This window comes from Paenibacillus xylanilyticus, from assembly GCF_009664365.1.
Taxonomy (GTDB): Bacteria; Bacillota; Bacilli; order Paenibacillales; family Paenibacillaceae; genus Paenibacillus; species Paenibacillus xylanilyticus_A.
This window is the reverse complement of sequence record NZ_CP044310.1, coordinates 142,501-200,171: the sequence shown is the minus strand read 5'-3', so window position 1 is coordinate 200,171 and position 57,671 is coordinate 142,501. Positions and strand designations below refer to the sequence as shown.

Below are 57,671 nucleotides of genomic sequence, written 5' to 3'. Positions count from 1 at the left end.
GTGGTGGATTCGATCGCTGGAGGGGAAGCCAGCCGGTGCTCTAGGAATTCCCCAAAAGACATTTTGTTTCTGGACAAGATTCCGCTGCTGGTTGTATTTAAGCTCAGTCAATAGCTTTTGGCTTCAGTTTCAGTTGAGGCTAGCCCAAAAGATAAATTCATTAGATTCTAAAGATAAGATATGCTTTTGATTAAACTTCAACGTAGAAAATCCCACCAGGAATATAGTGGGGTTTTCATTACCTATAAGTGAATGACAATAGTGATTTACCAGAATTAGCGTCAATGACTACATTAAACTGGCTATACGTCGGAGTTTCCTTCCCTTTCATTGCGTGCCCCGTACCTTTTATATCAAAAAATGTGACAATGTATACAGGTTGTTTAGCAAAAACCCAAACTTTAGACTTTTAGCTGAAGCAATTATTATCGCTTCTTCTTCGCTTATTTTGGCAGCAAATAGGGGAGTGCTTAGCTTCATTCCTAGCAACTTTAATCTATCCTTGTCATGAAGAGTTATTATTTCAGATTCTGTAGTCGCATCATATGCCTTTATGTCATAAGGCGCTTCTATTTGCCTAACCTCCTGTACACCTTTTAAAGATATGTCAGAGGTCTGAGCTAACGAAATTCCTGATATGCTTAATACTACAGCCGACAATATTGATGAGATAATAATTGTCTTATTGAGTTTCACTTTATAACTCTCCTGTATTTCACGTTTATTGAGTAAGTGCTAGTATCATTACCGAGCCTAAATCATTACCAAATGTAAGGTTTGGTCTAAAAGTTCTCGTTGAATTTGTTCTAGTATAAACAACAGATAAGAATCTCATTTCTGTTTGGGCTAGTCCAAACAAGGAGTAATGAAAGTAGTGGAACATCCTTCAGATGCTCCACTTGTCTAAATTCCTGTATTTCCTATACGCCTTTAACTTTATATCACAACTAAAAAACCACCAACCAGATGATCTGGTTGGTGGCCTTCACGTACTTAGAAAATGGAGGCGAGGGGAGTCGAACCCCTGTCCGAAGATAACGACACATAAGCTTCTACGGGTGTAGTCACAGTTTTGATGTCACCCGAGTATCGCCCCGTAACCGGCTATACGTTGGGTCAGCCTGATTGTCTTCTTCAGCACACCCCAGGCGGAGATGTGACAGCGTATCCCACTAAAGTTGAGCCCTCATCCCGGTACATGGGCGATACAGAGCGAGAGCACGCTCACAGGTTATTAAGCTGCGAAAGCGTAGTTGTTTTGTTGTTTGCCGTTTAATAGGCTTTAGCGTTGATGAAGCGGACGCGTCCCCACTACCCGCTACCCATGCTCGAACTATCCCCGTCGAATCCATAAACGCCCCCTCATATAAGAAGGGCTCCAGGATTAATCCGTGAATACGGAGCAAAGGTGCTGCACATCTTTTTCCTCCAAGGTAAAAAGATGCTCTTTCAAACTCGGCATTCCTGTCTGCTACATGAATAATCATATCACAGGACCGAATGCAGATATAGTACAGATTACTGGAAGTCATACCAGCAGGCTGAGCATCTGTGCAAGATTAACCAATGCACCATCTGAGGCTCAATCGTCTACATATTATACCGCGTCCCACGGACGAAGTAAAGTTTACCAGCATGACATTGCGAACAACTGTACCTCCTTTATTTTACCCACAATTTGTACAGGCTACGCAGAGCGCAGCTACATTTAGCATCAGCTGAATCCTTTCACTCAGCAATCACACACCTAACTCTATCTTGTGCATCCTGTGCTTGCAGGTTTACTTCCTCAAGGCTCTCCCAAACGTTCTAACCGCAGCACCACGTAAAATAAAAAATCCCAAGCTCCGCCCAGTTCTGGGCCAAACTTGAGATCCTCATTTACTTCGCATCTAAAATTAACTTATGACGCATCCTGCGAAGCTGAAGCAATTCGATCAGCGAGCGATCTTCTGCTTCTCACGCAGTGCCCGTTGAATATCACGTTGTGCATCCCGCTTCGCAGCAGACTCACGTTTATCATACTGCTTCTTACCTTTACCCAGGCCAAGCAGCAGTTTCGCATATCCATTACGCACATAAATCTTCAGCGGCACAATACTGTACCCTTCCTGCTTCGACAATCCAAGCAGCTTGTTAATCTGTGACTTGTGCAGCAGCAGCTTGCGTGTACGCGTCGGATCAAGCGGATTATGTCGGTTCCCTTGTTCAAAAGGACTAATATGCATATTATGAATGTGAATTTCACCGTTGCGAATCGTGGCAAACGCATCTCCAATATTCGCACGGCCGTTACGAAGAGATTTAATCTCCGTTCCGGTAAGCACCATGCCCGCTTCATACGTATCTTCAATGAAGTAGTCATGGGAAGCCTTTTTATTCTGTGCGAGCACTTTACTCTGTCCATCATTCTTGCCCATGTCCTCACTCCTTCTCCGTAAAATAAGCCGGTACCATGCTCTATAGCCGCGCACCCGATGATGCCCAGGTACCCTATGCCAGACCTTAATTGTAGCAAGGACCGCTGTTAAAATCAAGAAAGAGGCAGCATATGCCGCCCCTTCTCATTACACACATTTCATGCTGTGCGAAACGATTTACTTTTTCTTCTTCCGTACAAAAGCAGCTGTTCCATTAGCGGAAGCCCCTTTGTTCTTTTTCCGTTTACGGCGCGGAGCTCCGCCTTCCTGCGTACCTCCAGGTGTAGCTGCTTCGCCGATAAAGATCCCGCTAGGTGACGTCTTTTTGCGTCCGCCGCCACCTTTACCGCCTTTGCCGCCGCCCTTGCCGGATTTGAAACTGCCTTCGCCACGGCCCTTACCGCTGTTCAGATCAGTCCCTTGACCGCCAGTGCTGCTGTCCTGACTGGACGGCGCAGAGCTGTATCCACCTTTACCCGATCCAAATCCAAAGCTAACTGCTCCTGTGCCTTTGCCGCGAGCAGCAGCTGGTGCACTGGCATCTCCCGTGCGACGTTCACCTTTCGGTTTACCGCCACCTTTTCCACTGAAGCTGCCACGTCCACCCTTGCTGCTCTCTTCCGGTGCTCTTCCACCGCGGCTGCCGCCACCTTTGCCTCCACGTGAGCCACTGAATCCACCAGAACCGCCTTTGGCGCCACTCCGGCCACCACCGCCAGCAGGACGTCCACCTCTGCCGCCTCGGTTACCGCCACCAAAACCGCCTGGCCGTTCGCTGCGTGGCTTCATATCCACCATTTCAAAGTCAATCGTGTACTCTTCCATGCTCACGCGAGCAACACGAATCTTCACTTCATCTCCGATACGGAACACTTTCGAGGTCCGCTCACCAATGAGAGCCATATGCTGATCGTCAAAATGGTAATAGTCGTCCGTCAGTGCACTCAATCGAATCAGGCCTTCTACCGTATTCTCGAGTTCAATGAACATGCCGAAGCTGGTTACACTGCTGATCATGCCTTCGAATTCTTCGCCGACCTTATCGAGCATGTACTCGGCTTTCTTCATTTTCTCTGTATCCCGCTCGGCTTCAACTGCAACACGTTCACGCTCAGACGATTGCTGTGCAATGTCGGACATGCGTGACGCCAGGTATTCCTGACGATTCTCAGGCAGCGCACCCTTGTTCTCAATCACTTCCCGAATGACACGGTGAATGACCAGATCGGGATAACGACGAATCGGTGACGTGAAGTGACTGTAGAACTCAGCCGCGAGGCCAAAGTGTCCTGACATCTCTGCATCATACTTCGCCTGCTTCATGGAACGCAGCATCATCGTACTGATCACCGTCTGTTCCTTCGTTCCATTGATATCCTCAAGCAGGGACTGAAGTGCACGAGGATGGATCGCGTTACCGCGTCCTTTTACATGGTGTCCGAAGTTCGCTGCAAAAGCGAGGAAGTTTTGCAATTTCTCCTGATCAGGATCTTCATGCACACGATAGATAAACGGAACCTTCAACCAGTGGAAGTGCTCTGCCACGGTCTCATTGGCCGCCAGCATGAATTCTTCAATGATTTGTTCTGCAATGGAACGCTCACGTTTAACGATATCGACCGGTTTGCCTTCTTCGTTCACAATGATTTTGGATTCTTCAAAATCAAAGTCAACCGCACCCCGGCGCATACGCATGGCGCGAAGCTTGAGGGCAATTTCTTTCATCAGATGGAAGTCATCCACCAGATCCTTGTAACGCTCCAGCAATTCCGGCTCTTCGCCTTCAAGAATTTTGCGAACGTTGGCATACGTCATACGCTCTTTGGTTTTGATCACACTCGTGAAGATGTCGTGTTTCACAACCTTCATCTGGTCGTTGAATTCCATTTCACAGGACAGTGTAAGGCGATCCACCTGCGGATTCAAGCTGCAGATCCCGTTCGAGAGCCGGTGCGGCAGCATCGGAATAACACGGTCTACCAAGTACACGCTGCATCCGCGATTATATGCTTCCTGATCCAGTTTGGAGTTCTCGCGTACATAATAGCCGACATCCGCAATATGGACACCCAGACGGTAGTTTCCGTTCGGCAGCTTCTCCACATTGACGGCATCGTCCAGATCCTTGGCGTCTTCGCCATCGATGGTTACGATGTTTAATCCACGCAAGTCACGGCGGCCCTGCTGCACGATCTCTTCATCCGTAATGGATTCCGGAGCTTGTTCTGCTTCTTCCACCACTTCATCCGGGAAAGCTTCCGGCAGCTGATGCTTGCGAATGACGGACAATATATCAATGCCTGGATCATCCTTATGTCCAAGAATCTCAATAATTTCGCCTTCTGCAGCAGCGCGACCTTCCGGGTAGCTCACGATTTTGGCAACGACTTTTTGTCCATCTACAGCCCCGGCAGAATTCGTGCGCGGAATGAAAATATCACGGTTAATTCTCTTATCGTCCGGAATGACGAAGCCGTATACCTCATGGCTTTGAAACACACCAACCACTTGGGTAATTGCACGGGTAACAATGCGAACGATCTCGCCTTCCAAACGTCCATTGGATGGACCCTGAGACGTCACTTTAACAAGGACCGTGTCCCCGTTCATCGCGCTCTTCATATCATTGGCATGGATGTAGACATCCGGATGCTCTTTATCTTCAGGGATCAGAAAAGCAAATCCCTTCGCATGTGCCTGCAGTCTTCCGCGAACCAGGTTCATGCGTTCAGGCATGCCGTACCTGTTGTTACGGGTAAGCAGAATCTTGCCGGATTCCTCCAGTGTATTCAGCATGATCAAAAAGGCTTTGAAATCAGCTGCATCTTCAATCTCGAAGTGCTGTTCCAGCTCCTGATAGGTCATCGGTTTATAAGCGGTTTCCCGCATGAAGTCGAGCAATTGTTGTTCTGTTATCATTAATATTCACCTCGGGAAACGTAAAAGTGTAATCTGGTTTGTATCCTGTCTTTATGTATCGGAATTTTTGCAATTTTCATGCCACGTAACACATGCCCTCACTATCTCATACCCTAGTATACACGAATTCAATCCACCGCATCCGTACCCCGCAAAATAATCCAAACCTTAGCCGAACGCACCACTTCACGTCATGAGTACACGTTTTCATTGGATTGTAAGATAACAAATTCCTTAAAGAACTACGTTCAAAGACGAAATAAATATGAAATGTATAGAGCAAAGTCGTTCGTAACGAACCACTAAGTAGGCAACTGGGCTAAGTACGGGAAGGAAAACGAAATGGAAGTGGGGAACCGAAGATTACATAGGTTGAAAAAAAGCAGTTGGTAAACTTTGGACATGCGCCAATATATTAAAAAACCTCCGTTTCTTCTCGAAACGAAGGTTCATCATCTTAGGTCGTTCATTCATATATGCTTGATCTACCAATCAATACAGCATTCCTTACTTGGAAATGACTGTAACAATGATAGCCAAGATCATAAATCCTGCACCCAGTACAACGGTTGCACGTTGCAGGAAAAGATCCAATCCGCGCGCTTTCGTTTTACCGAAAAGATGTTCCGCACCACCGGAGATGGCACCCGCCAAACCAGCGCTTTTCCCGTGCTGCAGCAATACTACAGTGATTAGACCGATCGAGAAAACAACGAGCAGCAATTTCAAAGCAATATCCATTCTTTCCACCTCCTACCCATGTGGGCATAACATCTCACCATAAAAACAGTTACTTTAATTGTACCACAGCTATTCCCAATCTACAACCTTATCCATGATACTGTCTTGTTATGAAGAAATGAAAAAGACAAGCCGGTTACCCGGCTTGCCCTAGAAGCTGTGAACACAGCTTATTTTTTAAGGTTGTAGAATCCTTTAAGACCATTGTATTGAGCCAGTTCGCCCAGTTGATCCTCGATGCGGAGCAATTGGTTGTACTTCGCGATACGGTCTGTACGGGAAGGTGCACCTGTTTTGATTTGTCCTGCATTTGTTGCAACCGCGATGTCAGCGATTGTGCTGTCTTCGGACTCACCGGAACGGTGGGAGATTACAGCTGTGTATCCTGCACGTTTAGCCATTTCGATTGCATCGAATGTTTCAGTGAGTGTACCGATTTGGTTAACTTTGATCAGGATGGAGTTACCAATACCTTCGTTGATACCTTTTTCCAGACGCTCAGTGTTCGTTACGAACAAGTCGTCACCAACGAGTTGTACTTTGTCTCCCAATTTTTCAGTGAGCAATTTCCAACCATCCCAGTCATCTTCGGACATACCGTCTTCGATTGTGATGATTGGGTATTTCTCAACCCATGAAGCCAGAAGGTCAACATACTCAGCGGAAGTGTAAGATTTACCTTCGCCAGCAAGTGTGTATTTACCATCTTTGTAGAACTCAGTGGAAGCCACGTCCATACCCAGGAATACGTCAACACCTGGTTTGTATCCTGCTTTTTCAATCGCTTCGATGATTGTAGTGATTGCTTCTTCGTTCGAACCAAGGTTCGGTGCGAAACCACCTTCGTCACCTACAGCTGTGTTCAGGCCTTTGGAGCTCAGTACAGATTTCAGGTTGTGGAAGATTTCTGCGCCTACGCGAAGAGCTTCTTTGAATGTTGGTGCTCCAACAGGAAGAACCATGAACTCTTGAACGTCGATGTTGTTGTCAGCATGCTCACCACCGTTGATGATGTTCATCATTGGTACTGGCAATGCTTTAGCGTTGAATCCGCCCAGGTAAACATACAGTGGCAGGTCCAGAGCGTCAGCAGCTGCGCGAGCTACAGCCATGGATACAGCCAGGATTGCGTTAGCACCCAGTTTACCTTTGTTTGGCGTACCATCCAAAGCGATCATCATTTTGTCGATACCCAGTTGATCCAAAGCGTCCATACCGATTACTTCTGGAGCGATTGTTTCGTTTACGTTCTTAACAGCTTGCAGAACGCCTTTACCCAGGTAGCGGGATTTGTCACCATCGCGAAGCTCAACAGCTTCGTGGGCACCAGTGGATGCACCAGATGGAACGATTGCGCGTCCGATTGCGCCGGACTCCAGGTATACTTCAACTTCAACTGTAGGGTTACCGCGGGAGTCGAGGACTTCGCGAGCGTACACGTCAGAAATAATAGTCATGAGTGATAATCTCCTTTTAATTTGAATTTATTTTAAATATGGGACACTTGTGTTTGCCTTTAGGCCACTACGTCAGCAGAATCGCCTTCCGATCGCTGTTATCCCCTGATTTCTTTGAACTTATTTTAATAAGTTGAAATCATGTGATAAAGGCGAACACTTCTTTTCTTCAGACCATTTCTGCTTCCTTCGTTCAGGGGCAAACTGCAAACTTCCCACTTTGTATATGTGGCTGTGTAACTTATTTGCGGGTAGCGATGACAGAAGTACCTGTCATTTCTTCCGGTTTAGGCAATTGCATCAGGTCCAGAATCGTTGGCGCGATATCGGCCAGGATTCCACCTTCACGCAAGGTTACGTTAGGGTCTGTAACGATAAATGGAACCGGGTTCGTTGTATGAGCAGTGAACGGACGTCCTTGCTCATCGAATACCATATCCGCGTTACCATGGTCAGCAGTGATGAGCACAACGCCGCCTTTGGCAAGCACTGCATCAACAACACGTCCCATGCACTCGTCAGTCACTTCAACCGCCTTAATGGTAGGCTCCAGCATGCCGGAGTGTCCAACCATATCCGGGTTGGCGAAGTTCAGAATGATCGCATCATGTTTGTCCGCTTCAATCTCGCGAACGCATGCATCAGCTACTTCGTAAGCGCTCATCTCCGGTTGCAGATCATACGTTGCAACTTTTGGCGAGTTGATCAGCACGCGAGTTTCGCCCGGAAGCTCAACATCACGTCCACCGCTGAAGAAGAAGGTAACGTGCGGGTATTTCTCGGTTTCAGCAATACGCAGCTGTTTCTTGTTGTTCTGAACCAAAACTTCACCCAGTGTATTGTCGAGGTTTTTAGGCGAGTAAGCCACATAACCTTCAACCGTTTCACTGAACAACGTCAGGCAGACAAAGTGCAAGCCTTCTGGGAATTTTGGACCACGGTCGAAACCACGGAAATCCTTGTTCGTGAATACTTGCGACAGCTGAATCGCACGGTCAGGACGGAAGTTCAGGAAGATTACGGAATCGCCGCTTTCTACCAAACCTACCGGCTCACCATCCGCTTTAACGATAACCGTTGGTTCAACGAATTCGTCAAATACGGACTTCTCATACGATTCTTCAACCGCTCTGAGTGGATCGTTGTATTTTGGTCCATCACCATAAACGATGGCACGATATGATTTCTCAACACGTTCCCAACGTTTGTCACGGTCCATCGCATAGTAGCGACCTTGAACCGTTGCGATTTGACCTACACCGACTTCCTCAATTTTGGCGATCAGCTTCTTCATGAAGTCTTTACCGCTATCCGGCATAACGTCACGGCCATCCAGGAAGGCATGAATATAAACGTCATTCATTTCTTCTTTTTTGGCCAGATCCAGCATGGCAAACAGGTGGTCGATGTGACTATGTACGCCGCCATCAGACAACAATCCGTATAGGTGAAGCTTTTTACCGTTTTGTTTCGCTTCGCGCACAGCTTTGACAAGTGTTTCGTTGTCGAAGAACTCTCCATCGCGAATCGATTTGGAGATACGGGTCAAATCCTGGTATACGATCCGGCCGGCACCAATGTTCAGGTGACCTACCTCGGAGTTCCCCATTTGCCCTTCTGGCAAACCTACAGCTTCACCGCAAGCAGTGAGAGTTGTGTGTGGGAATTGGCTCATGAAGCGATCGTAGTTCGGCTTTTTGGCTTGCGCTACTGCGTTGCCTTCAACCGTGTTACGAAGACCAAAGCCATCCATGATGATCAGTGCTACAGGTTTTGGAGCTGTCATTACTTCGCCCCCTCAACAAGCGCGATGAACGAAGCCGGCTGCAAGCTGGCACCGCCAACAAGCGCGCCGTCGATGTCGCTTTGTCCGAGGTATTCTGTTACGTTCTCTGGTTTAACACTGCCGCCGTATTGAATACGAACTGCACTTGCAACCTTCTCATCGTACAGATCCTTCACCAGGCTGCGGATGTATGCAATAACTTCGTTCGCATCTTGGGATGTGGAGGATTTACCTGTACCAATCGCCCAGATTGGTTCATAAGCGATAACCACTTGTGCCGCTTGGTCTGCAGACAAACCTGCAAAAGCAGCTTCCGTTTGCACTTTGCATACGTCTTTTGTTTGGTTCGCTTCACGCTCTTCAAGTGTCTCACCGAGACAGAAGATTGGAGTCAATCCGTGACGGAATGCAGCATGCAGCTTTTTATTGACAGTCTCATCGGTTTCCGCAAAATATTGACGGCGCTCCGAGTGACCAATGATTACATAATCCACGCCCAGGTCTTTCAGCATTACGCCGCTGATTTCACCAGTGAATGCACCGTTGTCTTCAAAGTGAAGATTTTGAGCACCAATTTTGATGTTTGTGCCTTTCACAGCTTCTACCAATGTAGGCAGATTCGTAAACGGTGCACAGATTACAGTCTCTACGCCTTCAACTTCCGCTTTTCCTTTAACTTCCTGAATGAAGTCATTGGATTCGGAAACCGTTTTGAACATTTTCCAGTTACCTGCGATAATCGGTGTTCTCATGGTTTTCAACTCCTTCATGCTATAGCTTAAAACTTACTTGTCGTTCAATGCAACTACGCCTGGAAGCACTTTGCCTTCCATGAATTCCAGTGATGCACCGCCACCTGTAGAGATGTGGTCCATTTTATCAGCCAGTTTGAACTTCTCAGCTGCTGCTGCGGAGTCGCCACCACCGATTACTGTGTAAGCATCCGTTGTTGCACAAGCTTCCGCCACTGCACGAGTACCGTGGGAGAAAGGCTCGATTTCGAATACGCCCATTGGTCCGTTCCATACAACAAGTTTGGAGTTTTTAACAACGTCAGCATAGATCTCACGTGTTTTAGGACCGATGTCGATACCTTCCCAATCTGCAGGAATGTCGCCAACTTCAACAACTTTTGTGTTTGCGTTAGCGCTGAAATCATCAGAAATGACGATATCTACTGGCAGATAGAAGTTTTTACCCAGTTTTTTTGCTTTTTCGATGAAGCCCAGAGCTACATCCAGTTTGGACTCATCCAACAGGGATTGGCCTACTTCGTGGCCTTGAGCCTTCATGAACGTATAGGACAATCCTCCACCGATGATTACGTTGTCTGCAATGTTAAGCAGGTTGTCGATTACATCGATTTTGTCCTTAACTTTGGATCCGCCAATGATTGCAGTGAACGGACGCTCAGGGTTGGAAATGGCTTTGCCGAGCACTTCAAGTTCTTTCTCCATCAACAGACCGGATACTGCTGGCAGCAAGTGAGCGATACCTTCTGTTGAAGCATGTGCTCTGTGAGCCGCTCCGAAAGCATCGTTAACGAAAACGTCAGCCAGTTCAGCAAATTGTTTTGCCAGTTCTGGATCGTTTTTCTCTTCGCCTGCATGGAAACGAACGTTTTCAAGCAGCAAGACGTCACCGTCGTTCAGTTCAGCAACTTGTGCTTTCACAGTTTCACCGATGGAATCGTCAGCTTTAACCACTTTTTTACCAAGCAGTTCGGACAGACGCTCAGCCGCTGGAGTCAAACGCAAGGATTCCACAACTTCACCATTTGGACGACCCATGTGGCTCGCCAGAATGACTTTTGCACCTTTTTCGATCAAGTAGTTGATCGTTGGCAGTGTTGCACGAATACGTTTGTCATCTGTAATTTTACCATCTTCGAGCGGCACATTGAAATCTACACGGACAAAAGCCCGTTTTCCTGTCAATTCGATATCGCGTACACTTTTTTTGTTCATCTGTATTTCCTCCGCACCCATGTATTTGGTGGACCGATCAGGAGCCCAAATCCCCTGTCAATCCTGGTGTTTTTGAGAAATTTGCAAAATGTTGATAGATAAAGAGCGGAAACAATAGCATCTGTTTCCGCTCTATGTTATTGCAGATATTACTTAATCATTTTTGCAAAGTGCTCCAAAGTGCGAACCAATTGAGCTGTGTAGGACATTTCGTTGTCATACCAAGCTACAGTTTTAACCAGTTGTTGGTCGCCCACAGTCAGAACTTTAGTTTGAGTTGCATCAAACAGGGAACCGAAAGTGATACCTTGGATATCGGAAGATACGATTTCGTCTTCAGTGTATCCGAAAGTTTGTGGATCGGAAGCTTCTTTCATTGCTGCGTTAACTTCATCAGCAGTTACTTTTTGTCCAAGAACAGTTACGAGCTCAGTCAGGGAACCAGTAGCTACTGGTACACGTTGAGCTGCACCGTCGAGTTTACCTTGCAGTTCAGGGATAACCAAACCGATTGCTTTAGCAGCACCAGTTGTGTTAGGGATGATGTTTTCAGCTGCTGCGCGAGCACGACGGAAGTCACCTTTAGGGTGTGGAGCATCCAATGTGTTTTGGTCGCCAGTGTAAGCGTGAATTGTAGTCATCAAACCTTGAACGATTCCGAATTTGTCTTGCAGTGTTTTTGCCATAGGAGCCAGGCAGTTTGTTGTGCAAGATGCGCCGGAGATTACAGTTTCAGTACCGTCGAGGATTTCATGGTTTACGTTGTAAACGATGGTTTTCATATCGCCAGTAGCTGGTGCGGAGATAACAACTTTTTTAGCGCCGCCTTTAAGGTGCTTCTCAGCTGCTTCTTTAGTTGTGAAGAATCCAGTACATTCCAGAACGATGTCTACGCCCAGGTCGCCCCAAGGAAGTTCTTCTGGGTTACGGTTAGCCAGTACTTTAACTTCTTTGCCGTTCACTTTGAAGAAGCCGTCGTGTACTTCAACATCGCCATCGAAGCGACCTTGAGTTGTATCATATTTAAGCAAATGAGCCAGCATTTTAGCGTCAGTCAAGTCGTTGATTGCTACTACTTCAATGCCCTCTACATTTTGAATACGGCGGAATGCCAAGCGACCAATACGTCCAAAACCGTTAATACCTACTTTAATCATGAGTAAGTTCCTCCCAAGTTTTGATTTAATTTTTTTATGAAGCTATATATTCAAGACAGACGGTGAAGTCCGTCAAGACAACAAGAGTTGTGGTAAAAGAAAACCTTTATTCCATTTCGGCAACGATGACTTCGGCAGCTGCCTCATCAATAATCAGAATATCTTCCTGCCCGAATCGCAGTACGGAATGAATGGCAGCTGCTTTACTTTTGCCGCCCGCAATTCCAATTACCACATCGGTCCGTTCAATATCCTGAAGTCGCATGCCCAGAGTTAGCATGGTGTGTACCACTTCACCCTGATCGTTAAAATAATAACCGAAGGATTCAGATACGGCCCCTTGCTCCTGAAGCTCTTCAATGATCTCCGTTGCAAGTTTGCGTCTTCGTGCCATCTCCACGGCATCACCGATTCCGTGAATTACGATGCGTGACTGTCTGATCAGCTGCAGAATCTCCTGAACGCTTGGGTCCTGAATTAACGATTCATAGGCATGATCACTCAGCAAATCCGGTACATGCAGGAGTTTATATTGTGCTCCTACCCGTTTTGCCATTGTCGATGCAATCGTATTGGCCTGAATTTCAAGGCTTTCTCCCAAACCGCCGCGTGCAGGTACGAACCATACACCTTTTAGCGATGTTGGCGGAGTCAGCTGCTCTGCTACTCCTGCCGTTGTTGACCCGCCTGTAACGGCAACAACGTCGTTATCATTCATTACTTGACTAAGAGCCTTCGCTCCAGCCTTACCCAGTTCCCGTTTGGCAAATGGAGAAATGTCCGAATCGCCGGGAACGACAACTACCTTTTGCAGACCGTAGGCTTGCTTGATGCGTTCTTCCAGCTCGGATAATCCGAACAGCTCCTTGGCAACCGGCTCTAACTGCTGCAGCAGATCATGCCCTGCCTCACTGATCTTCATCCCTGCACTGTCAATTTCAATAAGTCCCTGAGCCTTTAACAAATCGGTCTCAGCCCTCAGAACCCGCTCGGTCATCTGCATGGAATTGGCTAACGTCCTTCTCCCGATCACATCCGATAACATGATCTGGTGCAGAATCGTATACCTCTTCTTCAAAACATCCATGAGATCAGGCAGAAGCTGCTTTTGCACTTCTAAAATCGTTCGCATGCTTTCCACTCCCGCAAGCTTCTCGTTCCAAGCTCTCTTTCATGGCCCTAAAATGTCCCGGGTTAACTTTTTAAGTCCCACGTCTATTCTACCTAAAACTGACGTGACATGCAAGTGTTTCAAAAGCCTTATTTCACAACGTTTTGGCCCATTGTACGCGCTTATTTTCACAATCTCCAACTTCCACAGGAACGCGCAGCCACATTCATACCATATATAGAAGAAAACCAAATTTCTCATCTATATATCGCTTCTACTGACTCCAGGATTGTGCTTCATGCAACCTGTCCAAAACTTCTCTTAGCATTTACTTAAATGCTTTCTTTATCCATTCTTCATCATCATGATCAATTTCAGGTCAATCCAAACCATAAGCTTGATCATATCTCTTGCAATTCAGAATGCCATGAGCTATAATCATTATTGCTGTCACATCAACGTGCGCCCGTGGTCCAATGGATATGACGTAGGCCTCCGAAGCCTGAGATCCAAGTTCGATTCTTGGCGGGCGCGCCATTCTTGATTAGCAGCTCATAACCCTTTTAACCAATGGAACCGTAAAGGTTTCTTTTTTTTCAAAGTTAGTTTGACTTTCTTTGACTTTTTGTTTGAAATTGTTTATGATGTGGGTAATACGGTAACAGTTTAAATAGATACACTATTCCATGTACATTTCCGAGGAGGTTTTTCACGTGAGTTATATTCCTATGGTCGTTGAACAGAGCAACCGCGGTGAGCGCGCCTATGACATCTATTCCAGATTGCTGAAGGATCGTATTATCTTTCTAGGCAGCGATGTAAATGACGTTGTTGCGAATGCCATCATGGCACAGATGTTGTTCCTCGCTGCGGAAGATCCGGAGAAAGACATTCATCTATACATCAACAGCCCAGGCGGATCCATCACAGCCGGTATGGCCATTTACGATACAATGCAATTTATCAAACCTGATGTATCTACCATCTGTGTAGGTATGGCTGCTTCCATGGGCGCTTTCTTGCTCAATGCAGGTGCAAAAGGCAAACGTTTTGCACTGCCTAACAGTGAGATCATGATTCACCAGCCGCTGGGCGGCGCACAAGGTCAGGCTTCGGATATCGAAATCCGTGCCCGCCGCATTCTGAAAATGCGTGATACCTTGAACCGCATCATCGCTGAGCGCACAGGTCAACCACTGGAGCGTATCGAGAAAGATACAGACCGTGACTACTTCATGAGTGCTGCTGAAGCTGCCGATTACGGTATCATTGATAAAGTCATCGCAAACGTTGGCTCCCAAGGCGTATAAGCCGAGGTAACTGGATATTGAAGATATGAACAGGCCAATTGGGTTGACCTGTTCATACTACGAAGAAGCGCCCCTTGTCATGAACATGACGAGGGGCGCTTTTTTTTAGAATGCTTACGAATAATTACTCTGCTGCAATTCCACTGAATGGCTGTGTACCTTTAGGGAGTAACTCTTTGTACGTAAACGGGAATTCCGGGAAACCTTCTGCATAAGCAGTGTATTCATACAGTTGGAAGAACACAACTACCCCTGTAGGCGTTACATAGAAGTCCTGGTCCTTGTTCAGACCTTTATAGCCGTCCAGGTAACCACCGCGAGCCTTAAGCTGTTCACCAACCTTTTTGCCAAGCGTATCGCGCATTGTTTTGTTGTTTTGCAGCACATCATCAAGACTTAGCTCTTTACCTGTATCCAGCGCAAAGGTGTGACCTGTCCGTGTAGTCATCCCGTGGGCTCCGGCATAATCCTCATAACGCTGAGTAACCAATCCCAGCACGCCGTTCTCGTTGTACGTCACCACATAGGTGCTCTCGAATGCATATGGACGGTTGGCTGCTGCCGTTCCGTATTCTGCCGTCTGCTTCTTGAAAGCAGCTACGAATGTATCCACTTCGTTTTTCAACACTTTGTTGATTGCCGCTTCGGCCTCATCGCTAGCAAGTCCACTCACCTGCGGATATTGAATATCTACCTCAGCATTTTTGATATTCACTTTCACGGTTGCTGATTTCACTTTTACGCTATTTTGCTTCACTTTGCTCAGCGACAGTGTTTTGGTTTTACCATCCCAGCTGCCTTGAACTCCCAGATAATCTCTCATCGCCGAAAAAGGAATGTACAGACGTCCCTTGATCAGCTTCGCTTCAACGTTAGGATAATAATTATTTACTTTTAGCGACGGTTCACCGTCCGCCAGGCTGATTTTCATCGTGTTATTCGCTGCAGTCAGTGCGTACTCTTTTGTTTTTGCGTTATAGGTTAATGTACCACCAGCCACATCTTTAACAGCAGTGAGTGATACCCACGTGGATCCACCTTGTAGAAGTCCCTTTTGTGTCAACGTTTTGCCTGCAGACTTCAATGTAACATCTGTGGATGCCGTAACTTTTGACGTAACCGAAGCTGCCTGCACGGAGTTATCCTGCCATACCGCCCCACTACCTACAATAATTCCTGCCGCGAGTAATGCACTTGTCCACTTTTTCCATGATGTCATATATAAAACTCCTCTCGATATTTGCCTATGGTTCATTGCGTATGTATCCTGATCGTATATCTCATACGCTCACCTCTTTATTATAATTAACCCAATTCAGGAAAGGTTTACAGCACCCGTTACAATGTTGTTCAATCCAAATCCATTTGGTAAAGGTTTTGTTACGAACAAATATACAAAAAAGACATCAAATCATTCCTCATTATTCTCGTTAAAGCAAGGATGTTAATGCCTAACTTCTTTAAAGCTCCTCTATATAACAAAAGAGACCCTGCCCAATTGGACACAGTCTCTTCATATCTTCATCTACGTCTAGGTTTATTTCATTTCATACGTAATGTTAAGCATCGTGCTCACTTTTACCTGACCTGTTTCAATTTCTGTACCCGCAGCAGACATTGCCATGTCCTTGGCCGTAGAACTTTCTGTTGCATAGAGCACAGGAACATTGGCATCACCTTGAGTTACAGACAACACAGCACCCAATTGACGTTTAACGGCCTTGGCAATCGCTGCAGCTTTTACATCTGCATTGGCTACAGCCTTCTCGATCACTTGTGCTTCGAAGTTTTCCGGATGTTCTACCGTAAAACGTACATTTTCAATATTGTTGGCACCTGCCTGTGAAGCAGCATCCAGCAGTTCACCAATCTTGTCCATTTCGCGGTACGTAATCGTCAGCGTATGATGAGCGGTATAACCTTTAACTTTCTGACCTTCTTTTTCGCTATACGTATAGTTTGGCTGTAAATAGAATTGACTGGTCTGAATATCGTCTGCACTGATTTTCCACGTATTCTTCAGCAGGTTGGATACCTTTTGAATTTTTGCGGCATTTGCCTTCTGGGCGGAGGCTGCTGTCTCAGCTGTGCTATTCACTCCGATCGATAGATAAGCGATATCCGGCTTTACCTGAATCTCGCCTTTGCCCACGACATTAATCACATTTTGCTGTACCCCTTGTACTTCAGCAGCATAGGCATAATTCCCCGGTGCCACCCACGCTGTACCACCCACCAGCAATGTTCCTGCCACCAATACCGCACCAAGCGGTTTCATCCATTGTTTACCCATTACGCATAGCCTCCTTATGTCTAAGATCTCAATCTCAAAGCATTTTGATACCTTAACAGACGGAGACATTTTCCAAAATGTTGCACTTGATTATGCCCATAACGCAAAAAAGCCCCTTGCGGGACTTCTTCATGTCATGTTAATCATATCTTATTGGTTTTCAAGTTCTTCCTTGCTCACCAAACTCACTAAAGCGTTTACAGCCTGTTCGGCGTCCGCGCCTTCAGCACTAATTTGGATTTCTGTACCAGTACTGATTGCAAGGCTCATGATCCCCATGATACTTTTTGCATTAACTTTTTTGTCGTCCTTCTCGACGAACACTTCAGATGAGTACTTATTCGCTTCTTGAACGAACAGTGCCGCAGGTCTGGCATGGAGACCCGTTTTCAAACGGACAACTACCGGGTGCTTTGTCATGGAAACTTACCCCCTATTAGAAATCTAGACATTAAATACACAATTATATTTATAACATTATACCATTAACCCGCGCAGGACACTAGAAGAAAAAAAACCAGCACAATTCTGATTATTTAACCAGGTCCAAATCCGTTAACCGTGACGTTCATTCCGCACTTTCTCAGCCAACTCGTCAATCTTGCGAAGCCGATGGTTGACACCCGATTTGCTGACGGTACCTTTTAATAGCTCGCCAACTTCCTTCAGGTTAATGTCAGGATGCGCCAGTCTAACCTCTGCGACTTCACGCAGCTTCTCAGGCAAAGACTCCAAACCGACTTCCTTTTGCAGCAGCTTGATATTATCAATCTGTCTCACTGCAGCCCCGATCGTCTTGTTCAGGTTAGCTGTCTCACAGTTGACGATCCGGTTAACGGAATTACGCATATCCCGCATAATCCGTACATCCTCAAACTTGAACAAGGCTTGATGCGCACCAATGATGCTGAGCAGCTCAATAATTTTCTCGCCTTCCTTAATGTATAGGATGAATCCTTTTTTGCGTTCTATACACCGGGCATTAAGATGAAATTCATTGGCCAGATCCACGAGGGCCTGACAGTGCTCTTCATACATGGATGCGATCTCCAGGTGATACGAGGATCCTTCAGGGTTGTTGACCGAGCCACCCGCCATAAACGCGCCGCGTAGATAAGCCCGTTTACAACAGTTTTTCCGTAACAGCTCCTGATTAATTCCTGGAGTAAACAAAAAGCCCTCCGATACAATGTACAGATCCTTTAATATCTCCTGTACCATGGACGGAATTCGAACAATATACACATTGTTCTTTTTCAGCCGCATCTTTTTGCGGACAAGCAATTCCGTATGCACTTGAAAATGCTTTTTAAGCAGAGAGTATGCCCGTCTTGCGATCGCGGCATTCTCCGTCGAAATATCCAAGATTACTTTTTTATTCGATAACTGCACCGCACCTAGCATACGGATGAGGGCTGAAAGTTCCGCCTTTTCGCAGCACGGTTCACTCTCAATCATGGTTAATTCTTTTTTGGTCTGTGCTGCAAACGACATGGGACTTCACCTCTTCCGTAACATCCAATTTTGTACCAGCTGATAAATGTGGTGACTAAGCTTATCAGCATCATGACGCAGATAGGTTCTAAACAGAACAAGTGTATCCGCAACTACCTGATAGCCTGAACTTTTTAGTACATCCATATCCAAAACAACCGGTTTGGCTCCTTTTTCCGCATACCTATTCTGCACCTGCAGCGGAATTTCACCATTATTAACAATAACATAGTCAAAGAGCTGATGCCCCACGTGCTCATGAACCGCCTTGAGGTGGTCACTCACCGTATAGTTATCCGTCTCTCCAGGCTGTGTCATCACATTGCATATAAACATCTTCACGGCCTCTGCCTCGACGACAGCCTCTGCCAGTTTGGGAACTAACAAGTTAGGCAGAATGCTCGTATACAAGCTGCCTGGCCCAATCAGGATGGCATCTGCTTGTCGAATAGCCTCCACAGCCTCTGGCAACGGCTCCACGTGATCCGGTTCAAGGAAAACGCGTTTGATGCGTCCGCCTGCTTCAGGGATCTTGGACTCGCCTGTAACAATTGAGCCATCCTCCATCTCCGCATGCAGCACAACCGCCTGCCCGGCTGCCGGCAAAACCTCACCGCGAACGGCAAACACGCGGCTAAGTTCCCGCACTGCGGTTACAAAGTCGCCTGAAATATCCGTCATTGCAGCCAAAATCAAATTACCCAGGCTGTGGCCTGCAAGCCCCGCGCCTGTATTAAAACGATATTTTAGCATATCCGATAGCAATGGCTCAACATCAGCCAACGCCGTAAGCACGTTACGAATGTCGCCCGGAGGCGGCATTTGCAGTTCGTTGCGCAGGATGCCTGAACTACCACCGTCATCTGCAACCGTGACGATGGCCGTGATGTCCAGCGGCTTCTCTTTCAAACCGCGCAGCATCACGGATAACCCGGTTCCGCCGCCCATTACAACAATCCTCGGACGTTCTCTTCGTGGTCCGGCTTCTTTCATCCCTTCACCCTCTTCAATGACGATCACGGTCAGCGTCGCGATGGCTCACGGTAACAGCTTCAGTTTCGCTGCTTCCCAACATTTTGCCCAAATATTCGGATATGGCTACCGAACGATGCTTGCCGCCGGTACATCCAATCCCGATAATCACCTGACTTTTGCCTTCCTTCCGGTATTGCGGAATCAGGAAGTGCAGCATATCGAGTAGTTTGGTCAAAAACGACTGTGTTTCAGGCCATTTCATGACATATTCATATACATCACTATTCTGCCCCGTATTCGGACGCAAATGATCAATATAATGCGGATTTGGCAGGAAACGAACATCAAACACCAGATCCGCATCGATTGGAATGCCATATTTAAATCCAAACGATGTGATATTCACCGACAGCATATGACTTTCCAAATGAGAAAAGCGGGAAATAATCCGCTCTTTAAGCTGCGCCGGCTTCATCGTACTTGTGTTCAGCACTTGGGTAGCCGAATTCTTAAGCTCCTCCAGCATCTTGCGCTCCAGACGGATGCCGTCAAGCGGCATGCCCTCAGGAGCCAGCGGATGTCTGCGTCTGCTCTCCTTGTAGCGTTGTACAAGGACGGAATCAGTAGCATCCAGGAATAAAATTTCGCAATGAATGGTAAAATGATCTTTTATATAGTTCAAAGACTCGGACAAAGCCGTAAAGAATTCCCGTCCCCGCAGGTCAATCACGAGGGCTACCTTACCGATCTTGCCGTTCGATTGTTCAATCAGTTCCGCAAATTTCGGAATCAACACCGGTGGCAGATTATCCACGCAGAAAAAGCCGAGATCTTCCAGGCTCTGTACCGCAATTGTTTTGCCTGCTCCGGACATGCCCGTAATGATAATGAGCGTGGCGCCTGTGCCTGGTGAAACTTCACCTTCAAGCATAAATGTCCCCTCCTTATCATATTGCTGCCTAATCATATGGTTCCGAGGTTACTAAGAACGCAAGAGAAGTCCTGCCGCGCCAACAATTCCCGCATCGTTGCCCAGAGTTGCTTCCAAGATCTGCACACCCTCCTGCAGCGGTTCAGGTGTCAGTTTCGCAAATACAGCACGTACTTCGTCAAACAGGATATTACCGGCTTTGGATACACCGCCCCCGATGATGAACATTTCCGGGTTTATGACTGCAGCAACAGCCGCCATCGATTTACCCAGATAGAATGCAGCACGATTTACGATGCGCAGAGCCACTTCATCGCCAGCTTTGGCTGCATCGAATACTTCCTTGGCTGCAATTTTGTCCACAAGCGCAAGTGACGTATGATCGCCGCGTTCTACTGCATCCTTAGCCATACGGATAATGCCCGTTGCGGACGATACAGTTTCCACACATCCCATTTTACCACAACCACACTGAATGGCTTCCAGATCAGGCACAACACTGACATGACCCAGTTCTCCTGCCATGCCGGAAAAGCCCTGATAGATTTTGCCGTTCAATATCAAGCCTCCGCCAACACCTGTGCCGAGCGTGTAACATACGCAATTTTCCACACCCTTGCCAGCACCTGCCCAAGCCTCACCCAGTGCAGCAACGTTAGCATCGTTATCTATTTTGACTGGCTTGCCCAGACGCTCTTCCAGAATCGAACGAATGGCTACATTCCGAAATCCGATGTTAGGAGCGAGAACGATAATACCCTCGCGTACATTCGTGAACCCGGCTACCCCAGCCCCTACACCTTCAAGCTGTTCCCAGCTATATGGCGATTCTGCCACGATATGACGGACATACTTCTCGATGTTGGCGATAACCGTATCTACGCCCTTATCCACTTCTGTCGGCCCTTCATACGTATGCATAAGCTGACCTTGTTCATTGCATATACCGACCTTGATTGCTGTTCCGCCGAGATCGACCCCAACGTAGATTTTCTCAGACATGCCGCAAGCCACCTTTATCTATCTAAAATAGTTTAATCCTACGTACCAACTATAATTGAAGGATACGCCTGGGTCAAGACGATAAGACCATTGATACAGAACGCTTCGCCGCGATTGTGAACCCTATCACATCCGTATCATGTATACGTATACAACCTCTCCTCTCTTCTACCAAAACGCAAGCTTTCATGCTTCCCTACTAGAAAGGGAAGCCTCAACTCATGATATTTCATGATCACTCGTTCCATGCGTAAAAGATGACAGTTGTCACCTGAAAGTCATGACAACTCTTACTAATCCCGTCACAGTTCGTTCGGTAAGATGGAAATATCTTAGAGAACAGACAAGGGACGTGATTACAGATGAATACCGACTCAACCATCATACAGCTTGAACAAGTCAGCAAACGGTTCGGCAGCAAGCTGGCCGTTAACCCTATTTCCCTGAAGATTAACCGCGGCTCAATCGTTGCCATCCTTGGCCCAAATGGCGCAGGCAAAACAACCACCTTGAACATGATGCTTGGCCTGTCCACCCCCTCCTCAGGAGAGGTGACCGTTCTGGGAATGCCGCCAGGCCATAGACAAGTCCGTGAGCGCATCGGTGTCATGCTTCAGGACGTGAGTGTCATGGACGGCCTTACGGTTCGAGAAATCATTCGTATGGTGCGCAGCTACTATCCTACCCCGCTGAATGCGGACAAGATCGAAGCTTTGACAGGTCTAAGGCCTGAAGATCTGAATAGAAGGGCTGAGAAGCTGTCAGGTGGTCAGAAGCGTAGTCTGAACTTCGCCCTTGCCATGGCAGGTGACCCGGATGTGCTTTTCTTCGATGAGCCTACGGTTGGCCTGGACTCCGAGACCCGAAGGTATTTTTGGAAGCAGATTCGCCAGCTGGCCCAGCACGGCAAGACGATACTTTTCACGACACATTACCTGCAGGAAGCCGATGAAGCAGCCGACCGGATTATCTTTTTCGCGGGAGGTTCAATCGTTGCAGACGATACGCCTGATCGTATCAAAGACGGAATCACCAAACGGACGCTTTCCTTCTCGCTGCCAGTTGGCCAGATGGATAACGGACTTGTAACTCCCGATGCAGCACTACTGGACATCCGTACACAGATTGAAGAACTGCCTGGGGTTGAACGGATCGAGTATCGCAAAGACCGCTGTATTCTTCATACACAGGATACAGACGCTCTGATTCGTGTCATCATTACAAGCCAGCTGCCTGTTAGAGAAATCCGTATTGAAACCGGACAACTGGACGATGCTTACGCTACCTTGCTCGATACCATGAAGGAGGAACATTGATATGTCTATACTGTTTGCCCAATCTCGCGTTGAAATGCTTCGCATGTCCCGCAATGTCTACTTTGTGTTTTGGTCACTGCTGATGCCTGTGATCTTCTACGTTCTCTACACCCGCATATTTACCACAGATGCAGTAGATGCGAAGGAGTGGAACGCACACTACCTCATGTCTATGACCTGTTTTAGCGTTATGGGTTCATCCATTATGACCCTGGGGATCCGGCTCGTTCAGGAGAGAGTACACGGCTGGGTCACCTATCTGCGCGTCACTCCTCTCCCGGACTCCATTTATTTCAGCGGCAAAATGATCGGTCAGACAGCCATGCATCTGTGTTCCATTGTCATTATTTTTGTAGCAGGCTATCTGATTAATGGCGTTACCCTCTCGGTCTCCGAGTGGATCGGCTCCGCACTGTGGATTTTGGCTGGTTCTCTGCCCTTTCTCGCCCTTGGTACGTGTATTGGCACCTTCCGCCGTGTCGATACCGCTACCGGGCTCAGCAACGCTCTATATCTTTCGCTCGCTTTACTTGGGGGGATGTGGATGCCGTTGGACGTCATGCCGAGCTGGCTTGCAGAAATCGGTCATTGGCTGCCTTCCTACAGTTTCGGCAATGGAGCGTGGGTTATTGTAACCGGTGGTGTACCTGAGCTACGGGATATCCTGCTATTGGCAGCATACTTGGCGGCTTTTATGTTAATATCCACATATATCCGCAGCAAACAAAAGGAGGCTTAATCTTGGCATGCTTCAGCGTTTTGAGCTTTTCCCTAAGCGGTACGGAATTTATCCATACATCTGGATGATCTATCTTGCTATGCCGATTTATTATTTATGGAAAGCTCATGGGCTTGATTTGTACATCGGTGTCACGGTATTCATTATATTTATCCTGACTTACCGGCAGCTATATAAGACGTCCGGAACCTCCGCATTCTCCTACTGGCTTGGTGTGCAGATGGCTGCCGTACTGGTATTAAGTCTTATGATTGATCCGAACATGTTCTTTCTGGGCTTTTTCTCGGCCAACTTTATCGGATGGTATACGGAGCAACGGATGTTCCGGCGGTTTCTATTGCTTTTTGCCATCGTCCAGACCATCCCCATTGCTGTTAACATCAAGGAATTTACTGCGGAGCAACTCCTGTTCTTTACTCCGTTTTACCTGATTATGCTGGTATCTCCCTATGGAATCAGAACCATGCTGGATCGTCAGCAGCTGGAAGCGAAGCTGGATGAGGCCAACCAGCATATCAAGGAGTTGATCAAGCGGGAAGAACGCATGCGTATCGCCCGCGATCTGCATGATACGATGGGACATACACTCTCTTTGATCACGCTCAAGAGCGAACTCGTCACCAAATTAATCACCAAAAATCCCGAACGTGCCATACAGGAAGCGCGTGAGATCGAACGCACCTCTCGAGCAGCGCTGCGTGAAGTAAGGCAGCTTGTCTCTGACATGCGGGCGATCAGCATAGCTGAAGCGCTAGCCGACGCCCAAGAGATGCTGAAGAGTGCAGACATTGAGCTTCAAATAACAGGCGATCTGGAGCCGCATGGCGATGTGCCGGACTTGACCCAGAACATGGCCAGTCTCTGTATGCTTGAAGCCGTAACCAATGTCGTGAAACATAGTGGTGCCTCTCAGAGTCTGATCCATCTGGAACGAACACACGATGGCGTTCAGATCACGGTAAGGGATAATGGTCACGGCATGCCTTCCACCGAACGTCCAGGCAACGGACTGAAGGGCATGTCTGAACGCCTGGGACTGATTGATGGTTCTCTACGGATTACATCCGATGCAGGAGGAACTATTCTCGTCTTTTCCTTTCCGCTGATTGCCAGTGAACCCCAAGGAGGAGTGTAATAATGATTCGAATCATGATTGCCGAAGACCAACGCATGCTGCGCGGCGCACTTGCATCACTGCTTGATCTCGAGGACGACTTTGAAGTCATCGGTGAAGCAGGTAACGGAGAAGAAGCACTTCAGCAGATCTCTTCTCTTAAGCCTGACCTATGCCTAATGGATATTGAAATGCCTGTCATGACGGGTCTTGAGGTCGCAGAACGTATAGAGCAGCTTGGCCTGACCTGCCGTATTATCATCCTTACAACTTTTGCCCGGCCGGGCTTCCTGGAACGAGCTATTCAGGCCGGTGTGCAAGGTTATCTGTTGAAAGACGAGCCAAGTGACCGTTTAGCGGAAGCTATTCGCCGTGTCATGAATGGTGGGCGGGAAGTGTCCCCCGAACTGGTCTTTGGCGCTGCCAAGGAATCTAATCCCTTAACGGAGCGGGAGAAGGAAGTGCTGAAACTGGCAGCAACCGGCATGAACGCCAATCATATCGCAACCTCACTCCATCTCTCGTACGGCACCGTACGTAATTACCTGTCCGAAGCCTTTAACAAGCTTGGGGCAAAAAATCGGATGGAAGCGGTCAGTGTGGCTGAGGAGAAAGGCTGGTTGTAAATCGGATTTGCGTCATCCAGTGACGCGATCCACGGGCGAACTACATATACAAAAACGTGGCCTCTGGCCCGTGCGCAAAACAAAAACGCCTCCCTACGGGAGGCGTTTCAACTTTTTCAGCCGTATAATCCTCACTAATCCCAGTCGTTGAGCCGATCGTTATAGCTTGGTTTCCACACGTACTGGTTCTTCGGTCTTCTCCATTTTGTTGACATCCAGGATATCGAGCAGGAAGACAAAGATCGGAATACCGATAATAAGGCCCCAGATTCCCAGGAAGTGTTGTGACAGAATTAGTACGATAAACGTATAAAACATCGGCAGCTTCGTCTTATGTGCCATCAGTTTTGGATTAAGGAAATACGTTTCCAGCGCATGAATGATGACAATCATGACGATAACGATAATGCTCAGCTGTATTCCGCCCATTTGATAACCGATCAGACACAGAGGCACCAATGATATAATAACGCCTGCTACCGGTACAAGGCTCAGCAGGAATACGAGAATCGTCAGAGCAAACAGATACGGGAATCCGAGTATCCATAGACCCAGAATGGTCAGAGCGGTATTGAATACGGCGATCATCAGCTGAGCCTCAATCACTTTACCAAAAGACGATACAAATTTGTCCCCAAGATAAGCCACTTCATTGTAGAACCAGCCGATCTTGCTCGTTTTGAACTTGGATGTGAACTTGACGATCTCCTGCTTCTGCAGCAGGAAGAACAGACTGAGTATGATGACCAGTAGAATAAACTCAAGCCATTTGCTCAGAGCAAATATATACTTCAATGCATCGTTCGCATAGTTCTTGATATCGTATGATTGAAGGAAGCTGGCCACTTTGGCTGCCAGATTATCCCCTTCGGCGGTATCGAAGAACGTCATAATCTCATTGGTTAACTGAATGACCTGATTGACAATTCTCGGTGAATATCTCGATATCCCCAGCACAATAGCTGCAATGACGATCAGATAGAGCAGTATGACGACGACTTTATAATTAATCGGAAATAGCCGATTTAGTTTCCCCGTAATAAACTGCTGCAACCGATTCATGACATACGTCACTAGAAATAGCAGCAAGATCATGTGCAGCATACTCCCCATGCTGAACAGGACCAAACAAAACAACAGCAGAATCAAAAAGCGTCTGACTGTTGCATTTTTTAACCACTCTTTAATCATTTCCCCCAAAATCTTCACCTCGCAGCTAATATGCCCATTATGTATACGATCTCATGTCCATTTGGTTTCAAAAAAAGAGAAGCCTCCCGGCTTCTCTCACGTGATGAGACTTCCCGTTGTCTCTTATTTATAGTTTATGCAGCTCACTACCTTGGTCATGCTTATTTATCCAGCGTTTCGCTCCAGTCGTGGATAATACTGCCTTCAAGGTACTTCTCACAGTCCATGGCCGCCATACAGCCCGAGCCTGCAGCCGTGATGGCTTGGCGATATTTCGTATCCTGAACGTCACCGCAGGCGAATACACCTGGAATGTTCGTTTCGGTGGTTCCTGGCTTCACCACAACATAACCGTGGTCATCCAGAGCAATCTGGTTACCCAGGAAGCCCGTGTTAGGCGTGTGGCCAATCGCTACAAATACGCCATCGGCTTCGAGCAGCTCCTCTTGACCGGTCTCGTTATTGCGCACCTTCAATCCCTTGACACCCAGTGCCTCTGGCACAACTTCGAGCGGTGTCCGGTTCAGAGCCCATTTCACCTTCTCATTGCTGCGCGCCCGGTCCTGCATGATCTTCGATGCCCGCAATTCATCCCGGCGGTGAACGAGTGTCACGTCTGTTGCAAAACGGGTCAGGAAGCTGGCTTCCTCCATCGCGGAATCGCCGCCACCCACAACAATGATTTTCTTGCCACGGAAAAAGAATCCGTCACATGTCGCGCACGTACTTACGCCGCGCCCCACATTTTCCTGCTCTCCCGGAATGCCGAGATAGCGGGCAGAAGCACCGGTAGAGATAATAATCGACTCCGCCTCAAGCTCACCAATGCCTCCGACCTTCACCTTGAATGGCGGCTTGCTGAAGTCAACTTCCTCTACCCATCCATTCTTGAATTCCGCTCCAAAACGCTCTGCTTGCTTCCGCATGTTATCCATTAATTCCGGCCCCATAATGCCCTGCGGGAACCCTGGAAAGTTTTCAACCTCTGTCGTGGTTGTCAACTGGCCTCCAGGTTGCAAACCTTCTATGACCAAAGGGTTCAGGTTGGCACGAGCCAGATATATCGCTGCCGTCAAACCTGCAGGTCCGGTTCCGATCACAATCGTTCTGTATTTAGACATATAGATACCGCCTCCTTGATAAGGTTGAGAGTGTGTTGACTGGAAAACTTCTAGAGTGATATAACGAAGCCTATTCGTTAAGTTTACCCGTTTTGCAGGCAATTGTATCCTTCATGAAATTCCGATCTTTCTCAAACTGTCTCCAAGCACGTAATGTTGCTCATCTATACGGCCAACAAGAAAGGGTACATGTAACCCGGAGTAGACTACACGGTTGGCGGGATGCTTCCGCACACCCGAACAATCTGCCGTGCGTATTTGCTAACAGTGGAAGCCGATATGCCGTACCGTTCCGCAATGCTCTGATAGGTAACGGGACGACTGTGGATTTTGGCTGCGAGATATTCCAGCCCCGCAGCCCAGCCTTCAATTTGCTTGAACCCCGGGCCATCCGGATGCACTCTGGATACATAATCGGTCCAGATCCGTTCCATCTCCTGCTGCAGCTCTGCTTTCGCTTCTGTCATCTGCAGAGCACGCTCCACTACGGCTTGCCAGTGCGAAGTCGTTTCCGACTTGGCTTGCACTGTACTTGATTGCATCTTAGAAAGAAGACGGTCTGTTATCCCGGATACCGGTTGTTGATCATGGTTCTTGCCCTGATTCTGCTCTTTCATTTGGAGCCCTTTGAGCACAGATTCAGCCGCAGCAACCAGATCCTGATCTTCATCAGGCTCTTGTACGAAGGATTGCAGGGCTTGCTGCACTTCATAATCACCAATCATGGCCAAGGCATGAATGACCTGAAGCTTGGTTGCACGATCTCCATGACGCAGCGCCCAGAAGAACGATGAACGGATGAGCGGGTCATTTTTCATCTCTTCCGGTATACCGTTACCATAGTTCTCCCATTGTCTGAATTGCTCGTCAAACGGAAGATGGTAGTGATAGCTGAGCTTCTCCGGCTCACGCTCCCCTTCCCGAACGGCATCAAGGCCAGACAGATAGAACTGGGAAACCTCTGAGCCCGGATCAAGCTTGGACACATGGCGCCATAGCCGCTCTGCAACATCGTAACGCGCCGTATTATATGCTGCCACAGCTGCGTAATGAGCAAGCGCCGGATCGGCTGCCGTCTCTTCATCCTTCAAGAGTCGGCGGAAATGGGTATAGGCCGAGTCATGCTGCCCAAGAATCCCCATGGTGGTAGCCAATTTATACACCTGCTCCTTTTGGTAAGGCACGATGACACGCAGCTTTTTGATCAACAATAACACTTGGTCTGCCCGATTCTCGTTCTGGTGGAAGATCGCGAGATTACACAAGGCATGCAGGTTTCCCGGCTCCTGCTCCAGCACTTCGGCAATCGTCTCTTTCGCCTTGGGGAACAGTCCCATATAGTAATAAGCAAGCGCAAGATTGTTACGGGCTGCCAAATAGTCAGGGTAGTCGGGTGACATGCCCTCCAGAAGTTCGGCTGCCTGAGCAAATTTCCCCTCTTCCAGCAGCTCTCTTGCCTGATCGTGCTCAACCACACCTTTACGGGATTTGATCCGGTTCAGCTTGGCCGGGCGATCCAGCTCATAATACAGAAGCTCCATCATCTCTTCGGCTTCCGTCATGAACTGCCCCTGTGGGTCCTCCTCCAAATACGTAACAAGTGCCTGCTCGGCTTCCTCAAACCGGTCCATATTCGCATAATTGTTGGCCATATAGAAGTAGCATTCCGTCATGGACGGATCCACCACCTCCAGCACATGCGCCAGAACAGCATTGGAAGCTTCGTAATCTCCCTTCTCAGATAATATACCCGCCATATTGCAATGGTTCACCGGATTTTCCGGTTCATATTCAACAGCTTTACGAAAATATTTTAATGCCTTGTCAACATGATTACGGTCCAGCGAGCGGACAGCTCTCTCGAAAAAGAAAGAAGCATCCAAGTGAATCGGTATAATATTGGCAAGGGGTCCTTCTGCCCGCACTAGCTTGCCCTTCATCTTCCAAGGCACCTCCTCTTTGCTTTCATTCATACTCTCCAGTATACCACATCTGGCGGCGGTCTTCTCAACATGTAGTTTCAAGAGCTTTATGCAAAAATTGCACATAAAAAAGATGCCATTCCATCCTCCTTGAAGGGTGAAATGCCATCTGAATTTCATGGGAATTTCTCTTTGAAAATGGAGATCCCTCTCCATTTACAACTTCGCTGCCATCGTCGGTGATAGTCTAATGTCTATCGTCTTCCTGAACGGTGTCATGAAGTTGACCAGCACAACCTTGCACCTGTCTGGTAATTTCGCCTCGCGTACGGTTGCTACCAGATGGCCTATCTCGCCTCCGGTTAGCTCGATCCAGTCTTCTCCACAAGAATAGCGGAGCGTTCCACCCTTCCACAGATAATGCCCGCCACTCGTCTCAAGCAGCTCGCCAGATGACAGCTCCCCTTCATCTCCGAATACGAAGGACAACTGCGTCATAACCTCCTCGGGTTCGTCACCTGACAAATCCAGCTTCCACCCCTTCTCCGTTGGTACTACCTCCGCACTTATGCGGAATGTCTGTTCATGCGTAAGTTCTCGGCTCTGATGAGGCAGCAGATACCAAGGGCTAGTGGAAGTTTTCACAGTCTCGGGCAGCTGATCTGCAGGAATAGGAGCATAATAGCCTTTCTTCTGTTCACCCTTCAGGCGATATCCTGCGGGCAATCGGTCCATCTGCTGCATTGGCACATAGCCGGGATTGAAGTAGGAGGCCAGCTGCACGGCCAGAAGACGCACCGAACCATGACGAAGAGCAAAGAAAGAAGGCACTTCCGTCATTATGGTTATGCTTGTCGCATGATCCCTTATTCGGGCAACAGGCGCGCCAAAATCCGTATGCATCCGGCTATGAGAGATATGTCCATAATGTCCTGCTGACGCCATTTGTTGTAAATAACCTTCGCGCGCAAAGTGTTCATTCAACATGATCTCATACTGCTTAGGCAGTTCATCTTCGACCTCATATATCTCCTGCAGCTCCGGCTCCAGCAATAACCGAATGAGCGAATTGACCGAACATACGCCAGGGTCTGTTAGTGAATCGCCTGCCCATTTCGCCATATTGGCCAAGAGCGGATCTTGGTCTATTCGCGCAAGGATTGCATATGGCAGGTAATAAGGGGACAAGTCATGCATACTGCCCAGATCCTGACGGCCCGAGTAATCCGTAACAATCTCACCTGTCGGATGTACCAGATACACCATCATGCTCAGATTAAGTCTGACGGGCTCAAGCAGTTCAGGACGATTCAACAAGCGAGCCGCATGGATCAGCATCATGTCGCTAACCGCGTTATAGATTCCGTTGCTGCGTTCTGTCCACTCCCCATCTGGAGTTATATCCATTCCTTCCGCCAGCCACTGCTCTGCACGCTTCACTGCCTCTTCCAGGTCAAACAGCTGATGCAGGAAACCAAGAGCCGCGCATAACACCCAGCGATGGTTCGGCGTATGGCAACCTCCTGTAAGCATGACAGGTACAGTTCGTTCCAAAAATAACCGCATATTGTCCAGCACAGGCTGCAGCTCCTCCCAATCCTGCTGTTGAAGCAGCTGGTATAACTGAGCATATCCCACCACGACAAACGCCGTGTCTGGCGGTGAATGATAGTTGGTCCATCCCGGAGATATGGAGCCGTCTTCATGCTGGTTACGGAGCACAAACTCCGTTGCCAGTAGAAGGCAATGTAACAGCTCTTCATTCCGATAATAGCTTGAATCGGGGTTAGCAAGCGCTGCCCCCCAGTAACACATATCCGTAGGGGTTCCGGTCGTATGATTAACCCAGGCGATACCGGTGTAGGGATCGATTGTTCCACCGTAGTATCGGCTATTTGGATCAAGCACCTGCCGGGACAAGCCTCTCTCCACCGCCTTGTCATTGCTATCCACCAGTTGCTTGTACATGTGCCATTCCCTCCAAACTGAGTATTTGCGCGTGGCTGGGCTGGATTGCCAAAGAAACAGCCGCAGCGCACTCATCCAGCGCACGGTCTGTTTCCTACATCATCGTTCCTCCCTTGCCGTATCCATCTTCTTCATAAGCAGTTCGTGACTCTCATGAATTTCATCCGGTGTACAAGCTGATTTCAGTTCATAGACCTTGACCCTTGCCCGGCGGATCATGGGGAGGTATGCATCATAGAAATGCATATCTTGACTGTGCACATACGGGCACCAGTGATCCGAAAGGCCGAGTGTCTCATGAATATGAACGCCTACGATATCATCCATCAGCCCTTGCATCTCACCCACGCTGTCGTAGAGCCCCAGACGATCCATCATGATGGCATGCCCGGTATCATACCAGATGCCGACTGTAGCCCCTTGCAGAGCCTCAATAATGGTCTTGGCTTCAGCCAGCGTAGGAATCTGCTGGGGTCTTGAGCGGGTTTCGATGCCGAATTGGACATGGAGACCTTGGGCTGCTGCCTGATTGCAGACTTCATCCAGGCTGCGAATAATCTGTTGGACGTAACCGGTGCTCAGTGCCTGCCGCCGTTCAACGAATTCCTCCCATTTGCTGCGATACTTAGGTGAATCCTTCCCCTCGTCGTGATACAGCTGAGCAAGCTCCTTGCTGACACTCTCCGGGATAGGTACCTCTCCCGGGTGTACAACAACAGCCTCTGCACCGTAACGATGGGCATATTCTGCGGAACCGACAAGCAGTTTAATGGCCTTTTGACGCTTCGTTTCGTCCTGGAATCCGAGCAGTACCGAGTCTGTACCGTAATCCGGGTCCGCCACATGAGGAAATGTGTTATGCACACTGGAAACACCAATCTCCCCGCGCTCAATCATAGGCTCAATAGATGTCAGCATTTCCTTCGTCACGTTGTAGTTAAGTTCAACACGGCGGAAGCCAAGCTGGCGAATTTCCTCGATCATGGCCTCGCCTACCTGATGACGCTTAATGTTCCAGCATGTGGAGAACGAATACTCACCCTTGTCATTTTGCTGCATACAAGCTCACTCTTCCTTTCTGTTGCAACCTTTCCCACATATGATGGATATGGCTTCAATCAACCTTTTACAGCTCCAAGCATGGCACCACTAACGAAATATTTCTGCAGCCAAGGATAGACCAGCAGGATGGGAACGGTAGCAAATATAACGGTGGCAGCCTTCAGACTTTCCGGCGTAAGCGGTGCGCGGTTTGCACCCTCCATCTGTGTCAGTTCACTCACCATGTTGTTCTGTACCATTTGGAACAGCTTAAGCTGCAGCGGATACAGCTGTGGATCGTTAATGTACATCAGGGAATCCTGGAATCCGTTCCAGCGTCCCACCGCATAGAAGAGAGACAAGGTGGCCATCACTGGCAGCGAGAGCGGAAGAATGATTTTCAACAACGTATGAAGATGTGAGCTTCCATCGATCTCAGCCGACTCCTCCAGACTTTCCGGGATGCCATTGAAGAAGGAGATCAGGATAATCAGGTTAAACGGACTGACCAAGCCCGGCAGTATCAAGGCCCAGACCGAATTCAGCAAATGCAGATCACGAATCAGCAAGTATTCCGGAATGATCCCGCCACTGAAGAACATCGTAATGATGATCACATACATGAAGAGCTTGCGGCCCTTCAGTTTCTTCTTGGTCAACGGGTACGCTGCAGCAATAGTAAACACCATGCATAATACCGTAGTCGCAATCGTCAGAAGCGCAGTGTAACCAAGTGAATAGAGCATGGAATGGTCAGAGAACACCTTGACGTATGCATCCCAATTAAACTCCTTCGGAAACAGCCTCACTTCTCCCGATGTTATCGCTCGGTTGGAGCTAAACGATATGGCAATCGTGTGCAGAAAAGGAGCCAAACAGAACACGACAAACAGGGTTACAAAGGAGATATTAACGATATCAAAAATCCGATTTGAGGTGCGGTCACTCATATGCGCACAACTCCTCTACTGATGGTCTAGAGAATAACAGGCTCGCAATACGTTCTTTTCCTCTACAAAATCCCTTCACCAGTTACCTTTTTCGAAATGTAGTTGGAGCCCAGCACGAAAATAAGACCCACGACGGCCTGGAACAGTCCGACTACCGTTGCCAGTGTATACTGCCCGGATTCCAAACCCATCCGGTATACGAAGGTGCTTAGAACATCTGAATATTCACGCACCGCTGTGTTCCCGATAATGTAAGGACGATCGAATCCAATCGTGACCATGTGCCCCAGATTCAGAATAAGCAAGGTTACGATGGTCGGCTTGATGCTCGGCAATGTAATATGCCAGATCTTTTTGAGACGTGTTGCTCCATCAATCTCAGCCGCTTCAAACAACTCCTTGTTCACACCCGTCAGCGCAGCCAGATACAGGATGGTTCCCCACCCGGCACTTTGCCAGACACCGGTAAAAAGGTAGGTTACAAGCCACGGATTCTTTTCCGTCAGAAATGGGATGGGGTTCAGCCCCATACTCTCGAGCACACCGTTTACCATACCTGATTGGTTGCCAAACAGCTGGTATACGATCCCTCCGATAATCACCCATGAAATGAAGTGAGGGATATACAGAATGGTCTGCGACAGCTTTTTGAACCATTTAAACCGAATTTCATAGAGCATGATTGCCAGGATAATTGGAGCAGGAAAAGATACAATCAGATCCAGAAAATTGAGCATAAAGGTATTTCGCAGCGTGGTGTAGAAGTCCCGCATCCCAAATACCTCGCGGAAGGCATCAAAGCCAATCCACTCGCTGCCGCCAATACCCTGGAACAGGTTAAAATCCTTAAATGCAATCTGTACGCCGTACATCGGTCCGTAACGGAAAATCACGAAGTAAATAAGGGGCAGGGAAATCAACGCGTACAATTGCCAATACCTCTTCAAGTAGGGGGTCATATCTGTCTCCTCCAATCCGTGAAGATAAACTGTGCCGCCTCAAGTGACGGTGACGGCACAGGTCACTTCAAAGTTTATCTGCTCTCTCCAGTCAGCTCTGTACCACTTGCGAGGATCATTTTCTTATTTGGCAGCAAGCTCCTGAACAGCTTGTTCAAGTTCTTTCTTCAGTGCTTCACCGCCGAGTGACATGTAATCATTCATTTCCCGTTCGTATACTGCTTCGAATTCCTCCGGTTTCGCCATTGCTGTTTTGACGATAATGACATTGAGCTTATCTTTGAGTGCTGTACCATATTTCATTTCCGCTTCAATCGGTTTGTCGAAGATAATCGGTCCTACAGTGTCCGTATTGGCAATATCAATGGACTGCTTCAACATCTCCTGATTGTTCTGCGGGAATCCCAAGACCCAAGCTTTTTCATTCATGGCCTGGTCACCCACATTTTTGCCGTTCGAAATGATGGCCATATCCCCTGCATTGAAAAGACGATCCTTGGCTTCCTGCGAGGCATCCTCTTTGACAACAGGAAGTCCATCAACCAGTTCATAGTTCTCACCTTCAACCCCATTGAGGATATCCAGCAGGTTATTGTCTGAAGCCATCCAGTCCAAATATTTAATGGCTTCCACAGCGCGTTTACTGCTTTTAGGAATCATGATGTACATGCCGTTGGAGCCGTAACGAGACTTAATATGTTTGTTGTCTACATTCGCATTGGTATAAGCATCAACTGGAACCAGGTTGCTTCCCTCTACATTTTTGCGCAGATTGTCCAGCGTTCCATCTGCATAGAAGATGGCATCCACATCTTCAGACCAGTAGCCGATGTTACCGTTCTGCACGTCCTTGGCCAGTTGAGTTTTATCTTCATCCAGACTGAAGTCTTTGCTGATTAAGCCCTCGTTGTACAGCTTGTTCATGAACTTCATGGCATCCTTGAAACCCTCATGCAGCGGCAGCTCAAAACGCTGAGCGTAAGTCAGGTCACCACTAACCGGCTTGATAAAGGAGTAGATTAATGTTTCAAATTGAGCTGGAGCCAGCGCCATTCCCATTGGAATGTTTTTGCTGCCAAGCTGGCCAGGGTCCTTCTCTTTAAATGCCTTCAAAGTGGTATACAGTTCATCGGTGGTTGTAGGCAATGGCAATCCCAGTTTGTCCAGCCAGTCCTTACGAATGTACGAGCTGTATCGTCCTGTAATCGCACGTTTACCCGGTATAGCGAACTGCTGGCCTTCCAGCTGTCCAAACTTTAATGTATCCTCGCCCAGGAACTTCTTCAGGTTCGGTCCATACTGATCCAGCAGTTCACCGACATCGGTCAGCCCGCCCTGCTGGGCATAGCGGTAGAACACACTTGAGTCATATACAAAAACAATATCGGGAACATCGGTATTGCTGGCCATGAGAACATTCAGCTTCGTCACTTCTTCCGAGCGTTGAATCGGTACGAACTGCACATCGATATTATTCGGGTCACCGAATTTTTCCTGCACCAGCTTTGATAAGTAGTTATTCGTAATGGTGTAAGGTGAAGGACTGTTACCACGATCAAACACTTCCACTTTCAAGGTGACACGCTCGCCATTACCTGACGCATTGCCATCTGCTCCGCCTTGTTCTGATGCGGATGAACAGCCGGCCAGCAAGGAAACTCCCATTACCATCGTAAGCGCAAGTCCTACCCATTTCTTTAGACTCCCTTTGGTTGCTTTTCCTGTCATTTGTGTCATCTCCTTTGCCCTTGTGTGAATGGTTAAATCCTGCCCAGAGTATTCCACATCATTCCTGACATTGGCAACAAACCCGTTTCGTAAACGCTTACATAAGGAGAATGGTTTATGCCAGCGACGATTTTCGTACACTGACCATTTTCATTGGTTCCTTGACCCATGTATTCCATTCATGCTGCACAGTGTTATTACCGCCCAACCGACCTGCTTTCAAAACACGATAAACCATTTTCATACACTGCCTATATTCGCATGAACACAATAAACCGGAATCATGTGAGTTTGTCACACGATGAACTGTCCCTCTAACAGCTGAATCGTTATGCTACAACAGCAATAGGGCGAATTCGTGCATGATGCTCTCCTGACGGAGAGCGCCTGCACGAAATCCGCCCTGTACATGTCCTGATGTAGTCAGCCGCTCGACTCTTTCTCTTTATAATTGTTCGCGGGATGCTCACGCTTCGAACGGCGATAATCACCTGGTGTAATCCCTGTTACCCGTTTGAACACACGTCCAAGGGTAATTCCGTTGGCATACCCCACTTTCAGAGCAATGTCCTGCAACGAAAGATCGGTGTGGACCAGAAGTCGTTCAACCTCCTTCATCCGCAGCTCGGTCAGGAAATCCACAAACTTCATGTTAAACTCTGTTTTGAATAAATAACTTGCATGCTTGCCCGAAACCTGGAATCGATCACTCAGATGCTTCAGCGAAAGATCAGGATTCGCAAACTGTTCTTCGATGTATGTTTTCATCTCATTGACCAGTGCTCTGTAACTCTTGGTTTCGGTCACCGATACATAGGTTCGGAACAGTTCAGTCAGATCATCAAACAGCATGGATTTAACATCCTCAAGCGTCTTCGCTTCCTTCATCGATTTTAACCACTGATTCAAGTTCTCTTCGGATAATTTCTCCTGCAGCTCCTCTGACATCATGGCCACTTCGCGGCGAAGCATCTGCAGCATGGCCTCGAGAAGAGAGAGAATATCTTCATCAGGCAGCATGTTGTGCTCGAAGGCAGTAAAAATCTCCTCAAGCAGGTCACGCCACTGGCCGCTCGACATTCGGAATCGCTTCACAAAATCGGCAATCATCTGCAAGTAGGTGTAGGTTTCAAGCAGCTGCTGAGAGGTTTCACCAGCCCCGGCCAAAACCACATCTCCATTCATCAGGAGCTTGCGCTGCATTACGGCTTCTGCTGCTGTATATGAGTCACGGATTGCTCCTACCCCTCTGGCAATCGGCCCGATTCCGAAGCTAAGCGAAATACGCAGATTCTGTTCCACCCAAGACCTGAACTCTTCTGCAACTGCACAGATTCGGTCAGTCATATCTTCACTGGGTTCCAGGGACTGAAACAGGATCGCAATCCGGTCCGCACTCACCCACTCCATCCAGCATTGCATTCCCGTGTTACGAGTGAGCTCCTGCAAGACGTTCATCAGAGCGAATTTTAGCGTGTTCTGCTCACCTCGCGTATATCGTTCCTGGAACCCCTGCTCATATCGATTGATTTCTCCCAGTACAACCGTGAAGTGTGATGACTGATCCGTGTCCGTTAACGGTGATAGCTCCTTTAATCGTTCAGTGGCACGATCCAGATTGTCACCCTGCAATAGATCGTTAAATAGCTTGCTCCGCTGCAGCAGCGCATTTTCCCTGCTTTTCTCGTCATAATCCATCATGTGATTAATCAGATTTTCCAGCACGCCGTCAATCAGCTTCATTTCATCCACACTTGACCCTGATTGCTCCGATGCTCTGATTTGATGGGCCTCAATTCGGTTCATGATTATCTGAATAGGCTTATAATTGCGGCGAGTGATATAGACAATATAAATGATGGCACAGACAACAGTCAGGGCTGCAATAAACACCCATACATAAGAAATGACCGATACCCAGCCAAAGAGATTGCCTGCCTTAATACCACTATCGAGCGTCCAACCAAGCCTTTCGAGGTGAAGTGTATTTAATGGTTGTCCCCCATGAGCGCCTTCACTGTCTGAGTGGGCATTATATACAACCTGACCCTTCTGATCCGTAACCGTCATGAAGGAAAGCTGTCCATTCACCATGCTGTCGATGCTCTGCTCAATACTGCTCATCTTGATATTAATGACCAGTACACCATCGGTACCAAAGGGTAAAGGCATGTCCTTATTAACCGTGAGCACCCGGATTGGGGTACGCTGAACCGACTCCACATCATATACGCGGACAGGCTGCCACCCGGGACCAAGGGAACCAGACATAATCTGTTCAATCCAGTATTGATCTGCAAAACCTTCTATTTCTCTTGCTCCGCTTGAAGTTAAAGCGCTATCATTCTTTTTATCATATAAATAAATCGATTGAATCCATGAGGAGGAATTCGTCAGTTCACGCAAACTCTGCGCGATGGTATAGACGGTTTCCTTGCTTGCCTGACCTGGATTGTTGAAGTAGAGCTTATACGCCTGCTCACTCTGTACGGCCTCCGTCACCGACAGTTCAATATCACGAATAGTACGATCAAGATTATCTACCAGATAACTGGCGGATATACGGTCTGCTTTTCTCGTTTCTTCTCGGGAGATATCGTTAATGAACACAAAAGCAATAAAAATGAGTATGGTCACGGTAAGAAAAAAAATAGGGAAATACGAAAAGAGTAACCGATAATACCAAGTACGGGACAATAGACCCCACTCCTCACTCCACTGAGCTAATGTACATCAGCTGTGGTTCTCCTATTTATCACATTTTCATTCATTCTTGCTCTGATTGTGGCGTTTTCGGGTAACTCCAAATAAGTCCGATAGATGCAATTTGATGTTATTATAGCACAAGCTTCAGAGCAGCCAAGCAGGGAATTATAGCATTAAGCAGTTCAGATATAATTTAGAAAAACAAAAAAACCGTGCTGAGCAGCTAGCTACTCAAACACGGAACAGCAAATCTCCATGAACACATTAAATTCCCGAATCTCTAAACAATGTCGCCATGGAGCCTCCATCCACAATAATGCGAACGGCTCTTGCCAGCATTGGCGCAACAGGCAGGACTTTGAAGCACTCCGGATGGTCATCAGGCAGCGCAATGGAATCGGTGACAACCACTTCGGCTATGGATGGATGATTAAGCTTGGTTAGCGCATTACCCGAGAATAGACCGTGTGTCGCACACACATACACATTTTTGGCCCCGCGTTCCTTCAACCCTTCCACCACATTCAAAATGGTCGTCCCTGTATCAATGAGATCCTCAATGATAATTGGCGTGCGTCCTTCTACATCTCCAATCACATGTGTAATGATGGATTCATTGTGGCTCGGCCGCTTTTTGATCATAATGGCAAAAGGTGAATCCAACCGATTGGCCAGCTTCTCCGCCATGGATGCCCGTCCTGCATCCGGGGATACGACCACCGGATTCTCAATGCCTTTGCTGAGCAGGTACTCGCTTATCAGATCAAGCGATGTCATATGATCGACAGGAATGTTGAAGAAGCCCTGGATCGCTGCTGCATGCAAATCAATCGTCACCACCCGGTTTGCACCGGCTGTCGTCAGAACATCTGCCACCATTTTAGCCGAGATCGGCTCACGTGGTGCAGACTTACGCTCCTGACGGGCATATCCGTAATAGGGAACGATAATGTTCACTGTGCGGGCAGAAGCCCGTTTGGCCGCATCAATCATCACGAGCAGTTCGACAAACAGCTCATTAATCGGATGAGACAGTGACTGGACCAGAAACACATCACAGTTACGGATGGTTTCTTCGTAATGAACGTATATTTCTCCGCTCTTGAACCGGGACAGCTTAATTTTGCCCAACTGTACACCCAGCTTGTCACATACCTGTTCTGCCAGCTTGGGGTTCGATGAACCGGAAAAAATACGTAACGAATGTTGCATAATGCCCCTCCCGAGGGTTAGATTCCCTATATAATCCCTTATTGAACAAGGTTATTTCCTAACCTCATTATACCCCACTGCCTTATACATTTAAAGGAACGAAAGAGCGGCGGCGGCCTTCAAAAACAGCTACCTCCGTACAACCCAGTTCCTTCAGAAGCTGCTCGGCTTCAGGCAAGTGTTCACCCAGTTTAAGTGGGTCGTGGGCATCAGAACCAAGGGTGAGCGGGATACCCAGCTTAATGGCTTCTGTTAACATCCGGCGACTAGGGAACATCTCGGCACAAGGCTTCGACAATCCCGACGCATTAAGCTCCATAGCACAGCCACTCCTCGCAATGGCTTGCAGAGCTGCATTCTCCAGTGCAATACGCTCTTCCGTCTGCTCCGGTGAGGGATTGAAGCCAAAACGTTTAATAACGTCAGTGTGCCCCATAATATCGTACATGCCTGTAGCAGCAGCTTTACTTACAGCATCATAATACTGACGGTATACCTCTAAAATATCTTTTCCTTCCCAGTGATGGGTCTGGCGGAAGTCGGTGATATCCCATTCCCCAAGGAAATGAACCGAACCAATGATGTAATCCCAAGGATAACGTTCAATGATTGACCGGATTTCGGACTCCCATCCTTCGATGTAATCCCCTTCAAGGCCAACACGCACCTCGATCTGTCCGCGGTAACGCTCTTTCAGTGAGAAGCATTCTTCCACATAGCGAGGCAGCTCCTCCATGGGCATGGCCATTTCGGGATAATAATTCGCTGGATCTACATGCAGCAAAGGCATGTGATCAGACAGTCCAATCTGGGACAGTCCAATCTCCACGCCTCGCTGTACATAAGCCTCAAGCTTGCCGACAGCATGACCGCAGCGCTCATGGTGAGTGTGATAGTCAATACGCATTAGAGCCCCCCTAATCGCGGCGTGGCCGTTCATGACGGCGGCTCAGCTCAGCCATAATGTCGTCCAGCGGCAGTTTGCGCTCTTGCAGTAGAACGAGCAGGTGATACATCAGGTCACTGACCTCAAGTCGAAGCTCGTCATTATCTTTATTTTTGGCGGCGATGATCGTTTCGGACGCTTCTTCGCCGATTTTTTTCAATATTTTATCAACGCCCTTATCAAACAGATACGTGGTATATGCACCTTCTGGACGTTCCACTTCACGTTGAGCAATGACGGATTCAAGCTCAGCAAGTACCTCAAAGCGACCTTCGGTTCTTGATTCCGAGGCGTCTACGTTTGTTTCATTTCCGGATTGTTCTGTCGATTTCTGAGGCAGTCCTACAATTTCATTATGGAAACAGGTCACTTCACCGGTATGGCAAGCAGGACCGTTTGGTTTAACCTCTACCAGCAGCGTATCCCCATCACAATCGTACTTCAGTGAGGTAATCGTCTGTACGTTCCCGGACGTAGCGCCTTTATGCCACAGCTCTTGGCGTGAACGGGACCAGAACCAGGTTTCTCCTGATTCCAGTGACAATTTCAATGATTCCCGGTTCATATATGCCATCATTAACACTTGGCGTGTCTCAGCATCCTGCACGATTGCAGGAACCAGACCATCACTCCAGCGGATATGCTCTACAACCTGCTCCAGGGATAAGCGCTCCCTGATCTCGTTACTTACATTACTCACGGATCTCCACCCCTTGTTCTCTCAAATGTTGTTTTAACGCCGGTACAGCGATCTCTTTATAATGAAATATCGTTGCAGCAAGTCCTGCATCTGCTTTGCCTGCAGTAAACACGTCATAGAAATGAGATTCCTTACCCGCACCGCCTGAAGCAATGACAGGAATTCGTACTGATTCGGATACAGCAGCAGTCAGCTTCAGGTCGAATCCATCTTTGGTTCCATCCGCATCCATGCTGGTTAGCAGAATTTCGCCGGCTCCCAGTTCCTCAGCTTGTTTTACCCATTCGAGCGCCTTGATTCCTGAAGGTTTCCGTCCTCCATGAGTGTAGACCTCCCACTCTCCCCAGGCTTCATTGTACTTGGCGTCTACGGCCACTACAATACATTGGGAACCGAAGCGGCGAGCACCGTCGGCAATCAGCTGGGGATTCAGTACAGCAGCTGTATTGACTGCGATTTTGTCTGCACCCGCACGCAGAATGCGCTTCATGTCTTCAACTTTGGAGATGCCACCACCAACAGTAAAGGGGATGGCGATTTCGCCAGCGGTCTGCCGTACCACTTCTTCCATCGTTTCACGACCTTCTACAGAAGCTGAAATATCGAGAAATACCAGTTCGTCTGCACCTTCACGGTCATACAGTGCCGCCAGCTCAACCGGATCACCCGCATCGCGGAGATTCACGAAGTTAACGCCTTTGACAACCCGGCCATCCTTAACGTCCAGACAGGGAATAATTCTTTTTGCCAGCATACTCCTCTTCCTCTCTATCCAGTTCCTTTACTTGTTGACTGCACGCACCGCTTCGGACAGATCGATACTGCCGGTATACAGCGCCTTACCAACGATTGCTCCTCCGATTCCATCATCCGCATGACGGCTCAGGCGAAGCAGATCATCCATCACACTGACACCTCCGGAAGCGATAACATTACGTCCGCTCGCCTTGGCGAGAGATACAATGGCTTCCACATTTGGCCCCTGCATCATTCCATCACGGGATATGTCGGTGAAGATAAACGTCTCGGCACCAAATGCCGCCAGTTCCTTCGCCAGTACTTCAGCTTGCACCTCAGATGTTTCCAGCCAGCCGCGAGTAGCCACATAACCGTTTCGGGCATCGATACCGATCGCCACTTTATCTCCATAACGTCCTAACACTTCTTCGGTAAATGCACGGTCTTCAATAGCTGCTGTTCCGATGATGAGCCGGCTCACACCAAGACCCAGCAAACGTTCTACATCAGCTACGGTACGCAGCCCGCCGCCTACCTGAACAGGCACGTTCACTGCAGATGCAATGCGACCAATAAGTTCGTCATTTACGGGGTGACCCGCTTTTGCACCATCCAGATCGACCAGATGAACGTATGTACCACCTTGCTTCTCCCAGGAGAGGGCAACCTGTACAGGGTCATCATTATATACCGTCTCTTGATTGTAGTCCCCCTGCACCAGTCTTACACATTTGCCGTCCCGGATATCAATTGCCGGATATATGATAAAAGATGACATACAAGGCCTCCTGATTTGTTCTTTATTTGTTTATCCATCTATATGAGTATGACTGCTTATCAAAAGTAGGATAGGGGCTGCCTATCCTGCATAGCTTCAACCTAACAGTTCTCCTGCCGGAAAATCAGATTTACCCCTGATTCGGCTTGCCTGTCAACTTCAGGAAGTTTCCGAGCAGCTTCATGCCCAGTTCACCGCTCTTCTCCGGGTGAAACTGCATGCCGAAGTTGTTTCCTCTTCCCACAATGGCTGTCACCGGGTGTCCGTAATCCGTTACTGCCAGCAGATCACTTTCTACTTCGGTACGTGCATGATAGGAATGAACAAAATAAACATGTCCGGCCTCAAGCCCTTCAAAGAGAGGATTTTCCGGATGAAGGAACTCCAGGCGATTCCAGCCCATATGGGGTACCTTCAGCTCTCCTGCTGCAAAACGCACCACTTTCCCTGGCAGGATGTCCAATCCGGTGTGCTCCCCATGCTCCTCACTGGAGCTGAATAGCAGCTGCATGCCCAGACAGATCCCAAGCAGCGGTTTGGTTCCAGCTGCCGCTTCTTTTACAACAGCGTCCAATCCACTCTCCCGCAGGTGCTCCATGGCATCGCCAAATGCACCAACGCCAGGAAGGATGACCCCGTCTGCCTGTAAAATCGTTTCCCTGTCACCTGTCACCAGCGCTTCATAGCCAAGACGTTCGACCGCTTTGCCGACGCTGTGCAGGTTCCCCATACCGTAATCGACAATTGCAATCGCCATCGTCTACAGCACTCCCTTCGTGGAAGGCACGCCCGTTACACGTGGATCGATCATCGTTGCTTCATCCAGTGCACGTCCCAATGCCTTAAAGATCGCTTCAATCATGTGATGTGTGTTCTGTCCGTAGTGAACAATGACGTGCAGCGTAATCCGTGCCTCCAGCGCCAGTTTCCACAGAAATTCATGCACCAGCTCCGTCGAGAAGCTGCCTACTTGCTGGGATGGATACTCCGCACGATACTCGAAGTGAGGTCGGTTGCTGACATCAATGACAACTTGAGCAAGTGCCTCATCCATCGGTACAAATACACTCGCATAACGCTTGATGCCCCGTTTGTCTCCGAGCGCCTCGCGAAGGGTCTGCCCCAGGCAGATTCCGATATCCTCAACGGTGTGGTGATCATCAATATCAATGTCGCCACGCGCCTGTACATTCAGATCGAATTGTCCGTGCTTCGTGAACAGATCGAGCATATGGTTCAGGAAAGGAACGTCTGTTTCAATCGTCGATTGCCCTGTACCATCTACGGCAAATGCCAATTGAATATTGGTTTCATTCGTCTTGCGGTCAACCTCTGCCTGGCGCACAGCACCTGTAGTTTCAAGCTCTACTCCGTTATTTAGCTTATCCATTGTCCGATTCCGCCTTTCCTTCCTGTTCTAACCGTACAGCGATTGCACGGGCGTGCCCTTCAAGCCCTTCATGGCGGGCCAGTTCTATGATAGCCGCTCCGTTTTGAAGCAGCGCTTCCTTGCTGTAGTATATCAAGCTTGATTTCTTAATAAAGTCATCCACATCTACCGGAGAACTGAACCGTGCGGTTCCGTTTGTCGGAATGATATGATTCGGTCCGGCAAAATAATCTCCTACCGGCTCCGAGCTGTACGGGCCGAGGAAAATCGCGCCGGCATTTTCGATCCGGCCGGCATAAGCCATCGGCTCCTGCACCAGAATCTCCAGATGCTCTGGTGCAAGCCGGTTCACCACGTCGATTCCTTCATCCATGGAATCGACCACAATAATCGCGCCATACTGCTCCACCGAAGCAGCGGCGATCGCCTTCCGCGGCAGCGCCTCAAGCTGGCGCTGCACTTCGTCCTGCACGGCTTCCGCCAGCACGGCCGAGGTCGTGACGAGAATGGCCGATGCCATCTCGTCATGTTCCGCCTGCGACAGCAGGTCTGCGGCGACATACACCGGGTTCGCCGTTTCATCGGCGAGCACCACAATCTCACTCGGCCCGGCGATGCTGTCGATATCGACCGCGCCGTAGACCTCACGCTTCGCGAGCGCCACGTAGATATTACCCGGTCCACAGATCTTATCGACCGGGGCAATGCTCTCCGTGCCGTAAGCCAAGGCGGCGATGGCCTGCGCGCCGCCAACCCGGTACATCTCGTTCACGCCTGCTTCCGCAGCAGCTACGAGAATGTACGGGTCAATGCCCTCGCCGCCGTTGGTTGCCGGCGGCGTCACCATAACAATCTCCGGCACGCCGGCAACCTGTGCCGGAATGACATTCATCAGCACCGACGAAGGATACGCTGCTTTGCCGCCAGGCACATACACTCCGACCCGCTTCAGCGGCCGGATGACCTGGCCCAGCAGACTGCCGTCCGGCTGCCAGTCCATCCACGAGTTACGTTTCTGTTTCACGTGAAACGCTCGAATGTTGGCGGCGGCTTGCCGAATCGCCGTCACGAAGGATGGCTCTACAGCCGCGTAGGCTGCCTGAAGTTCTTCCTGCGGCACGCGCAGTCCGGCAGCAGTCAGCTTCGTGCGGTCCAGCTCCTCCGTATAGCGCAGCAGGGCCGCATCTCCTTCCCGGCGGATATCACTGACAATGCGCCGGACTGTTTCATTTTGCTCAGGTGTACCGTAATCCACTTCCCGCTTCAGATCAAATTCCCGTGCAGGTACAATTTTCATGCGTTCTACCTCCCTGGCCCTGTATTTCCTGTCAGCCATAAGTGTTCATCCATTCCTCTATTCTATCTTGCCGATCATTTATCCCTGAAGGCTTCCTGCCGAAATTTCATTAGGCGTTGGAATGACCTGCTGCAATGCATCGCACAATGCCTGAATCCGTCCATTTTTCATCCGATAACTCACCCGGTTTGCGATAAGGCGGCTCGTGATATCCAGAATGCCTGTCATCTCAACCAATCCATTCTCACGCAGTGTCTGTCCCGTCTCCACCAGATCCACAATCCGGTCAGCTAGCCCGATCAGAGGTGCAAGTTCAATGGAGCCGTTCAACTTGATCACTTCCACCTGCTGGCCCTGTTCGCGGAAATATTGAGAGGCAATTCTCGGATATTTCGTTGCCACACGCTGCTGGATACCCGGTGTCCAATCCGGCAGACCGATCACCGACATCCGGCACTGTGCGATCCCTAGATTGAGCAGCTCGTAGACATCACGATTTTCCTCCAGCAGTACGTCCTTACCGACAATTCCGATATCCGCTACACCGTATTCAACATACGTTGGCACATCTACAGGCTTCGCCATGATGAACTCCATTCCTGCTTCGGGTACTTCAATGACCAATTTGCGTGTATCGTCCACATCAACAGGAATATCGAGGCCCGCTTCACGGAAGAGCTTGGAAGCTTTTTTATAGATCCGGCCCTTGGGCATGGCTACCTTCAAAATATCCGACATCTCAGCGTCCTCCTTGTTCAGCTTGATAGGTGATAACCTGATCGTAGACGTCCCTTGATGAACGCACTGAGCTACCACCGGATGATGCCACCACTTCTGCTGCTGGTTCTGTTACTTCATGATCCGTTAAAAGGCTGGTCACCACGTTTTGTCCGCTGCTCCGTAAACGGGCCGCTTCCGCCAGTGCTTCAGCTCGGCGCGCCTTGTCGTACTGGATAAGCACAGGTTTGTTCTCTTCCATTGCAATGCCGTGCACACCATCGATGATCCGGTTCGTTTTCAGCGCAAATCCCGTTGCCGGAAGCGAGCGGCCAAACTGCTGCAGCAGATTGTCATACCGTCCCCCGCTGCACACCGGTGATCCCAGTTCTGCCGCATACCCTTCGAAGGTCATTCCAGTATAGTAGGAGAAGTCTCCGATCATTGTCAGGTCAATCAGCACATGCTCTGAGACACCGTAGGCTTCCAGTACTTCAAACACAGCACACAAATGAGCAATGGATTGCGCTGCTTCAGCACTGGAGCTAAGCTCTGCTGCATGTGCACATACTTCTTTCCCGCCACGCAATCGCAGAATGGCTTCCAATTGTTCTTTCGGTTTGGCTTCCAGATTAAGCTCCTCGATCGACTGACGATATCCAACATAGTCGCGTCCGAGCAACCCTTCTTTGAGTGCGGCCTGTTGTGCCGTCTGTCCTGGAATGACTTCCTCCAGCAAACCGTTTAGAAATCCCATATGTCCCATCGCTATTTTAAAAGAAGACACACCCGCTGCCTGCAGCGAGGCAATCGCAAGTGCAACCACTTCGGCATCTGCCTCTGGTGAGTCATCCCCAACCAGCTCTACACCTGTCTGAAAGAATTCAGCCTCACGTCCGGCTTCTTCTTCAATGGAACGAAACACATTCGCATGATAGGACAGACGCAGCGGGAGCGATTCATCTTTTAATAGAGAAGATACTACTCGTGCAATGGGTGCTGTCAGATCCGATCTCAGTACAAGTGTAGTTCCCCGGCTATTCAGCAGTTTGAACAACTTCCGATCCGAAGTCGAACTCGCCACTCCTACCGTATCGTAATATTCAATCGTTGGCGTTATAATCTGGCGATAACCCCAGCGTTCCATGCATTCCAATACGTTCCGTTCAATCGTTCTCAGCTTGTTTACCACAAGTGGTGTATAGTCACGAAAACCTGTCGGTTTTTCGAAGCCTTTTGGTTTGGACATTGGTATCATTCACCCCGAGTCAGTAGTTTGGTTTATGGGCTTTAGCTTTATCTTAAATAGGATTTATGTATCGTAAATCCCGATTCCATCTTCTATTACCCTTTATTAAGGGACCTTGTTCAGATGCTGCCGGGCAGCCTTCTTGATGCATTCTCGATCTGTTCTTGATTGATGATAGGTTCTTACTATTCCATAATACTTTCATATGGTAAAGTGCTAACAAACTAAAGGATATGGGATATGATAACATGAATGACTCCTCATCGTCAACAAAGCAGTTCTCTAGCTTACCCGCTCTGCCTTATCATTTATATCTGTTCAAACAAGTCCTCTCAGCAACATCTGTATACGAAAAAAGCTGCCATCAGCAGCTCTTTCTCATCAGAAGCAAGCACAATTGTCGTGTGCCTCTGTATATCATGTAATTTAGGGCGACTCCACAGGGTGTCCACTGCTATACCTTTTGATACCCAACCCTAATGGACACGCTCATCCATTTTCACGTGAAGCTCCAATTCACTGGTATCGACCTTGCGCGATAGTTCACGAAGTGGATTCCCACCGACAAAAGCTCCTGGGGCTACATCCTTATGAACAACCGCTCCTGCTGCGACCACTGCTCCATCCCCGATGGTTACCCCTGGAAGGATTGTCGTGTTGGCACCGATCAGCACATTTTCACCGATAATGACTTCTCCCAATCTGTACTCTTTAATAAGGTACTCATGCGCGAGAATGGTTGTGTTATAACCGATAACTGAGTTTTCGCCAACTGTGATCTTCTCGGGAAAGAACACATCCACCATAACCATCAGTCCAAATGCCGTATGTTTGCCCACCTTCATACCGAGCATGTGGCGATAGATCCAGTTCTTCACCGGAAGAATAGGACAATACCGTGACAACTGAATCCATATAAAGTTGCGAACACCCTTCCACGGACTTACCGTCTTGTAGATATGCCAGAGTGCATTGTGGCCCTCTACCGGATAGCGGGTGACTTTCCTCATGAACGTCCCGTTTCAATACGGGTCAGCGCAAGCAAGTCCTTCATGTCATGTAGTATATAATCCGGGCCATATTCACTCAGTACTGCCTCTCCCTTGAGAGACCAGGCAACACCTGCTGCAAGTGCACCCGCATTTTGGGCGGATTGGATATCGACCGGGCTATCCCCAACCATCAGCGTTGTAGCCGGATCTGCACCTAACTCCTCTATTGCTTTAAGTACAGGTTCAGCATGAGGTTTCGGATGGGTTACATCGGTCACCGTTACAATGGATTTCATATATTTCATCAGGTCAAAACGTTCCAGCACTTTAAGCGTAGATGGGCGAATCTTGGTCGTCACTACTCCCATCACAATGCCCGCTTGATGCAGAGCCTCAACAACCTCATTCACATGCGGAAAAGGTTTTACCATCGCTTCATGATGGATATCGTTATATGCGCGGTACCCTTTAACATACTCGGCCACCTCATCCTGTCCGGAGAAGGTACGCATCTGCTGCTCCAGTGTGCCTCCCATGTGCGGGATAATCTGTTCACGCGTCCACGGAGCAGAATGCTCCCATCCTTCCATGACGTGCAGGAATGAGCTGATAATCAGCTCATTTGTATCAATAATCGTTCCGTCGAGATCAAATAGTACCGTTTCAATCATGCTGCATTACTCCTTTTTATCCTCAGCTTGCTTCGTCTCCTCTTTAGCGGGACTTGGGCTTGCTTTACTCTCTTTGCTGGCAACCGGACCTGCTTGCGGCATATCATCCGTTGGTTCAGATGAAACCTTGTAAGATACAATTGGATCACTATAACGTGCATCCGCTTTTCCTGTTACTCTTCGCACAACAATAAATATGATAGCTGCAATAATGATGCCGATGGCGAGCAATTGCGAGATTCTTACGTTACCGTAGGCTGGATCCAGATAACCCTGTTCGAAGCCCAGTGCAGTCATTGGAGACCATAGACCGTTGACGAGCGAAGCAAGCCATTGTGGCGCCTGGAAGCCCAGACTGTCTGTACGCAGAGCTTCAATGAAGAATCGACCGATGGAGTACCAGATAAAGTAGGACATGAACAACTCACCAGCACGCAGAAACTTCTGCCGGCGAAGAACTAACAACAGCACCAAGCCAACAAGGCTCCATAACGACTCATACAAAAATGCAGGGTGGTGGAATACACCTTCCACATTCATCTGATTGACGATAAAGTCTGGCAAATGCAGCTTGTCCCGTAAAAAGGACTCTTCCACAGGTCCGCCGTAGGCTTCCTGGTTTACAAAGTTCCCCCAGCGTCCAATCATTTGACCAACAATGAGTCCAGGTGCGCAAATGTCAGCCATACGCCAAAAATTGTACCCTTTACGCCGGAAGAAAATGACAGCACAAATGATTGCGCCAATCAGCGCACCATATATGGCGATACCACCATTCCATATCTTGAAGACATCCCAGAAATTATCCTTATAATCATCCCATCGAAAAGCTACGTAGTATATACGTGCTCCGATAATGGCAGAAGGTACACCCAGCAGGACCATATCCATAAATACTTCCTGCGGTATGTTGTAACGCTTGCCCTCCCGGATCACCAGCAGCAGACCTACGAGTGCTGCCGTACCGAGAATAAGGCCATACCAGTGAACCTTTAACGCTCCTATGGAGAACGCAATGGGGTTCAACAGTAATAATGTATCCATTCATTCACACTCCTATAAATTCACTCATCTGTATGCATGACCAAATGGGACCTGCTCCAAATTCCGTAAGAAGTAGAGCAGGCCAGTCCTGGTCTTTATTTAAATACATATAACTCATGTTCCTACATTTCTAAAAAATATTTCTACGATCCTAGTCCATGTCTTCCATGTCTTCCGAAATCGTTGCTGTCAGCTTGTTCGTAAATTGCAGTGCAGCGTTAAGTCCCATTTGCTTGAGACGATAGTTCATCGCCGCTACTTCAATAATGACAGCCAAGTTTCGTCCCGGACGAACTGGAATGGTTACCAGCGGTACATCCGTATCGATGATTCGAGTTGTTTCCTCATCCAGACCGAGGCGATCGTATTGCTTGTCCTGCTGCCAAGCCTCAAGACGCACTACCAGGGTAATCCGTTTATTGTTACGAACAGCTCCTGCACCAAACAATGTCATTACGTTGATAATCCCGACTCCGCGAATCTCAAGCAGGTGACGGATAAGCTCTGGTGCGGTTCCGTGCAGCTGGAAGTCTGATGTTTGACGGATTTCAACGGCATCATCGGCAATCAGGCGGTGTCCACGCTTCACCAATTCAAGTGCCGTTTCACTCTTACCAATACCACTGCTGCCAGTAATCAGCATACCAACTCCGTTCACATCACATAGTACGCCATGAATGGTTGCTGTTGGCGCAAGTTTACGCTCCAGGAATCCGGTAATACGGCTGGACAGAATCGTTGTTGCCATGTTGCTGCGAAGCACGGCCAGATTCTGCTCCTCACTGATTTCAATAAGTTCCTGTGGCACTTCCAGTCCGCGAGTCACCAAGATACACGGTGTTTCCTCCGTGCATAAGCGCTGCATCCGGTCACGACGTTCTGCTTCAGGTAACATTGCAAAAAAGGCCAGCTCTGTTCTCCCAAGCAGCTGTACCCGTTCTTGTGGATGGTATTCAAAATAACCGGCCATTTCGAGGCCAGGACGGTTCAAGTCATCTACCGTAATTACTCTCTTCAAACCTTGAGATCCGGAAACGACCTCAAGCTGGAACTGCTGTACCAATTCAGATACCTTCACTTTTTTCGCCATTTGTCTCTTCCTTTCAGCATTCGCTGCCTCTCTATGTACATCAGCATTTTTTGCGTCTTTTCCATTCCATTATTAGCGCATTCATTTTGCTTGTTTCATGTTACAGACTTTACAAAACAAAACCAGCCTTCAAATAATCTTAAATGAATTCAGTGTTGAATGCAATCGCGGACCACAGCCGCCCATTAATCAAAAAAGCCCCTTCCAGCAACAACGGAAGGGGCTCTGAATACAATGTATGATTGCGTTAACTGATGTTCCATCGGATCCGAGGAATCCCAGTATGATTAGTCTTGAAGGAGAACGTTCACTTCAGTCTCTTTGTCAAAGATATGAACCTTGTTCATGTCAATTGCCATTTTAACTGTGGAACCATCACGAGTATTGGAACGTCCATCTACACGTGCGATAGTCGTATCATTACCCACACCGCTCAAGTAGAGGAGCATTTCGTGACCCAGGTTCTCTGTTACGTCTACGTGTGTAGAGAATACAGAATTCGGGGATGCTTCCAGGAATACTGGCTCTTCGTGGATGTCTTCTGGACGAACACCCAGAATAACTTCCTTGCCAATGTATCCTCTTGATTTCAGCACTTGTGCTTTACCTTGCGGGATTTCAACGTCCACGCCTGGAGCTACGAAGTGCAGGTTAGCACCTTGCTCAGCAAGTTTACCCGAGATAAAGTTCATTGTCGGGGAACCAATGAAGCCTGCTACGAACAAGTTAGCTGGGTGGTTGTACAGCTCTTCAGGAGAAGCTGCTTGTTGAATGATACCATCTTTCATAACGACGATCCGATCACCCATGGTCATGGCTTCGATCTGGTCATGCGTTACGTAGATAACTGTTGTTTCCAAACGTTTAGCAAGCTTTGTGATTTCCGCACGCATCTGACCACGAAGTTTCGCATCCAAGTTGGAAAGAGGCTCATCCATCAAGAAGACTTGTGGATCACGGACAATCGCACGTCCCAGAGCGACACGCTGACGTTGACCACCGGACAATGCCTTAGGTTTACGCTCAAGCAAATGCTCGATATCCAGGATTTTAGCTGCTTCACGAACACGTTTGTCGATCTCGTCTTTTTTCACTTTACGCAGTTTCAAACCAAACGCCATGTTTTGATATACGCTCATATGCGGATACAAGGCATAGGATTGGAATACCATCGCGATATCGCGGTCTTTAGGAGCAACATCATTAACGACACGGTCACCGATATAGAGTTTACCTTCAGAAATTTCCTCAAGGCCTGCGATCATACGCAGTGTTGTTGATTTACCACAACCGGACGGTCCAACGAGTACCAAGAATTCTTTATCTTTGATGTCCAGGTTAATATCAACTACTGTTGCTTTATCAGAACCCGGGTATTTTTTGAAAATATGCTCTAAACGTACACCAGCCATGATTGTTGCCTCCTCAGAGATCATTTTGTAATCGAATACATTTTGTAGTTTTATATTAACCCATCCATGTGATGTTTGACTATTCGCAAACTGCACAAAAATATCAGAGCTTTTTCGTCACTTTGTACATAAGGAGCAAAAGCCGCACCAGAACAGCACTTTCAAAGCTTCTTACATCGTAACCAATCTCCTGTTTGATCTTGTCCAGACGGTATACGAGTGTATTGCGGTGGATGAAAAGGCGCTTTGCTGTCTCGCTGACATTGCAGTCCAGACTAAAATAGGTCTCCAGTGTTGCAAGTGTCTCACTATCCTCAAATATCGTCGTATCCTTACCTGTCTCCTTGATAAAACGAAGACGCTGCTGTTCAGGAATACTCGCCACCAATCGCTCAAGATGCAGTTCCCATGGTAAGTGAATATGCTGAGCTACGTGAAATGCTCTTCCCAAATGAATACTCTCTTCAAGCAGACCTGTAATTGTCGATAACTCCTGTACTGGAATACACGGCATGGACGCAGATAAATGAAACACACCGGCCCATTCACTCGCCACCAACTCATATAGCCCCAAACAAAAAGCATTTAGTAAATCCTTTTTTGCTTCGAGAGTATCCTCTTCCGCCTCACCTGTTACAATCTGCTCGTCGCTCAAAAAGAGCCAGTCCTGCTCTCCCAGAGGAATCAGCATAATGTCCTCACCAAAATAACTCCCCAGCAACTTGTTCAATTCCTTTGAACGAATACGATGGGCGTCTGGTGTCTCACATTGCAATAGAAACGGGATCTTTTCAGAATGCAGCTCATCTCGAAATGAAAAGTGCTCCGGAATGGACTCCTGCTCCGCCGGGTGCTCTATTTTCTGCCGAAGCCATTTCCCCAATTCAGCAAGTTCCTGTTCCCGATTATTCTCATAAATTACTGGCAGCTCCTCAGCTATTCTGTCTGAACTGTTAGTAATCAGCAATTCAATTAAGCGCCGTGTTTCCGTGGTTATGGAGCTAGCAGAACAACCCCAACATACTAAAGTTCTTTCATTTTTATTAGACTTAACTTTGAAGTAGATACGTTCCTCTGTATTTAAACTCTTTACACTCGCTATCGCGTCAGAAGCAAACTCCTGTTTAGTTTGTCCTTCCTCGGGGCTTTCCATCTCAAGCAAACCGCTTTGTTTCTGTTCCCCACCAACTAACTGCATTGCAGATTGATTCCATTCTTCTACGGTAATCTCGTATTCGTCCAAGCTCGTGCCGATAATGGATTCAATCTGTTGTTTAAGACCAAGTATGAGCTTCATATAATGAACGCCACCACTTTGCTTTTTTTTATTATTTTATCATATCTTACAATACATCGCCTTCGATGCCTTGGATCTGTAATCAGTTGTTTAATTTTCATATATACAAAAAGAGCGATTAATCAATTTAATGATTAATCGCTCTTTCTAACAAGATGAGTCATGAAGGGCTCGAACCTTCGACACCCTGATTAAAAGTCAGGTGCTCTACCAACTGAGCTAATGACTCATAAAAACTGGTGGAGGATGATGGATTCGAACCACCGAACCCGTACGGGAGCAGATTTACAGTCTGATGCGTTTGGCCACTTCGCTAATCCTCCAGGATTAAAAGGTGGCTCGGGACGGAATCGAACCGCCGACACGAGGATTTTCAGTCCTCTGCTCTACCGACTGAGCTACCGAGCCTTATTCAATTTTATAAATTAATGGCGGAACCGACGGGATTCGAACCCGCGATCTCCTGCGTGACAGGCAGGCATGTTAGGCCAACTACACCACGGTTCCAGGCATTAATGGTGCCGGCGAGAGGACTTGAACCCCCAACCTACTGATTACAAGTCAGTTGCTCTACCAGTTGAGCTACACCGGCGTATATGGTGGAGGCTGAGGGGCTCGAACCCCCGACCCTCTGCTTGTAAGGCAGATGCTCTCCCAGCTGAGCTAAGCCTCCTGGGTAATATGGTAGCGGCGGAGGGGATCGAACCCCCGACCTCACGGGTATGAACCGTACGCTCTAGCCAGCTGAGCTACACCGCCATATTAATAATCACTGATTGCTTGTCCATCTTAGGATAAAGATGGCGGAGAGAGAGGGATTCGAACCCTCGCACCGCTTACGCAGTCTAACCCCTTAGCAGAGGGTCCCCTTATAGCCACTTGGGTATCTCTCCAAACAGTCAATCAAACAATATAACAAGGATTGCTCCCTGAAAACTAGATCCGAAACGAAACTTGCGACTAGAACCTGCAATTTGGATAAGCCCTCGACCGATTAGTACTGGTCAGCTCCATGCATTACTGCACTTCCACCCCCAGCCTATCTACCTCGTCGTCTTCAAGGGGTCTTACATACTGGGAAATCTCATCTTGAGGGGGGCTTCACGCTTAGATGCTTTCAGCGCTTATCCCGTCCGTACATAGCTACCCAGCGGTGCTCCTGGCGGAACAACTGGTACACCAGCGGTACGTCCATCCCGGTCCTCTCGTACTAAGGACAGCTCCTCTCAAATTTCCTACGCCCACGACAGATAGGGACCGAACTGTCTCACGACGTTCTGAACCCAGCTCGCGTACCGCTTTAATGGGCGAACAGCCCAACCCTTGGGACCTACTTCAGCCCCAGGATGCGATGAGCCGACATCGAGGTGCCAAACCTCCCCGTCGATGTGGACTCTTGGGGGAGATAAGCCTGTTATCCCCAGGGTAGCTTTTATCCGTTGAGCGATGGCCCTTCCATGCGGTACCACCGGATCACTAAGCCCGACTTTCGTCCCTGCTCGACTTGTAGGTCTCGCAGTCAAGCTCCCTTATGCCTTTGCACTCTTCGAATGATTTCCAACCATTCTGAGGGAACCTTTGGGCGCCTCCGTTACTCTTTAGGAGGCGACCGCCCCAGTCAAACTGCCCACCTGACACTGTCCCCGTACCCGCTAAGGGCACCAGGTTAGAACCTAGATACGATCAGGGTGGTATCCCAACGGTGCCTCCACACAAGCTGGCGCTCATGCTTCAAAGGCTCCCACCTATCCTGTACAGATCGTACCCAAATTCAATATCAAGCTGCAGTAAAGCTCCATGGGGTCTTTCCGTCTTGTCGCGGGTAACCTGCATCTTCACAGGTATTAAAATTTCACCGGATCTCTCGTTGAGACAGCGCCCAAGTCGTTACGCCATTCGTGCGGGTCAGAATTTACCTGACAAGGAATTTCGCTACCTTAGGACCGTTATAGTTACGGCCGCCGTTTACTGGGGCTTCGGTTCACAGCTTCGGATTGCTCCTAACCGCTCCCCTTAACCTTCCAGCACCGGGCAGGCGTCAGCCCGTATACTTCGCCTTACGGCTTCGCACAGACCTGTGTTTTTGCTAAACAGTCGCTTGGGCCTTTTCACTGCGGCCCCCTCGTGCTATTCACACTACCGGGGCACCCCTTCTCCCGAAGTTACGGGGTCATTTTGCCGAGTTCCTTAACGAGAGTTCTTCCGCGCGCCTTAGAATTCTCTTCTCGCCTACCTGTGTCGGTTTGCGGTACGGGCACCTTCATCTGGCTAGAGGCTTTTCTTGGCAGTGTGAGATCATGACCTTCGCTACTGTAATTTTCACTCCCCATCACAGCTCAGCCTTAGATGTGCGGATTTGCCTACACATCAGCCTCACTGCTTGGACAGACATCCATCAGTCTGCGTCACTACCCTACTGCGTCCCCCCATCGCTCGTAACGATTTACGGTGGTACAGGAATTTCGACCTGTTGTCCTTCGACTACGCCTTTCGGCCTCGCCTTAGGTCCCGACTTACCCTGAGCGGACGAGCCTTCCTCAGGAACCCTTAGGCTTTCGGCGGATCAGATTCTCACTGATCTTTTCGTTACTCATACCGGCATTCTCACTTGTATAATGTCCAGCGCTCCTTACGGTACACCTTCAACCCTTATACAACGCTCCCCTACCCCTGATGCAAAGCATCAAGCCATAGCTTCGGTGGTGTGTTTAGCCCCGTTACATTTTCGGCGCAGAGTCACTCGACCAGTGAGCTATTACGCACTCTTTCAATGGTGGCTGCTTCTAAGCCAACATCCTGGTTGTCTGTGCAACTCCACATCCTTTCCCACTTAACACACACTTGGGGACCTTAGCTGATGGTCTGGGCTGTTTCCCTTTTGACAATGGATCTTAGCACTCACTGTCTGACTCCCGGAAGTAAGTCTATGGCATTCGGAGTTTGACTGAGCTTGGTAACCCTTGCGGGCCCCGCACCCAATCAGTGCTCTACCTCCACGACTCTGTTTTCCGAGGCTAGCCCTAAAGCTATTTCGGGGAGAACCAGCTATCTCCGAGTTCGATTGGAATTTCTCCGCTACCCCCACCTCATCCCCGCACTTTTCAACGTGCGTGGGTTCGGGCCTCCAGTGCGTGTTACCGCACCTTCACCCTGGACAGGGGTAGATCACCCGGTTTCGGGTCTACGTCCACGTA

At 48.4% G+C, this 57,671-nt stretch carries 47 protein-coding genes, 9 tRNA genes, 1 rRNA gene and 1 other RNA gene (1 of these 58 running past the window's edge); 6 read left to right on the top strand and 52 right to left on the bottom strand.

From position 1 onward, the window contains the following. Positions 1–348: 348 nt before the first annotated feature. The 11 genes from F4V51_RS00955 to F4V51_RS00905 all read right to left on the bottom strand — a co-directional run bounded on the left by F4V51_RS00955 (position 349) and on the right by F4V51_RS00905 (position 13,579). Positions 349–696 (bottom strand): hypothetical protein, encoded by a 348-nt coding sequence (locus F4V51_RS00955; protein ID WP_153976500.1) that lies wholly within the window; start codon positions 694–696, stop codon positions 349–351. A gap of 302 nt (positions 697–998) precedes the next feature. Next, positions 999–1,362, bottom strand: a transfer-messenger RNA (tmRNA) gene (gene ssrA, locus F4V51_RS00950). A gap of 575 nt (positions 1,363–1,937) precedes the next feature. Further along, positions 1,938–2,420 carry an SsrA-binding protein SmpB gene (gene smpB, locus F4V51_RS00945; RefSeq protein WP_095293038.1) on the bottom strand — a complete coding sequence of 161 codons (483 nt, stop codon included), beginning with the start codon at positions 2,418–2,420 and terminating at the stop codon, positions 1,938–1,940. 177 nt (positions 2,421–2,597) lie between these two features. Continuing rightward, the gene (gene rnr / locus F4V51_RS00940; protein ID WP_153976499.1) at positions 2,598–5,339 is read right to left on the bottom strand and encodes a ribonuclease R; all 2,742 of its coding nucleotides are present in this window, start codon (positions 5,337–5,339) and stop codon (positions 2,598–2,600) included. A gap of 507 nt (positions 5,340–5,846) precedes the next feature. Next, entirely contained in the window at positions 5,847–6,080 is a 234-nt protein-coding gene (gene secG / locus F4V51_RS00935) for a preprotein translocase subunit SecG (protein WP_095293034.1), read from the bottom strand. Positions 6,081–6,250: 170 nt separating this feature from the next. Continuing rightward, positions 6,251–7,537 (bottom strand): phosphopyruvate hydratase, encoded by a 1,287-nt coding sequence (gene eno, locus F4V51_RS00930; protein WP_095293032.1) that lies wholly within the window; start codon positions 7,535–7,537, stop codon positions 6,251–6,253. A gap of 241 nt (positions 7,538–7,778) precedes the next feature. Further along, positions 7,779–9,323, bottom strand: a complete 1,545-nt coding sequence (gene gpmI, locus F4V51_RS00925; protein ID WP_095293030.1) for a 2,3-bisphosphoglycerate-independent phosphoglycerate mutase — start codon at positions 9,321–9,323, stop codon at positions 7,779–7,781. Continuing rightward, positions 9,323–10,075 (bottom strand): triose-phosphate isomerase, encoded by a 753-nt coding sequence (tpiA, locus tag F4V51_RS00920; protein ID WP_095293028.1) that lies wholly within the window; start codon positions 10,073–10,075, stop codon positions 9,323–9,325. The genes gpmI and tpiA overlap by 1 nt, the downstream gene beginning before the upstream one ends. Before the next feature lie 33 nt (positions 10,076–10,108). Continuing rightward, positions 10,109–11,290 (bottom strand): phosphoglycerate kinase, encoded by a 1,182-nt coding sequence (locus tag F4V51_RS00915; RefSeq protein ID WP_153976498.1) that lies wholly within the window; start codon positions 11,288–11,290, stop codon positions 10,109–10,111. A gap of 149 nt (positions 11,291–11,439) precedes the next feature. Then, positions 11,440–12,447 carry a type I glyceraldehyde-3-phosphate dehydrogenase gene (gene gap, locus F4V51_RS00910; protein WP_095293026.1) on the bottom strand — a complete coding sequence of 336 codons (1,008 nt, stop codon included), beginning with the start codon at positions 12,445–12,447 and terminating at the stop codon, positions 11,440–11,442. Positions 12,448–12,553: 106 nt separating this feature from the next. After that, complete coding sequence (locus tag F4V51_RS00905; protein ID WP_095362035.1) at positions 12,554–13,579, bottom strand: sugar-binding transcriptional regulator; 1,026 nt, start codon at positions 13,577–13,579, stop codon at positions 12,554–12,556. A 441-nt stretch (positions 13,580–14,020) separates the two neighbouring features. On the opposite strand from F4V51_RS00905, the gene F4V51_RS00900 reads away from it, so the two are divergent. Both F4V51_RS00900 and clpP read left to right on the top strand, forming a co-directional pair. Next, positions 14,021–14,095, top strand: a tRNA-Arg gene (locus tag F4V51_RS00900). 176 nt (positions 14,096–14,271) lie between these two features. Beyond that, positions 14,272–14,868: an ATP-dependent Clp endopeptidase proteolytic subunit ClpP gene (gene clpP / locus F4V51_RS00895; protein ID WP_095293022.1), complete on the top strand. Its 597-nt coding sequence runs from the start codon at positions 14,272–14,274 to the stop codon at positions 14,866–14,868. 124 nt (positions 14,869–14,992) lie between these two features. Here the strand turns inward: clpP and F4V51_RS00890 are convergent, their stop codons facing one another. The 7 genes from F4V51_RS00890 to F4V51_RS00860 form a co-directional block, all read right to left on the bottom strand. Then, a complete protein-coding gene (locus F4V51_RS00890) occupies positions 14,993–16,087 on the bottom strand; it encodes a PdaC/SigV domain-containing protein (protein ID WP_162009869.1) in 1,095 nt (364 codons plus the stop codon). Positions 16,088–16,405: 318 nt separating this feature from the next. Beyond that, entirely contained in the window at positions 16,406–17,161 is a 756-nt protein-coding gene (locus tag F4V51_RS00885; protein ID WP_153976496.1) for an SIMPL domain-containing protein, read from the bottom strand. Positions 17,162–17,311: 150 nt separating this feature from the next. Then, on the bottom strand, positions 17,312–17,581 hold the full coding sequence (locus tag F4V51_RS00880) for an HPr family phosphocarrier protein (protein ID WP_017691248.1): 270 nt from the start codon (positions 17,579–17,581) through the stop codon (positions 17,312–17,314). 135 nt (positions 17,582–17,716) lie between these two features. Next, positions 17,717–18,655, bottom strand: a complete 939-nt coding sequence (gene whiA, locus F4V51_RS00875; RefSeq protein WP_095293015.1) for a DNA-binding protein WhiA — start codon at positions 18,653–18,655, stop codon at positions 17,717–17,719. 6 nt (positions 18,656–18,661) lie between these two features. Beyond that, positions 18,662–19,648: a gluconeogenesis factor YvcK family protein gene (locus F4V51_RS00870; protein ID WP_095293013.1), complete on the bottom strand. Its 987-nt coding sequence runs from the start codon at positions 19,646–19,648 to the stop codon at positions 18,662–18,664. A gap of 13 nt (positions 19,649–19,661) precedes the next feature. Beyond that, the gene (gene rapZ / locus F4V51_RS00865; protein WP_095293011.1) at positions 19,662–20,561 is read right to left on the bottom strand and encodes an RNase adapter RapZ; all 900 of its coding nucleotides are present in this window, start codon (positions 20,559–20,561) and stop codon (positions 19,662–19,664) included. Between the two features lie 51 nt (positions 20,562–20,612). Then, positions 20,613–21,563, bottom strand: coding sequence for an ROK family glucokinase (locus F4V51_RS00860; RefSeq protein ID WP_095362039.1), 951 nt, complete (start codon positions 21,561–21,563; stop codon positions 20,613–20,615). A gap of 362 nt (positions 21,564–21,925) precedes the next feature. On the opposite strand from F4V51_RS00860, the gene F4V51_RS00855 reads away from it, so the two are divergent. The 4 genes from F4V51_RS00855 to F4V51_RS00840 are packed head-to-tail and all read left to right on the top strand — an operon-like array spanning position 21,926 to position 25,358. Continuing rightward, complete coding sequence (locus F4V51_RS00855; RefSeq protein WP_153976495.1) at positions 21,926–22,879, top strand: ABC transporter ATP-binding protein; 954 nt, start codon at positions 21,926–21,928, stop codon at positions 22,877–22,879. Between the two features lies 1 nt (position 22,880). Next, positions 22,881–23,618, top strand: a complete 738-nt coding sequence (locus tag F4V51_RS00850; RefSeq protein WP_153976494.1) for an ABC transporter permease — start codon at positions 22,881–22,883, stop codon at positions 23,616–23,618. Between the two features lie 7 nt (positions 23,619–23,625). Beyond that, the gene (locus F4V51_RS00845) at positions 23,626–24,753 is read left to right on the top strand and encodes a sensor histidine kinase (RefSeq protein WP_153976493.1); all 1,128 of its coding nucleotides are present in this window, start codon (positions 23,626–23,628) and stop codon (positions 24,751–24,753) included. A 2-nt stretch (positions 24,754–24,755) separates the two neighbouring features. Further along, on the top strand, positions 24,756–25,358 hold the full coding sequence (locus tag F4V51_RS00840) for a response regulator transcription factor (protein WP_153976492.1): 603 nt from the start codon (positions 24,756–24,758) through the stop codon (positions 25,356–25,358). Between the two features lie 159 nt (positions 25,359–25,517). On the opposite strand, the gene F4V51_RS00835 is transcribed toward F4V51_RS00840, so the two are convergent. From F4V51_RS00835 to F4V51_RS00670, 34 genes are all read right to left on the bottom strand, one after another. Beyond that, positions 25,518–26,549 (bottom strand): AI-2E family transporter, encoded by a 1,032-nt coding sequence (locus tag F4V51_RS00835; protein WP_095362072.1) that lies wholly within the window; start codon positions 26,547–26,549, stop codon positions 25,518–25,520. A gap of 161 nt (positions 26,550–26,710) precedes the next feature. Further along, complete coding sequence (gene trxB / locus F4V51_RS00830) at positions 26,711–27,670, bottom strand: thioredoxin-disulfide reductase (protein ID WP_095293000.1); 960 nt, start codon at positions 27,668–27,670, stop codon at positions 26,711–26,713. A gap of 206 nt (positions 27,671–27,876) precedes the next feature. After that, positions 27,877–29,610 carry a tetratricopeptide repeat protein gene (locus tag F4V51_RS00825; RefSeq protein ID WP_153976491.1) on the bottom strand — a complete coding sequence of 578 codons (1,734 nt, stop codon included), beginning with the start codon at positions 29,608–29,610 and terminating at the stop codon, positions 27,877–27,879. Between the two features lie 198 nt (positions 29,611–29,808). Then, positions 29,809–31,560: a hypothetical protein gene (locus tag F4V51_RS00820; protein WP_153976490.1), complete on the bottom strand. Its 1,752-nt coding sequence runs from the start codon at positions 31,558–31,560 to the stop codon at positions 29,809–29,811. A gap of 99 nt (positions 31,561–31,659) precedes the next feature. Then, complete coding sequence (locus F4V51_RS00815) at positions 31,660–32,619, bottom strand: sugar phosphate isomerase/epimerase family protein (RefSeq protein WP_153976489.1); 960 nt, start codon at positions 32,617–32,619, stop codon at positions 31,660–31,662. 59 nt (positions 32,620–32,678) lie between these two features. Continuing rightward, positions 32,679–33,551, bottom strand: a complete 873-nt coding sequence (locus F4V51_RS00810) for a carbohydrate ABC transporter permease (RefSeq protein WP_127540612.1) — start codon at positions 33,549–33,551, stop codon at positions 32,679–32,681. A gap of 62 nt (positions 33,552–33,613) precedes the next feature. Further along, positions 33,614–34,510 (bottom strand): ABC transporter permease, encoded by an 897-nt coding sequence (locus F4V51_RS00805; protein WP_095292991.1) that lies wholly within the window; start codon positions 34,508–34,510, stop codon positions 33,614–33,616. A gap of 123 nt (positions 34,511–34,633) precedes the next feature. Then, positions 34,634–36,238, bottom strand: a complete 1,605-nt coding sequence (locus tag F4V51_RS00800) for an extracellular solute-binding protein (protein ID WP_153976488.1) — start codon at positions 36,236–36,238, stop codon at positions 34,634–34,636. A gap of 423 nt (positions 36,239–36,661) precedes the next feature. Beyond that, on the bottom strand, positions 36,662–38,935 hold the full coding sequence (locus tag F4V51_RS00795; RefSeq protein ID WP_153976487.1) for a helix-turn-helix domain-containing protein: 2,274 nt from the start codon (positions 38,933–38,935) through the stop codon (positions 36,662–36,664). A 273-nt stretch (positions 38,936–39,208) separates the two neighbouring features. Further along, positions 39,209–40,156: a ribose-phosphate diphosphokinase gene (locus F4V51_RS00790; RefSeq protein ID WP_153976486.1), complete on the bottom strand. Its 948-nt coding sequence runs from the start codon at positions 40,154–40,156 to the stop codon at positions 39,209–39,211. A gap of 82 nt (positions 40,157–40,238) precedes the next feature. Beyond that, positions 40,239–41,063, bottom strand: coding sequence for a histidinol-phosphatase HisJ (hisJ, locus tag F4V51_RS00785; RefSeq protein ID WP_153976485.1), 825 nt, complete (start codon positions 41,061–41,063; stop codon positions 40,239–40,241). Between the two features lie 10 nt (positions 41,064–41,073). Next, the gene (gene hisIE / locus F4V51_RS00780; protein ID WP_153976484.1) at positions 41,074–41,802 is read right to left on the bottom strand and encodes a bifunctional phosphoribosyl-AMP cyclohydrolase/phosphoribosyl-ATP diphosphatase HisIE; all 729 of its coding nucleotides are present in this window, start codon (positions 41,800–41,802) and stop codon (positions 41,074–41,076) included. Next, a complete protein-coding gene (hisF, locus tag F4V51_RS00775; RefSeq protein ID WP_095362053.1) occupies positions 41,795–42,556 on the bottom strand; it encodes an imidazole glycerol phosphate synthase subunit HisF in 762 nt (253 codons plus the stop codon). The genes hisIE and hisF overlap by 8 nt, the downstream gene beginning before the upstream one ends. 27 nt (positions 42,557–42,583) lie before the next feature. Beyond that, a complete protein-coding gene (gene hisA, locus F4V51_RS00770; protein WP_095292978.1) occupies positions 42,584–43,318 on the bottom strand; it encodes a 1-(5-phosphoribosyl)-5-[(5-phosphoribosylamino)methylideneamino]imidazole-4-carboxamide isomerase in 735 nt (244 codons plus the stop codon). Positions 43,319–43,448: 130 nt separating this feature from the next. Further along, a complete protein-coding gene (gene hisH, locus F4V51_RS00765; RefSeq protein WP_153976483.1) occupies positions 43,449–44,075 on the bottom strand; it encodes an imidazole glycerol phosphate synthase subunit HisH in 627 nt (208 codons plus the stop codon). Between the two features lie 3 nt (positions 44,076–44,078). Then, positions 44,079–44,708 (bottom strand): imidazoleglycerol-phosphate dehydratase HisB, encoded by a 630-nt coding sequence (gene hisB / locus F4V51_RS00760; RefSeq protein WP_153976482.1) that lies wholly within the window; start codon positions 44,706–44,708, stop codon positions 44,079–44,081. After that, entirely contained in the window at positions 44,701–46,005 is a 1,305-nt protein-coding gene (gene hisD / locus F4V51_RS00755; protein ID WP_153976481.1) for a histidinol dehydrogenase, read from the bottom strand. Before hisD ends, hisB begins: the two co-directional genes overlap by 8 nt. 78 nt (positions 46,006–46,083) lie before the next feature. Continuing rightward, complete coding sequence (gene hisG, locus F4V51_RS00750; RefSeq protein WP_153976480.1) at positions 46,084–46,743, bottom strand: ATP phosphoribosyltransferase; 660 nt, start codon at positions 46,741–46,743, stop codon at positions 46,084–46,086. A 1-nt stretch (position 46,744) separates the two neighbouring features. Further along, the gene (locus tag F4V51_RS00745) at positions 46,745–47,971 is read right to left on the bottom strand and encodes an ATP phosphoribosyltransferase regulatory subunit (RefSeq protein WP_153976479.1); all 1,227 of its coding nucleotides are present in this window, start codon (positions 47,969–47,971) and stop codon (positions 46,745–46,747) included. Positions 47,972–48,447: 476 nt separating this feature from the next. Next, complete coding sequence (locus F4V51_RS00740) at positions 48,448–48,981, bottom strand: acyltransferase (RefSeq protein WP_153976478.1); 534 nt, start codon at positions 48,979–48,981, stop codon at positions 48,448–48,450. Beyond that, on the bottom strand, positions 48,978–49,634 hold the full coding sequence (gene ppaX / locus F4V51_RS00735) for a pyrophosphatase PpaX (RefSeq protein ID WP_153976477.1): 657 nt from the start codon (positions 49,632–49,634) through the stop codon (positions 48,978–48,980). Before ppaX ends, F4V51_RS00740 begins: the two co-directional genes overlap by 4 nt. A 6-nt stretch (positions 49,635–49,640) precedes the next feature. Then, on the bottom strand, positions 49,641–50,678 hold the full coding sequence (gene lgt / locus F4V51_RS00730) for a prolipoprotein diacylglyceryl transferase (RefSeq protein WP_153976476.1): 1,038 nt from the start codon (positions 50,676–50,678) through the stop codon (positions 49,641–49,643). Positions 50,679–50,829: 151 nt separating this feature from the next. Further along, on the bottom strand, positions 50,830–51,768 hold the full coding sequence (hprK, locus tag F4V51_RS00725) for an HPr(Ser) kinase/phosphatase (protein WP_095292959.1): 939 nt from the start codon (positions 51,766–51,768) through the stop codon (positions 50,830–50,832). 287 nt (positions 51,769–52,055) lie between these two features. Then, positions 52,056–53,180, bottom strand: a complete 1,125-nt coding sequence (locus F4V51_RS00720; protein ID WP_095292957.1) for an ABC transporter ATP-binding protein — start codon at positions 53,178–53,180, stop codon at positions 52,056–52,058. 103 nt (positions 53,181–53,283) lie between these two features. Beyond that, positions 53,284–54,477 (bottom strand): PucR family transcriptional regulator, encoded by a 1,194-nt coding sequence (locus F4V51_RS00715; protein ID WP_153976475.1) that lies wholly within the window; start codon positions 54,475–54,477, stop codon positions 53,284–53,286. Positions 54,478–54,633: 156 nt separating this feature from the next. Further along, positions 54,634–54,706, bottom strand: a tRNA-Lys gene (locus tag F4V51_RS00710). 8 nt (positions 54,707–54,714) lie between these two features. Further along, positions 54,715–54,800, bottom strand: a tRNA-Tyr gene (locus tag F4V51_RS00705). A 12-nt stretch (positions 54,801–54,812) separates the two neighbouring features. Next, a tRNA-Phe gene (locus F4V51_RS00700) sits at positions 54,813–54,885 on the bottom strand. Positions 54,886–54,906: 21 nt separating this feature from the next. Beyond that, a tRNA-Asp gene (locus F4V51_RS00695) sits at positions 54,907–54,984 on the bottom strand. 9 nt (positions 54,985–54,993) lie between these two features. Further along, positions 54,994–55,069 (bottom strand) — tRNA-Thr (locus F4V51_RS00690). A 5-nt stretch (positions 55,070–55,074) separates the two neighbouring features. Continuing rightward, positions 55,075–55,150 (bottom strand) — tRNA-Val (locus F4V51_RS00685). 9 nt (positions 55,151–55,159) lie between these two features. Beyond that, positions 55,160–55,236 (bottom strand) — tRNA-Met (locus F4V51_RS00680). A gap of 42 nt (positions 55,237–55,278) precedes the next feature. Beyond that, positions 55,279–55,370, bottom strand: a tRNA-Ser gene (locus F4V51_RS00675). Between the two features lie 81 nt (positions 55,371–55,451). Then, positions 55,452–57,671: ribosomal RNA gene (locus F4V51_RS00670) — 23S ribosomal RNA — on the bottom strand (it continues 705 nt past the right edge of the window).

Excerpts from the sequence above, each read along its gene's own strand:
- F4V51_RS00905 (WP_095362035.1), bottom strand. The coding sequence starts at position 13,579 with ATGCGAACGATTTTAGAAGTGCAAAAGCAGCTTCTGCCTGATCTCATG.
- F4V51_RS00820 (WP_153976490.1), bottom strand. The coding sequence starts at position 31,560 with ATGTACAAGCAACTGGTGGATAGCAATGACAAGGCGGTGGAGAGAGGC.
- secG (WP_095293034.1), bottom strand. The coding sequence starts at position 6,080 with ATGGATATTGCTTTGAAATTGCTGCTCGTTGTTTTCTCGATCGGTCTA.
- gpmI (WP_095293030.1), bottom strand. The coding sequence starts at position 9,323 with ATGACAGCTCCAAAACCTGTAGCACTGATCATCATGGATGGCTTTGGT.
- F4V51_RS00915 (WP_153976498.1), bottom strand. The coding sequence starts at position 11,290 with ATGAACAAAAAAAGTGTACGCGATATCGAATTGACAGGAAAACGGGCT.
- F4V51_RS00880 (WP_017691248.1), bottom strand. The coding sequence starts at position 17,581 with ATGACAAAGCACCCGGTAGTTGTCCGTTTGAAAACGGGTCTCCATGCC.
- F4V51_RS00890 (WP_162009869.1), bottom strand. The coding sequence starts at position 16,087 with ATGACATCATGGAAAAAGTGGACAAGTGCATTACTCGCGGCAGGAATT.
- F4V51_RS00740 (WP_153976478.1), bottom strand. The coding sequence starts at position 48,981 with ATGAGGAAAGTCACCCGCTATCCGGTAGAGGGCCACAATGCACTCTGG.
- eno (WP_095293032.1), bottom strand. The coding sequence starts at position 7,537 with ATGACTATTATTTCTGACGTGTACGCTCGCGAAGTCCTCGACTCCCGC.
- hisB (WP_153976482.1), bottom strand. The coding sequence starts at position 44,708 with ATGGATAAGCTAAATAACGGAGTAGAGCTTGAAACTACAGGTGCTGTG.
- trxB (WP_095293000.1), bottom strand. The coding sequence starts at position 27,670 with ATGTCTAAATACAGAACGATTGTGATCGGAACCGGACCTGCAGGTTTG.
- F4V51_RS00850 (WP_153976494.1), top strand. The coding sequence starts at position 22,881 with ATGTCTATACTGTTTGCCCAATCTCGCGTTGAAATGCTTCGCATGTCC.
- F4V51_RS00885 (WP_153976496.1), bottom strand. The coding sequence starts at position 17,161 with ATGGGTAAACAATGGATGAAACCGCTTGGTGCGGTATTGGTGGCAGGA.
- F4V51_RS00790 (WP_153976486.1), bottom strand. The coding sequence starts at position 40,156 with ATGCAACATTCGTTACGTATTTTTTCCGGTTCATCGAACCCCAAGCTG.
- rapZ (WP_095293011.1), bottom strand. The coding sequence starts at position 20,561 with ATGCTTGAAGGTGAAGTTTCACCAGGCACAGGCGCCACGCTCATTATC.
- F4V51_RS00810 (WP_127540612.1), bottom strand. The coding sequence starts at position 33,551 with ATGAGTGACCGCACCTCAAATCGGATTTTTGATATCGTTAATATCTCC.
- lgt (WP_153976476.1), bottom strand. The coding sequence starts at position 50,678 with ATGGATACATTATTACTGTTGAACCCCATTGCGTTCTCCATAGGAGCG.
- F4V51_RS00715 (WP_153976475.1), bottom strand. The coding sequence starts at position 54,477 with ATGAAGCTCATACTTGGTCTTAAACAACAGATTGAATCCATTATCGGC.
- rnr (WP_153976499.1), bottom strand. The coding sequence starts at position 5,339 with ATGATAACAGAACAACAATTGCTCGACTTCATGCGGGAAACCGCTTAT.
- gap (WP_095293026.1), bottom strand. The coding sequence starts at position 12,447 with ATGATTAAAGTAGGTATTAACGGTTTTGGACGTATTGGTCGCTTGGCA.
- F4V51_RS00720 (WP_095292957.1), bottom strand. The coding sequence starts at position 53,180 with ATGGCTGGTGTACGTTTAGAGCATATTTTCAAAAAATACCCGGGTTCT.
- smpB (WP_095293038.1), bottom strand. The coding sequence starts at position 2,420 with ATGGGCAAGAATGATGGACAGAGTAAAGTGCTCGCACAGAATAAAAAG.
- hisD (WP_153976481.1), bottom strand. The coding sequence starts at position 46,005 with ATGAAAATTGTACCTGCACGGGAATTTGATCTGAAGCGGGAAGTGGAT.
- F4V51_RS00805 (WP_095292991.1), bottom strand. The coding sequence starts at position 34,510 with ATGACCCCCTACTTGAAGAGGTATTGGCAATTGTACGCGTTGATTTCC.
- hisJ (WP_153976485.1), bottom strand. The coding sequence starts at position 41,063 with ATGCGTATTGACTATCACACTCACCATGAGCGCTGCGGTCATGCTGTC.
- tpiA (WP_095293028.1), bottom strand. The coding sequence starts at position 10,075 with ATGAGAACACCGATTATCGCAGGTAACTGGAAAATGTTCAAAACGGTT.
- F4V51_RS00855 (WP_153976495.1), top strand. The coding sequence starts at position 21,926 with ATGAATACCGACTCAACCATCATACAGCTTGAACAAGTCAGCAAACGG.
- F4V51_RS00845 (WP_153976493.1), top strand. The coding sequence starts at position 23,626 with ATGCTTCAGCGTTTTGAGCTTTTCCCTAAGCGGTACGGAATTTATCCA.
- F4V51_RS00745 (WP_153976479.1), bottom strand. The coding sequence starts at position 47,971 with ATGTCCAAACCAAAAGGCTTCGAAAAACCGACAGGTTTTCGTGACTAT.
- hisH (WP_153976483.1), bottom strand. The coding sequence starts at position 44,075 with ATGGCGATTGCAATTGTCGATTACGGTATGGGGAACCTGCACAGCGTC.
- F4V51_RS00815 (WP_153976489.1), bottom strand. The coding sequence starts at position 32,619 with ATGCAGCAAAATGACAAGGGTGAGTATTCGTTCTCCACATGCTGGAAC.
- whiA (WP_095293015.1), bottom strand. The coding sequence starts at position 18,655 with ATGTCGTTTGCAGCACAGACCAAAAAAGAATTAACCATGATTGAGAGT.
- ppaX (WP_153976477.1), bottom strand. The coding sequence starts at position 49,634 with ATGATTGAAACGGTACTATTTGATCTCGACGGAACGATTATTGATACA.
- hisF (WP_095362053.1), bottom strand. The coding sequence starts at position 42,556 with ATGCTGGCAAAAAGAATTATTCCCTGTCTGGACGTTAAGGATGGCCGG.
- F4V51_RS00825 (WP_153976491.1), bottom strand. The coding sequence starts at position 29,610 with ATGAAGGGCAAGCTAGTGCGGGCAGAAGGACCCCTTGCCAATATTATA.
- F4V51_RS00860 (WP_095362039.1), bottom strand. The coding sequence starts at position 21,563 with ATGTCTGAGAAAATCTACGTTGGGGTCGATCTCGGCGGAACAGCAATC.
- F4V51_RS00840 (WP_153976492.1), top strand. The coding sequence starts at position 24,756 with ATGATTCGAATCATGATTGCCGAAGACCAACGCATGCTGCGCGGCGCA.
- F4V51_RS00800 (WP_153976488.1), bottom strand. The coding sequence starts at position 36,238 with ATGACAGGAAAAGCAACCAAAGGGAGTCTAAAGAAATGGGTAGGACTT.
- hisG (WP_153976480.1), bottom strand. The coding sequence starts at position 46,743 with ATGTCGGATATTTTGAAGGTAGCCATGCCCAAGGGCCGGATCTATAAA.
- hisA (WP_095292978.1), bottom strand. The coding sequence starts at position 43,318 with ATGTCATCTTTTATCATATATCCGGCAATTGATATCCGGGACGGCAAA.
- hprK (WP_095292959.1), bottom strand. The coding sequence starts at position 51,768 with ATGGCGAAAAAAGTGAAGGTATCTGAATTGGTACAGCAGTTCCAGCTT.
- F4V51_RS00870 (WP_095293013.1), bottom strand. The coding sequence starts at position 19,648 with ATGAAAGAAGCCGGACCACGAAGAGAACGTCCGAGGATTGTTGTAATG.
- F4V51_RS00835 (WP_095362072.1), bottom strand. The coding sequence starts at position 26,549 with ATGATTAAAGAGTGGTTAAAAAATGCAACAGTCAGACGCTTTTTGATT.